General features: G+C 69.5%; 34 protein-coding genes (1 of these 34 cut by a window edge). 17 read left to right on the forward strand and 17 right to left on the reverse strand.

Annotation, left to right across the window (positions count from 1 at the left end; translation table 11 throughout):
- Both ACHFIV_RS06795 and ACHFIV_RS06800 read left to right on the forward strand, forming a co-directional pair.
- Nucleotides 1–327, forward strand: the 3' end of a protein-coding gene (locus ACHFIV_RS06795; protein ID WP_398964670.1) for a bifunctional riboflavin kinase/FAD synthetase. 627 nt of this gene lie to the left of the window's left edge; 327 of the gene's 954 nt are visible here — the last part of the coding sequence; its start codon lies beyond the left edge, outside the window; it ends in the stop codon at nt 325–327.
- A 77-nt stretch (nt 328–404) separates the two neighbouring features.
- Nucleotides 405–1,520 (forward strand): XdhC family protein, encoded by a 1,116-nt coding sequence (locus tag ACHFIV_RS06800; protein ID WP_398964672.1) that lies wholly within the window; start codon nt 405–407, stop codon nt 1,518–1,520.
- A gap of 35 nt (nt 1,521–1,555) precedes the next feature.
- Here the strand turns inward: ACHFIV_RS06800 and ACHFIV_RS06805 are convergent, their stop codons facing one another.
- The 9 genes from ACHFIV_RS06805 to eccE all read right to left on the reverse strand — a co-directional run bounded on the left by ACHFIV_RS06805 (nt 1,556) and on the right by eccE (nt 13,370).
- Nucleotides 1,556–2,551, reverse strand: coding sequence for an oligopeptide/dipeptide ABC transporter ATP-binding protein (locus ACHFIV_RS06805; protein WP_398964674.1), 996 nt, complete (start codon nt 2,549–2,551; stop codon nt 1,556–1,558).
- Complete coding sequence (locus ACHFIV_RS06810) at nt 2,548–3,603, reverse strand: ABC transporter ATP-binding protein (protein ID WP_398964675.1); 1,056 nt, start codon at nt 3,601–3,603, stop codon at nt 2,548–2,550. The genes ACHFIV_RS06805 and ACHFIV_RS06810 overlap by 4 nt, the downstream gene beginning before the upstream one ends.
- Nucleotides 3,600–4,520: an ABC transporter permease gene (locus ACHFIV_RS06815; protein WP_398964677.1), complete on the reverse strand. Its 921-nt coding sequence runs from the start codon at nt 4,518–4,520 to the stop codon at nt 3,600–3,602. The genes ACHFIV_RS06810 and ACHFIV_RS06815 overlap by 4 nt, the downstream gene beginning before the upstream one ends.
- The gene (locus ACHFIV_RS06820) at nt 4,517–5,608 is read right to left on the reverse strand and encodes an ABC transporter permease (RefSeq protein ID WP_398964679.1); all 1,092 of its coding nucleotides are present in this window, start codon (nt 5,606–5,608) and stop codon (nt 4,517–4,519) included. The genes ACHFIV_RS06815 and ACHFIV_RS06820 overlap by 4 nt, the downstream gene beginning before the upstream one ends.
- A gap of 3 nt (nt 5,609–5,611) precedes the next feature.
- Nucleotides 5,612–7,486, reverse strand: a complete 1,875-nt coding sequence (locus ACHFIV_RS06825) for an ABC transporter substrate-binding protein (protein ID WP_398964681.1) — start codon at nt 7,484–7,486, stop codon at nt 5,612–5,614.
- 197 nt (nt 7,487–7,683) lie between these two features.
- Nucleotides 7,684–10,677 carry an SCO5717 family growth-regulating ATPase gene (locus tag ACHFIV_RS06830; protein ID WP_398964683.1) on the reverse strand — a complete coding sequence of 998 codons (2,994 nt, stop codon included), beginning with the start codon at nt 10,675–10,677 and terminating at the stop codon, nt 7,684–7,686.
- Between the two features lie 329 nt (nt 10,678–11,006).
- Complete coding sequence (locus tag ACHFIV_RS06835) at nt 11,007–11,240, reverse strand: DUF397 domain-containing protein (protein WP_103516551.1); 234 nt, start codon at nt 11,238–11,240, stop codon at nt 11,007–11,009.
- Between the two features lie 82 nt (nt 11,241–11,322).
- Nucleotides 11,323–12,033 carry a hypothetical protein gene (locus ACHFIV_RS06840; RefSeq protein ID WP_398964685.1) on the reverse strand — a complete coding sequence of 237 codons (711 nt, stop codon included), beginning with the start codon at nt 12,031–12,033 and terminating at the stop codon, nt 11,323–11,325.
- Nucleotides 12,030–13,370 carry a type VII secretion protein EccE gene (gene eccE / locus ACHFIV_RS06845; RefSeq protein ID WP_398964687.1) on the reverse strand — a complete coding sequence of 447 codons (1,341 nt, stop codon included), beginning with the start codon at nt 13,368–13,370 and terminating at the stop codon, nt 12,030–12,032. The genes ACHFIV_RS06840 and eccE overlap by 4 nt, the downstream gene beginning before the upstream one ends.
- 183 nt (nt 13,371–13,553) lie before the next feature.
- Here eccE and eccB point away from each other — a divergent pair, with 183 nt between their 5' ends.
- The 6 genes from eccB (at nt 13,554) to ACHFIV_RS06875 (ending at nt 20,763) form a co-directional block, all read left to right on the forward strand.
- A complete protein-coding gene (gene eccB, locus ACHFIV_RS06850; RefSeq protein WP_398964689.1) occupies nt 13,554–15,083 on the forward strand; it encodes a type VII secretion protein EccB in 1,530 nt (509 codons plus the stop codon).
- A gap of 11 nt (nt 15,084–15,094) precedes the next feature.
- On the forward strand, nt 15,095–16,360 hold the full coding sequence (mycP, locus tag ACHFIV_RS06855; protein WP_398964691.1) for a type VII secretion-associated serine protease mycosin: 1,266 nt from the start codon (nt 15,095–15,097) through the stop codon (nt 16,358–16,360).
- A gap of 147 nt (nt 16,361–16,507) precedes the next feature.
- Nucleotides 16,508–16,960, forward strand: a complete 453-nt coding sequence (locus tag ACHFIV_RS06860; RefSeq protein ID WP_398964693.1) for a hypothetical protein — start codon at nt 16,508–16,510, stop codon at nt 16,958–16,960.
- A 1,746-nt stretch (nt 16,961–18,706) separates the two neighbouring features.
- Complete coding sequence (locus tag ACHFIV_RS06865; RefSeq protein WP_398964695.1) at nt 18,707–19,966, forward strand: S8 family serine peptidase; 1,260 nt, start codon at nt 18,707–18,709, stop codon at nt 19,964–19,966.
- Nucleotides 19,967–20,042: 76 nt separating this feature from the next.
- Nucleotides 20,043–20,396, forward strand: a complete 354-nt coding sequence (locus ACHFIV_RS06870; protein WP_398964697.1) for a WXG100 family type VII secretion target — start codon at nt 20,043–20,045, stop codon at nt 20,394–20,396.
- A 67-nt stretch (nt 20,397–20,463) separates the two neighbouring features.
- Nucleotides 20,464–20,763 carry a WXG100 family type VII secretion target gene (locus tag ACHFIV_RS06875; RefSeq protein WP_391775826.1) on the forward strand — a complete coding sequence of 100 codons (300 nt, stop codon included), beginning with the start codon at nt 20,464–20,466 and terminating at the stop codon, nt 20,761–20,763.
- A gap of 145 nt (nt 20,764–20,908) precedes the next feature.
- Here the strand turns inward: ACHFIV_RS06875 and ACHFIV_RS06880 are convergent, their stop codons facing one another.
- The 6 genes from ACHFIV_RS06880 to eccCa all read right to left on the reverse strand — a co-directional run bounded on the left by ACHFIV_RS06880 (nt 20,909) and on the right by eccCa (nt 29,589).
- On the reverse strand, nt 20,909–21,259 hold the full coding sequence (locus ACHFIV_RS06880) for a hypothetical protein (RefSeq protein ID WP_398964699.1): 351 nt from the start codon (nt 21,257–21,259) through the stop codon (nt 20,909–20,911).
- 131 nt (nt 21,260–21,390) lie between these two features.
- Nucleotides 21,391–21,993, reverse strand: a complete 603-nt coding sequence (locus tag ACHFIV_RS06885; RefSeq protein ID WP_398964701.1) for a hypothetical protein — start codon at nt 21,991–21,993, stop codon at nt 21,391–21,393.
- 62 nt (nt 21,994–22,055) lie between these two features.
- Nucleotides 22,056–22,679 carry a hypothetical protein gene (locus tag ACHFIV_RS06890; protein ID WP_398964703.1) on the reverse strand — a complete coding sequence of 208 codons (624 nt, stop codon included), beginning with the start codon at nt 22,677–22,679 and terminating at the stop codon, nt 22,056–22,058.
- Nucleotides 22,679–24,991: a hypothetical protein gene (locus ACHFIV_RS06895; protein WP_398964704.1), complete on the reverse strand. Its 2,313-nt coding sequence runs from the start codon at nt 24,989–24,991 to the stop codon at nt 22,679–22,681. Before ACHFIV_RS06895 ends, ACHFIV_RS06890 begins: the two co-directional genes overlap by 1 nt.
- Nucleotides 24,991–25,458 carry a hypothetical protein gene (locus tag ACHFIV_RS06900; protein WP_398964706.1) on the reverse strand — a complete coding sequence of 156 codons (468 nt, stop codon included), beginning with the start codon at nt 25,456–25,458 and terminating at the stop codon, nt 24,991–24,993. Before ACHFIV_RS06900 ends, ACHFIV_RS06895 begins: the two co-directional genes overlap by 1 nt.
- Before the next feature lie 168 nt (nt 25,459–25,626).
- Complete coding sequence (eccCa, locus tag ACHFIV_RS06905; protein WP_398964708.1) at nt 25,627–29,589, reverse strand: type VII secretion protein EccCa; 3,963 nt, start codon at nt 29,587–29,589, stop codon at nt 25,627–25,629.
- Nucleotides 29,590–29,835: 246 nt separating this feature from the next.
- Here eccCa and eccD point away from each other — a divergent pair, with 246 nt between their 5' ends.
- The 6 genes from eccD to ACHFIV_RS06935 all read left to right on the forward strand — a co-directional run bounded on the left by eccD (nt 29,836) and on the right by ACHFIV_RS06935 (nt 36,946).
- Nucleotides 29,836–31,338: a type VII secretion integral membrane protein EccD gene (gene eccD / locus ACHFIV_RS06910; protein ID WP_398964710.1), complete on the forward strand. Its 1,503-nt coding sequence runs from the start codon at nt 29,836–29,838 to the stop codon at nt 31,336–31,338.
- A gap of 176 nt (nt 31,339–31,514) precedes the next feature.
- On the forward strand, nt 31,515–31,805 hold the full coding sequence (gene rpsO / locus ACHFIV_RS06915; RefSeq protein ID WP_003965855.1) for a 30S ribosomal protein S15: 291 nt from the start codon (nt 31,515–31,517) through the stop codon (nt 31,803–31,805).
- 270 nt (nt 31,806–32,075) lie between these two features.
- Nucleotides 32,076–34,289, forward strand: a complete 2,214-nt coding sequence (locus ACHFIV_RS06920; RefSeq protein WP_398964726.1) for a polyribonucleotide nucleotidyltransferase — start codon at nt 32,076–32,078, stop codon at nt 34,287–34,289.
- Nucleotides 34,286–35,665 (forward strand): M16 family metallopeptidase, encoded by a 1,380-nt coding sequence (locus ACHFIV_RS06925; protein ID WP_398964711.1) that lies wholly within the window; start codon nt 34,286–34,288, stop codon nt 35,663–35,665. The genes ACHFIV_RS06920 and ACHFIV_RS06925 overlap by 4 nt, the downstream gene beginning before the upstream one ends.
- 61 nt (nt 35,666–35,726) lie before the next feature.
- Complete coding sequence (dapB, locus tag ACHFIV_RS06930; protein ID WP_398964713.1) at nt 35,727–36,479, forward strand: 4-hydroxy-tetrahydrodipicolinate reductase; 753 nt, start codon at nt 35,727–35,729, stop codon at nt 36,477–36,479.
- A gap of 14 nt (nt 36,480–36,493) precedes the next feature.
- Nucleotides 36,494–36,946 carry a hypothetical protein gene (locus tag ACHFIV_RS06935; RefSeq protein WP_398964714.1) on the forward strand — a complete coding sequence of 151 codons (453 nt, stop codon included), beginning with the start codon at nt 36,494–36,496 and terminating at the stop codon, nt 36,944–36,946.
- A gap of 55 nt (nt 36,947–37,001) precedes the next feature.
- Here ACHFIV_RS06935 and ACHFIV_RS06940 read toward each other — a convergent pair whose 3' ends face one another.
- Together ACHFIV_RS06940 and ACHFIV_RS06945 are read right to left on the reverse strand one after the other, a co-directional pair.
- Nucleotides 37,002–37,556: a hypothetical protein gene (locus ACHFIV_RS06940; protein WP_398964716.1), complete on the reverse strand. Its 555-nt coding sequence runs from the start codon at nt 37,554–37,556 to the stop codon at nt 37,002–37,004.
- Between the two features lie 93 nt (nt 37,557–37,649).
- Complete coding sequence (locus ACHFIV_RS06945) at nt 37,650–37,889, reverse strand: hypothetical protein (RefSeq protein WP_398964718.1); 240 nt, start codon at nt 37,887–37,889, stop codon at nt 37,650–37,652.
- A 176-nt stretch (nt 37,890–38,065) separates the two neighbouring features.
- Between ACHFIV_RS06945 and thyX the strand changes: the two genes are divergently transcribed.
- The 3 genes from thyX to ACHFIV_RS06960 all read left to right on the forward strand — a co-directional run bounded on the left by thyX (nt 38,066) and on the right by ACHFIV_RS06960 (nt 41,669).
- Nucleotides 38,066–38,803, forward strand: a complete 738-nt coding sequence (gene thyX / locus ACHFIV_RS06950) for an FAD-dependent thymidylate synthase (protein WP_398964720.1) — start codon at nt 38,066–38,068, stop codon at nt 38,801–38,803.
- A 151-nt stretch (nt 38,804–38,954) separates the two neighbouring features.
- Nucleotides 38,955–39,854 (forward strand): 4-hydroxy-tetrahydrodipicolinate synthase, encoded by a 900-nt coding sequence (dapA, locus tag ACHFIV_RS06955; RefSeq protein WP_398964722.1) that lies wholly within the window; start codon nt 38,955–38,957, stop codon nt 39,852–39,854.
- Nucleotides 39,855–39,983: 129 nt separating this feature from the next.
- A complete protein-coding gene (locus ACHFIV_RS06960; RefSeq protein WP_398964724.1) occupies nt 39,984–41,669 on the forward strand; it encodes a ribonuclease J in 1,686 nt (561 codons plus the stop codon).
- The last annotated feature ends 331 nt before the right edge of the window (nt 41,670–42,000 follow it).

Consider the following 42,000-nt stretch of genomic DNA (forward strand, 5'->3'; position numbering starts at 1 on the left):
TTCCCCACGGCGAACGTGGAGACCCTGCCGCACACCGCGATCCCCGCCGACGGCGTCTACGCCGGCTGGCTCACGGTGGAGGGAGAGGCGATGCCCGCCGCGATCTCCGTGGGCACGAATCCGCAGTTCGACGGCACGGAGCGGACCGTCGAGGCGTACGCCATCGACCGCGTCGGCCTCGACCTGTACGGGCTGCACGTCGCGGTCGACTTCCTCGCCTACGTACGGGGCATGCTGAAGTTCGAGTCGATCGAGGACCTGCTCGTGGCGATGGCCGCCGATGTGAAGAAGTCCAGCGAACTGGTCGCGGCGTACGAACGGGCCTGACGCCTTCCTGTGGTGCGCACGCGGGGACAGGGGCATCGTCGGGGGCAGGAACCGCCGAGCCGGGAGGACGGCCGCACGTGCGTGAACTGCTGACGGAACTGCGCGACTGGCACGCCGCCGGAACGCCCTTCGCCCTGGCCACCGTCGTCGCGGTGCGGGGGAGCGCGCCCCGGGCCCCCGGCGCCGCGATGGCGGTGACCGCCACCGGCGTGGCGGCGGGCAGCGTCTCCGGGGGATGCGTGGAGAGCGACGTGTACGAGGTCGCCACCGAGGTCCTCACCACGGGCCGGACAGTGCTGCGGACCTACGGCATCAGCGACGACGAGGCTTTCGGCGCCGGACTGACCTGCGGCGGCACGATCGACGTCCTGGTGCAGCCCTACGTCGCGGCGGAGGACCGGGAGATCCTGCGGGAGTGCGCCGAGACCATCGGCGCGGGGGAACCCGTCGCACTCGCCACCGTGGTCCGCGGAGCGGCGCGTCCGGGCAGCCGACGGATGATCACGGCCGACCGGGTCAGGGGCTCACTCGGCGACCAGGGGCTCGACGCGGCCGTGACCGACGACGCGCGCGGGCTGCTCGCCCAGGGCGCCACCGGCAGCACCGGGTACGGCCCGCACGGCGAGCGCCGGATGCAGGACGTCACCGTCTTCGTCCAGACCTACGCCCCCGCGCCCCGCATGCTCGTCTTCGGAGCCATCGACCACGCGGCGGCCACCGCGAGGATCGGGGCCTTCCTCGGCTACCGGGTGACGGTGTGCGACGCCCGCCCCGTCTTCGCCACCAGGGAGCGCTTCCCGACAGCCGACGAGGTCGTCTGCGCCTGGCCGCACACCTACCTGGAATCGACGCGGGTGGACGAGCGCACGGTCGTCTGCGTCCTCACCCACGACCCGAAGTTCGATGTGCCGCTGCTCGCCGCCGCGCTGCGCACCCCCGCCGCCTACATCGGTGTGATGGGCAGCCGGCGGACCCACGCCGACCGGGTCGCCCGGCTGCGGGAGGCCGGGGTGGACGAGACGGGGCTGGCCCGCCTCGCCTCACCCGTCGGCCTCGACCTGGGGGCCCGTACACCGGAGGAGACAGCCGTCTCCATCGCAGCCGAGATCATCCAGCACCGCTGGGGCGGCACCGGCCGCCCCCTGGGCGAGCTGACGGGGGCCATCCACCACGCCGGGAGACCCGGCGTCTGAGCGAGCCCCGGCTCCCGTCCACTGCGGGACAGCCCTCAGGAGCCGCCCGCCCCGGCCGCCCAGTGGCAGGCGACCTGGGTCCGGCCGTCCCCGTGCAACACGGGCAGCTCCTTCGTGCGGCACGCGTCCGCGACGCCGGCGCGCTCCGCCTCGCCCGAGGCGAGGACCTGGCAGCGGGCATGGAAACGGCAGCCGGACGGCACCTTCGAGGGGTCAGGCGGCTCGCCCGTCAGGATCACCGGCTCGCCGTCCGCCTCCGGCAGCACGGACAGCAGGGCCCGGGTGTAGGGGTGCCGGGGAGCGGTGAGGACCTGCTCGACGTCACCCGTCTCCACGATGCGGCCCAGGTACATCACCGCCACCCGGTCGGCGATGTTCCAGGCCAGCCCCAGATCATGCGTCACCACCAGCGCCGACAGGCCCAGTTCCTCGCGCAGCCGCAGCAGCAGCGCCAGGATCTCACCGCGTACGGACGCGTCCAGCGAGGCCACGGGTTCGTCCGCGACGATGAGTTCCGGCTCCAGGACCAGTGCGCCGGCGATCACGACCCGCTGGCGCTGACCGCCCGACAGCTCGTGCGGATACCGCAGGAAGAACCGTTCCGGAGGCCGCAGCCCCGCCCGCGCCAGCGCCCCGGCAACGGCCGCCCGCTCGTCGCCCGCGTATCCGTGGATGCGCAGGCCCTCCGCCACCGCGTCGTAGACCGTGTGGCGGGGGTTGAGGGAACCGCTGGGGTCCTGGAGCACCAGCTGCACCCGTTTGCGGTACGCCTTGAGCGACCGGCCCCCGTAGTCCAGGGGCTCGCCGCCGAAGGTGACCCGGCCGGCCGTGGGGGGCACCAGGCCCAGCAGGGACCGGGCCAGAGTCGTCTTCCCGCATCCCGACTCGCCGACCAGGGCGACGATCTCACCGGGACGGATGTCGAGGTCGACCCCGTCGACCGCCCGCGCCGTCGCCGCCCCGCGCCTGCCGGGAAACGCCACCTTCAGCGCCTGCGCGCTGAGCAGGGGGGCCGGGGGAGTGGTCGTCATGGAGTGCTCCTTGCTTCCTCGGTACCGCCGCCGGGTGCCGCCGGGGCCTGCGGCCCCACGAGCACGCACGCCGCCCGCCGGGACGGACCGGCCGGCCGCAGCTCCTGGTCCTCGACGGCACAGGAGTCCAGCGCCGCCGTGCAGCGCGGATGGAACGCACAGCCCGAAGGGAGTGCCGACGGGTCCGGCGGGTCGCCCGGCAGGCCGCGCGGCGCGTGCCGCGACGCCGGGTCGCCGATGCGCGGGAAGGCCGCCGACAGGGCGCTGCCGTAGGGGTGTCTCGCGTTCTCGTACACCTGCTTGGCGGGGCCCTCCTCGACGACCCGGCCCGCGTACATCACCGACAGCCGGTCGCAGGTGTCGGAGAGCACCGCCAGGTCGTGGCTGATCATGATCAGGCCGAGGTCCTGGTCGCTGACGAGCTGCTCGATCAGCCGCAGGATCTGCGCCTGGATCATCACGTCGAGCGCGGTGGTGGGCTCGTCGGCGATGATCAGCCGTGGATCACAGGCCAGCGCCATGGCGATCATCACCCGCTGGCGCTGACCGCCCGACAGCTCGTGCGGATAGGCGTCCGCGCGTGCGGCCGGGAGTCCCACCTGCTCCAGCAGCTCACCGGCGCGCCTGCGCGCGGCGCCCGGGGTCGCCATGCCGTGCAGGAGGATCGGTTCGGCGATCTGGTCCCCGATGCGGTGCACGGCGTTCAGCGAGTGCATCGCGCCCTGGAAGACGATCGACGCCCCCGCCCACCGGACGGCGCGCAGCCGGCCCCACTTCATGGTGAGGACGTCCTCGCCTTCCAGGAGGATCTCGCCGCTCATGGTCGCGGACGCGGGCAGCAGCCGCAGTAGCGCCAGCGCCAGCGTCGACTTCCCGCAACCGGACTCCCCGGCGATGCCGAGCTTCCGGCCCGCCTCGACCCGCAGGTCGACCCCTCGCACGGCGGGGACGGCCGAGGCCCCGGAGCCGTAGGTGACACGCAGGTCCCGGACCTCGAGCAACGGCTGCCCGGTCTCCGGCTTGGGAACGCTCTCGGTCTTCACGGCGGTCATCGGGACACCCCCAGCTTGGGGTTGAGCACGGACTCGATGGTGCGGCCGCACAGCGTGAACGCGAGGGCGACCACCGCGATGGCGAGTCCGGGCGGGGCGAGGTACCACCAGTTGCCGGAGCTGACCGCCCCGGCCTCACGGGCGTCCTGGAGCAGCCCGCCCCAGGAGACGATCGTGGGATCGCCGAGCCCGAGGAAGGCGAGGGTCGCCTCGGTGAGGATGGCGGTGGAGATCACCAGCGTGGTCTGCGCGAGCACCAGCGGCATCACGTTGGGCAGTACGTGGCGGGACATGATGTGGCCGTGCCCGCCACCGAGCGCCTTGGAACGCTCGATGTACGGACGTGACTCCACGGACAGCGTCTGCGCGCGCACCAGCCGGGCGGTGGTCGGCCAGGTCGTCACGCCGATGGCCAGGACCGTCGTCCAGAGGGACCGCGCGAGCACGGTGGCCAGCGCGATGGCGAGGACCAGCGTGGGCATCACCAGGAACCAGTCGGTGATCCGCATGACGACGTTGCCGTACCAGCCCTTGAAGTGACCCGCTGTGATGCCCACCAGGGTCCCGATGGCCACCGAGAGGAAGGCGGCGAGCAGGCCGACGGTCAGGGAGACTCGGGTCCCCCACACCAGCAGGGCGAGCAGGCTCCGGCCGAACTGGTCGGTGCCGAGGGGGAACTCCGCGCTCGGCGCCTCCAGCGGCCCGCCCGGCGCGGCGGTGACGCTCCGGGAGCCGTCACCGACCAGCAGGGGGGCGGCCAGCGCGGTCAGGGCGATCAGCGCCAGCACGGCGAGACCGGCCAGGCCGGCGCGGTGACCGCGGTACTGCCGCCAGAAGCGGGCCACCGCGTGGCGCCGGCGGGTCCAGGTCAGCGCGCGCGGGCTGACGGCCGCCGCGGTGTCGGTCGTGGTCGTCATCGGCCCACCCGGGGATCGAGGAGCGGATAGATCACATCGGCCAGCGTGTTCATCAGGATCACCGCGGCGGCGAAGATGAAGAACAGCGCCTGCACCAGTGGCAGGTCGGGGACGCTCAGCGCCTGGTAGAAGAGCCCTCCCAGGCCCGGCCAGGAGAACACCGTCTCCACCAGGATGGCGCCGGCCACCGTGTTGCCCAGATTCACGAAGAGCAGCGTCACGGTCGGCAGCATCGCGTTCGGAACGGCGTGGCGGCGGCGTACGAGGTCGTCGCGCAGGCCCTTCGCACGGGCCGTCGTCAGGTAGTCGCTGCCCATCTCGTCGAGCAGCGAGGAGCGCATCACCAGCAGGGTCCGCGCGTACTCGACCGCGACGAGGGTGATGACGGGCAGTACGAGATGGTGGGCCACGTCGAGGACGTAGGCGAAGCCACTCTCGCCGCCGGACTCCATACCGCCGGTCGGGAAGAGACCGGGAACGGGCCCGAGACCGACCGACAGGGTGATGATCAGGAGCAGCCCGAGCCAGAACGAGGGCACCGAGTACAAGGTCAGCGCGAAGGCGGTGTGGAAGCGGTCGCCGGCCGAGCCGTTGCGCCAGGCCGACCTTGCGCCCAGCCAGATGCCGATCGCCGTGTAGATCACGAAGGCGGTCCCGGTGAGCAGAAGTGTCGCGGGCAGAGCTTCGGTGATCTTGTCCATGACGGGGGCACGGAACTGGTACGACGTGCCGAAGTCCCCGGTCAGGGCGTTGCCGCAGTACTCGGTGAACTGCTGCCAGAGCGGCAGGTCCAAGCCGAATTCCTTGCGCATCGCGGCGATCTGCTCGGTCGACACCTGCCGGCCGCCGGTCATCTGCTTGACCGGGTCACCAGGGATCAGGCGGAACAGGAAGAAGCTGGTGACGAGCACGGCGAACAGCGAGACGGCCGCACCGGCCAGCTTGCCCGCCGCGTAGCGGAGGTACGCGGTCGTGCTGCGTGCGCGTGGACTGCGGGCCGACGGCCCGGCCGGAGCCGGGCCGTCGGTCCGCACGGCGTCCACGCCCGCCGCGCCCTTCAGGAGCGCGGGAGTGCTTTCTGTGCTCATGGACTATTCACGGTCTTCCGCGGTGGAACGACGACGCATGGCGAACAGCAGCCCGCCACCGGCGAGGACGACTACGGCGACCCCGACACCGATGAGGACTCCGGTGGAGCTGCCGCTGTCGCCGGACGAGTCGCCCGACGCACCGGCGGCCGGGACCGCCGACCACCAGCTCCAGTAGCCGTCCTGACCGTAGATGTTGCCCGCGTCCGAAGGCATGGTCGTGATGGACTCGATCTGGTCGGTGCGGTAGGCCTCGACGGCATTCGGGTACGCCATGACGTTCATGTACCCCGTGTCGTACAGCCGCGACTCCATCTGCTTCACGAGGTCTGCCCGTTTGGCGGGGTCGTACTCCGCCGACTGCTTCGCGTAGAGCTCGTCGTACTGCTTGTCGCAGATGAAGTTGTCGGTCTGCGCGGTCTCCTTCGCCTTGGCCGGCAGCGCCGCGCAGGTGTGGATCGACAGGACGAAGTCGGGGTCCGGGTTGACGGACCAGCCGTCGAAGGCCAGGTCGTACTCACCGGCGTACCAGGGGTCCGAGACGTTGTCGCGGCAGTCGACCTTCAGACCGATGCCGAGGGCGCCCCACCACTCCTGGAGGTACTTGCCGATCGCCTTGTCGTTGGGGTCCGTGGCGTGGCACAGGATCCGGAGGTCCAGCGGCCTGCCGTCCTTGCCGGTCCGCTTGCCGGCGCTGTTCTTCTCGTAACCCGCCTCGTCGAGGAGGGCGCCGGCCTTCGCCGGGTCGTAGGCGAGCTTCTGCCCGGGCGAGGGCTTCCAGAAGTACGAGCCGTAGCGCGGCGGGACGTACCCCTCACCCTCCACGGCGTAGCCCTGGAAGACCTTGTCGATGATGGCCGTACGGTCCACGGCCATGAACAGCGCCTGGCGGACCTTCTGGTCGAGCAGCGCCGGGTGCCCGTCCCCGAACTTCTTGCCGTCCTTGGTCCGCGCGCCGGGATTGGTGGCCAGTGCGTAGAAACGCCGGCCGGGTGCGTCGTTCACCTTGATGTCGTCGGCGGACTTCAGCGACGCGGCCTGGGCCGGAGTCAGGCTCGGGCTTCCGGCGACGAAGGAAACTTCACCCTTTCGGAGGGCGGCGACTGCTGCGTCCTGGTCCTTGTAGTACCGGAAGACGAGCTCGTCGAACTTGGGGGCGCCCCGCCAGAAGTCCTTGTTGGCCTTCAGCTTCACATAGCTGTCGACCTTGTAGTCCGTCAGGATGAACGGTCCGTTGCCGACGACCGGGAACTTCGTGTCGTTGTTGAACTTGGAGAAGTCGCCGACCTTCTCCCAGACGTGCTTGGGCACGATGGGCACGTCCAGAGCGGTCATCGTGGCCTGAGGCTTCTTCAGCTCTATGACCAGCTTGTCCGGGCTGGGGGCGGTCACCTTCTTGAAGTTGCTGACGAAGCTGCCGTTGGAGGTGGCGGCGCCCTCGTCGGTCATCATCGTGTTGAACGTCCACGCGGCGTCCTCGGCGGTGGCCTGCTCGCCGTCCGACCACCTGGAGTCCGACCGGATGGTGTAGGTCCACGTCAGCTTGTCCGCCGAGGTCTCCCACTTGGTCGCGAACCCGGGGATGGTGTGGCTGTCCTTGGCGTCGTAGTTGGTGAGGTAGTCGTACATCAGCCGGTGGATGCTCGTGGAGAGCAGCCGCTGCGCGAGGAACGGGCTCAGGGAGTCGACGCTCTGGGCGACCGCGACCGTGAGCGTCGACTTCCCGTCGGCGGCCCGCGCCTCCTGGGGGGCGGGACCGAGCGGGTTCCCGGGGACGACCGATCCGGCGGCGAGCGCCAAGGCGGCGGCTCCGGAGGCGAGGAGGATACGCAGACGGCGGCGTGGGCGGGAGGAGCGTGGTGGGAATCTTGTGACCATGGACGTGGACCTCGCGTCATGACTCGCACGGTGAAGGCGGGCAGATCTCTGGTTCGCCAGCTGGTGAAGCGAAGGTCTATCAGCGGCGGTCGAGTCGCGTCAACGGTCCGCCAAACCGCGTGTGGTCTGCGGGAATGCGATGAGGGCCCGCACCTGGTGAACGGTGCGAGCCCTCATTGGTTTAGACCTCTACTGCCTCACTGTTGAGGCGCCGACGGCGGCTGCGGAGGGTGCTGCTGCCAGCCCGCCGGCGGAACGGGGCCTTGCAGTTCGGGCTGCCCGGGCTGATGTGCCTGGCCATCGTGCTGCGCGGGGGGCGGGGGCGGTCCGGCCGGGTTCCCGCCGGGCTGCGCCGGGGTGGCGGGCTGCTGCTGCCAGGCGTTGTTCTGCGCGCTCTGGGCGGGATGCGGGGGGTAGGGCTGCTGGGCCGGGGCGGCCTGCTGCGGCGGCAGCTGCTGTCCGCCGTACGGCTGCTGTCCCCCAGGCGTCTGCTGTCCGCCGTACGGCTGCTGTCCGCCAGGCGTCTGCTGTCCGCCGTACGGCTGCTGCCCGCCAGATGCCTGCTGTCCGCCGTACGGCTGCTGCCCGTAGGGCTGCTGGGCCGGGTACTGCTGCTGGCCGGGGTACGGCTGTCCCGGATACGGCTGACCGGGCTGGGGCTGCGGCGCGTACTGCTGCTGGCCCGGGGCCTGCTGACCGGGCGTCTGCAGTCCCGGCATCGGCGGGGCGAACTGCGGCGGCGGGTTGGCACCGTCCGTCGTCCACAGCCCCTGCTGCTGCTGGGCCCGCTGGAAGTCCTCGGCGACGAGCGCGGAGAGGTTGAAGTACGCCTCGCGGGTCTTCGGGCGCATCATGTCGAGGTCGACCTCGGCACCGGCCGAGAGGTGCTCGTCGAACGGCACGACCACGACGCCGCGGCAGCGGGTCTCGAAATGCTGCACGATGTCATCGACCTTGATCATCTTGCCGGTCTCGCGGACACCGGAGATGACGGTCAGGGAGCGCTGCACCAGTTCCGCGTAGCCGTGCGCCGACAGCCAGTCCAGCGTGGTCGACGCGCTGGAGGCACCGTCGACGGACGGCGTCGAGATGATGATCAGCTGGTCCGCGAGGTCCAGCACCCCGCGCATCGCGCTGTAGAGCAGACCGGTGCCCGAGTCGGTGAGGATGATCGGGTACTGCTTGCCCAGGACGTCGATCGCCCGGCGGTAGTCCTCGTCGTTGAAGGTCGTGGAGACCGCCGGGTCCACGTCGTTGGCGAGGATCTCCAGGCCGGAGGGCGCCTGCGAGGTGAAGCGGCGGATGTCCATGTAGGAGTTGAGGTACGGGATCGCCTGGACCAGGTCACGGATGGTGGCCCCGGTCTCGCGGCGCACCCGCCGGCCGAGCGTGCCGGCGTCCGGGTTGGCGTCGATGGCGAGGATCTTGTCCTGGCGCTCTGTGGCCAGGGTCGAGCCGAGCGCGGTGGTCGTCGTGGTCTTGCCGACCCCGCCCTTGAGGCTGATGACCGCGATGCGGTAGCACGACAGCACCGGTGTGCGGATCAGCTCGAGCTTGCGCTGCCGCTCGGCCTCCTCCTTCTTCCCGCCCAGCTTGAAGCGGGAGGCGGCGGAAGGGGTGCGGCTGCTCTTCGCCTTCTGCTTGCCCCGCACGAGCCGGTCCGACGACAGCTCCACGGCGGCCGTGTAACCCAGCGGGGCCCCCGGCACCGAACGCTCGCGCTGGTCATGGGTGACCGGCGTCGGCCACGCGGACCCGGTGCGCGGATCCACGGGCGGAGCCTGTGGCGCGTCGGGCTGCGGCTGGTACGCCCCGGGCTGCGGCGCCTGCTGCTGCGGTTGGTGCTGCTGCGCGGGCAGGTTCGGCGTTCCCTGGGCGGTCTGCTGCGGGATCTGCGGGGGGAGCGGGGCACCCGCCCCCTGCGCGGGAATCTGCGGCTGCTGGCCGGCCTGCGGAACCGGGAACCCGTGACCGCTCTGCGGCTGGGCTGCCGGAGGCAGTTGGGGCGCGCCCTGGGCGGGAGGCTGCTGCTGGGCGGCCGGAGGGAACCCGTAGCCGTCCTGCGGGGGGTTCTGAGGGAACCCGTAGCCACCGTGCTGCGGCGCCTGGGAAGCCTGGGGGAAGCCGTAACCACCGTGCGGAGCAGGCGCGTTCGGCTGCAACGGCTGCGCGGGCGCCGACGGGGACGGCTGCGCGGGCGGCGCGGCAGGGGCCTGCGGGAATCCGTAGCCGCCCGGTGACTCGGCCGTCGGCACGGGGGGCTGCTGAGCGGGCCACTGCGGAGCGGCCTGCGGAGCGCTCGGCTGCTGCGCGGCCGGCTGGAAGGCGGGCGGAAGCGGCGGCAGGGCGCCCTGCGCGGGCGGTGCCGGCGACCAGGAGGCCGGCACGTTCGACGGCACCCCGCCCTCGGGCGCTGCCGGGGGTTCGGCGGACGGGGCACCGGCCGGCGGTGGGCCCGCGGGTGCCGTGTCCGTCACGGGCCCGGCAGGCTCGTCGGCCGGCCCGGCGTCCGTCGCGGGCTCCTCGGCGGCCGCCCGTACGGGGTCCTGCGCCGCGTCCGCCTCCGGGACGCCGGCCGCGTCACCCCCCTCGGGTTCGTCGCCATTCACCGGACCGGCCGGCTCCGCGCCGCCCTCCTCGGGCGCCGCGGCTGGAGGCGTGGGCTCGGCGGACCGGCCGGAACCGGACGCTCCGGCCTCCGCCGCGGCCGCCTCGCGCTCGGCGATCTCCTGCTTCAGCGCGGCGGGTGAGAACCGCATGGTGGCGCCGCTCTCCACATCACCGCCACCGAACGGATCCGGCGCCCCGCCCACCGCGTCAGCCTCTTCGGAGCCCGCCGCGGCGGAGGATTCCGGAGCCGGCGTCGCGGGAGCGGGCGCGGAAGGCGGGGAGGGCGGCTCGGGCGAGGCGGCCGGGGCCCCTTGGGACGCCGCCGGAGTGGGCCGCCAGCCGGGCTCGAAGCCACCGGGGGCCGACGGGCCGGGTACGGAGACCGGCGCCCCCTGGGGCGGCGGCGGTGCCAGGTGTGACCCCGCCCCTCCCGACGAGTCACCCGGCGCGTTCTGGGTGTACCAGGCGGGCGGGGTGTAGTCGATGGTGAACTCACCCGTCATCTCGGCGGGATCCGCGTCGGACGACTCGTCGACGGGCGTGTTCCATCCCCCGCTGATCTCGTCCCGATCGCCGTTCACGTTGCCTCCTGGTGTGGTCGAGCACCCTTGTGCCGTGGTGGGTGGGGGCGACCGTTCCCGTCGTCCGGTCCGCCCGGCTCTCCCCCTTGCGACGCGCAGTGCCTGCCCGCAGGTTCCTCTGCCGCGCCCTCACCCACCCTAATCGCCATCGGGCGCGCTACGGCAGGCCGTATCGCCCAGCAAGGGCTGTCCCGTAGGTCACGCCCGGCCATCCGGCGCGGGGAGTACGACAGAACAGGAAGGAAGGGGTCAATTGCCGCGCACCGGGACCCATCCGGACAACAGAGCGGGGGCGGTGGTCGACCACCGCCCCCGCCGCGTACGGACGCCTACGTGAGGTCGAACTCACCGTCCCGCGCGCCCAGGACGAAGGCACGCCACTCGGCCTCCGTGTAGCGGAGGACGGTCCCCGGATCCAGCGACGAACGCATGGCGACCGCGCCCCCCGGGAGGTGGGCGATCTCGACCCGCTCCTCGACGTTCTCGGTACCGGGTGCGCTCAGCCACTCCACATCCGAGATGTCGAGAGCGTAGAGCTCGTCCTTTTCCTGCTGGGTGCCCATGCGCACGTCCCTTCCGTCGAAGTGTGTCGTTCCCCGCCATGATCCTGAAAAGCGGCGGAGCCGGGGTGCAAACGGGAGAGGTTCAGTCCATCCTGCGAGCAGTGCCCAGCAGGCCGGTCTCGACGTCCGTCGCGGCGGTCATCACCCAGTGGCGCTCGCGTCCCGCCACCCAGAGCGTGACACCGTCCGCCAGGGTGGGCAGGGCCTCGCTCTCGGCCCGCGCGAGTCCCAGGATCCGGCCGATCTGCTCGGCCTCGGCCGGCGACACCCGCTGGATGCCCACGAGCGTCGCCGCCCGCATCAAGCGGGGTGCGACGGGGCTCAGGTACGGCAGCAGCGTCAGCACCGACTGCCACGGCGAGGACACCACCCGGCCGCGGGGCGGACGCATCCCGCAGTCGCGCACCACCACGACCGGGCTGCCGACCGTCGCTCCGGTGGGCGGCACCCGCCCCACGTCATGGAGCGCTATGCACTCGAGACCGGCGCCGGCGGCCTGCGCCAGCGTGGTCCACGCCTGGGTACGGCCCGTCTCGACCGCCACCCGCGCACCCGTGCCGGCCGCGCGCAGAGCCAGCACCTGGGCCGTCCAGAGACCGCCGATCAACAGGACGTCGTACGGCGTCGGCCGGTGGAAGCCGATCATCTGCGGGCGTCCCTCGGCGTCGTCGCCGATGATCACGCCGTCGTCCCCCACCGGCAACGACAGCGCGCCCAGATGGTCGGCCGCCAGGGTATGGCCGGCATGGCGGGGACCCAGCAGGCCCCGCCTCGGGGCGATGTGCTTCGTCACTGTGCGCCTCCCAGCGGGAGCGTCGCCAGGACACCCGGCAGCTGCTCGCGGTCCAGCCGCACGAGGCCGACCTCGGCGTGCCGTGCGGCTTGCTCCAACGTCCGTCGTACGCCGACCAGTTCGGTGTCGGAGCCGCCGGTGATCCGTACGTGGCCGCGCACGGACACGTGACCCTGGTGCGCCCCGCGGCGCACCGTCAGGCTGAACGTCGTCGCGTACGCGGGCACCGAGGTCAGCAGCGCGACGAGCCTCGGGAGCGGAGTCGCTCCCCGGCCCAGCTCGGGCCAGCGGTCCACGGCGTAGGTGGTGTGCCAGCGGTCGTCACAGCGCCACACCCGCGCCGTCTCGGCCGTCCGCCGCTGCGGTGCGGCGTCCGGGCGTCCGGCACGGGCCGACAGGATGGGGTTGGCGCACGCGGACGTCGCCACGGCGGAGTTGAGCTCCTCCTGGTCCAGCACCGAGGCCCGGAAGCCCGCGCCGGTGATCCGGCTCGCCACGTGGTCCGCGACCCGCACCAGGCACCGCTGGGCCCCGCCCAGTCCGCCACCGCGGGCCTCCACGGCCTCCCGGCACAGCTCCGGATCCAGTTTCACCGCCACCCAGGTCATCCGCAGCGCGGGCGCCCCGGTCCGGTCCTGGAGGGGCGCGTAGGACAGCCGGGCCACCGAACGCTCCGGCAGATGCGGCGCCGGAGCGGGCCGGACCTGCTGCACGAGCTGCGCGGACTCCAGCACGATGTCGTCCACCGCGAGGGCGTCGCCCAGGAGGGACAACGGAAGCGCCCGGGCGCCCATGGCCTGACGGAGCGACTCACCGCTCGCCTCGACCCGGACGACCGCGGTCAGGAACGTGCCGTCCCCGACCATGCCCACCGTGCGGCGGGCGCCGTCGACGTAGATGTACGGAGCGAAACCCGGCACGCTCTCCGCGACCGGAGCCAGCTGCGGCTCCGTGTCGGCTGCGGGTGCCACGGCCGTCCGCCCGCGACGGCGGAGCGAGGACACCGTGGACAGCCAGTCCTGCACGGCCCGGCCCCGCCGGCGTACCACCGCGAGAAGGACCAGCAGGCAGGCGATCACACCGGCGGGGATCATCCACGCGCCACCGATCGCGGCACCGACCACGGCGACTGCCAGGGCCGCCTCGACGAAGACCATCTGCCGCAGCGCGGGACCGACGCGGCCGGTCCGGGAGATCGAGTGCAGAGTGGTGGCCGCGGGGGCGTCCGCCGACCGGTGGGGAGCCGCACCGTCCGACCCGTTGCTTCGTTGCCTCCGGGAAGGGCCGGGCGTTCGGTGGGTGGACCGCCTCGTGCGTTCCCCCGTCGCTGCACCCATCGCCGCGTTGCCCCCTCGTGTCCGTATTCACCGTTTTTTTCACGGGCGTTGATCGGGCGATCACCCTACCTGAGCGGTGAGAGCCAAGTGCCAACAGGCATAGTAGGGGTCCCGGTCGGCGGCGGCGGTCCACGACCGGTGTGGGAACCTGGTCGCCCACAGGGGAGAAGGGGCAGCGCGCACATGGCATCACGGCGGGACGAACTCAATGCCTACACCTTCGCGAAGCGGAGGTTGGTCGCACAGTTCCTGCAGCCCCACCCCTCCGGATCCGAAGAGGGTGCGCCACGTCCTCTTCGCGCGGTGGTGCCCGGAGCGATCGTCGGTGTGGTCGTCCTCGCGGTGTTCGGAGCCTGGGGCATGTTCAAGCCCGTGGCACCCCAGAAGTGGGACACCCCGTACGAGAACGTCATCATCGCCAGCAAGTCCACGACCAGGTACGTGGTGTTGAAGACCGACGGCAAGACGCAGCTCCACCCGGTGCTGAACATGTCCAGCGCCAAGCTCCTCCTCGCCCCGGACAAGGGCACGGTCGTGAACGTCGACGAGTCGGTCCTCGACAGCGGCAAGATCCCGCACGGGGCGACCCTCGGCATCCCCTACGCACCGGACCGCCTCCCCGACAGGGCGGAAGCCGGCTCCACGAAGCGCTGGGCGGTCTGCGAACGGCCCGGTGAGGGCGGCAGGGCCATCCAGAAGGCGGCGTTCGTCTTCGCCGAGCGCGAGCAGAAGAAGACCGAGGGCGCGAACAGGCTGCGGGGCGGCGAGGTGATGTACGTCGAAGGCCCGGGACCGGACCGTACCCGCTACCTCGTCGACGCCACGGGCAAGGCGTACCCGGTGGAGAACGACGAACTGCTGCTGCGCACCCTGGTCGACGAGGGCCGGGCCCAGCGGGTGTCCGCCGACTGGCTCGAGACCCTGCACAAGGGTGACGCGGTCACGTTCCCGACCATCGAGGGAACTCCCGGCCAGGACGCTGGTGTTCCGGGGCAGTTGCAGCCCGAGGACAACAAGGTGGGCATGGTCCTCGCGGCCACCTCGGGCACCAGGACCCAGCAGTACGTCGTCCTTAAGGGCCGGGTCGCACCGGTGTCCGACTTCGTCGCCAAGCTCCTGCTCAGCAGCAGCGCCCTCGTCAACCTCGACCAGGACGGAAAGGCGAAGCCGGTCAGTGCCGGAGCGTTCGAGCCCGGCGAGGCGTTCGGGCAGGAACGCGACTGGCCCCGGAGCGAGGCGACCCCGGTCAACTCCGCGAGCACGGACAGCGGAAGCCGCAACACCGTGTGCAACGTCCTGCGCGGCGTGTCGGAGAAGAGCGGCGCCAGCACACTCAGCACCTGGGCGGGCAAGGGATTCCCCTCCACGCTCCCCACCGGCTCCAGCAGCGCCTACGTCACCCCCGGATCCGGCCAGCTCTTCCGCCAGTTCAAGGGGTCGAGCCCCGAGTCCGGTCCTCTCTTCCTGGTGACCGACACGGGACTGCGCTATGCCATGCAGTCCAACGGCGACAGCGTGCAGGACGACTCCGGCATCGGTGAGTCCGGTACGAAGGAGGAGCGGGAGCAGAGGCAGCAGGAGGCGGCACAGGCGCAGAACCGGCTCGGGTACAAGGACGTCGATCCCGCGCCCGTCCCCGCCGCGTGGTCCGCCCTGCTGCCGACCGGACCCCGGCTGTCGACCGGTGCCGCGCGTCAGCCGCAGGGCTCGTGAGGAGCGACCAGGTGACCACGCACTCCTCCTTCCGCCCCGGCCGCTCCATCGGACGGCGGCTGCTGACGACCGCGGCCGCCACCGGCGTCGTCCTCGTCACGCTGCCGGTGCTTCCCGCGGCGGCGGACGACTCCACGCAGTGCACCTTCCCGTCGAAGAAGTACGCGGGCCGTCCCTGGTCACTGCAGCGCGTGCTGATGGACGAGCTGTGGGCGCAGTCCACCGGCAAGGGCGTGCGGGTGGCGGTCATCGACACCGGCGTCGACGTCAGGAACCCCCAGCTCGCGAAGGCCGTGGACACCGGGAGCGGCCGTAACCTCCTGGACAAGAACCTCAAGGACGAGAACGGCAACAAGCTCGAGCGCGGCAAGGAGAACGGCACCACCGACGTGGTCGGCCACGGCACCAAGGTCGCCGGCATCATCGCCGCGCGCGAGGCCGAGGGCACCGGCTTCACCGGCATCGCCCCGGACGCGACGATCATCCCGATCCAGCAGAACGACGCCGAGGGCCACGGGACGGCGGAGACCCTGGCCACCGCCATCCGGTACGCCGCCGACGAGGCCGACGCGGACGTCATCAACATCTCCCAGGACACGGCCAACGCGGTGAAGCCCGCACCCGTCCTGCAGCAGGCGGTGAACGCGGCCCTGGCCAAGGAGATCGTGATCGTGGCCTCGGCGGGCAACGACGGCCTGGGCGGAAACGTCAAGAAGACCTACCCCGCCTCCTTCGAAGGGGTCCTGGCCGTCGCCGCGTCGGACCGCAACAACGAACGGGCGGCCTTCTCCCAGTCCGGCGACTTCGTCGGCGTCGCGGCCCCCGGCGTGGACATGATCTCCACGGTCCCGGGCGGAGGGCACTGCTCCGACAACGGCACCAGCTTCTCGGCGCCGTACGTCGCGGGAGTGGTGGCACTCATCAAGGCCAAGCACAAGGACTGGACGCAGGAGCAAATCGTCGCCCAGATCCAGCAGACCGCGGAGCGCACGGTCGCCGGCCACGACCGCCTGGTCGGCTGGGGTGTCGTCGACCCGGTCCGCGCCCTGACCGACGACGACAAGCCCATCGAGAAGCCGGTGGCGCAGGAGGGGCTGAGCAAGGGCGAGGCACCTGTGCCCGCCGCACTCCACCTGGGCGAGACCGCCGGCGAACGCAACGCCAGGCTCGCGACCTACGTCGTGGTGGGCGGAGGCGTTCTGGTCGCCGCCATCGCGGGGACGGCCGTGACCGTGCGCGACAGGCGCAGGCGGCAGGGCCGCTCCGGTGGTGCGTGACACCAGGGAAGTCACGTGACCGACAAGACAGTTGGTCATGTCAGTGCCATTGGCTAGAGTGATGTTGTGGGGCCAGTGCTGTTCACGCGGGTGCGATAGCAACGCGAGACGGACTGTGCAAACGGGGAAACGGGGAAAGGCAGCAACGTGAGCGAAGGCAAAGGGGATCTCCGCAAGGGTGTAGGCGCCCTGGAGACGTTCCAGAAGCGCGTGAACGCGTTGCTGGCAGACCTCGAGGGTTCACCGGCCGGCAAGTCGAAGGTCGCGGCACAGACGGTGTCACGCGCCTCCTTGAGCGGTCAGAACGCCTGCTTCGCGGAAGCGGACGGGCTCTACACCCAGTACAACCGGGTCCACGAGTCACTCGTCACGCTCTCGAAGTCCTTGAGCGACCAGATCGAGTACCTCAACCTGGGCGTGCACGCGGCGGCCGTCGGGTTCGACAACGTGGACGACGACGCACGGCGGCGGTTCTACGAGATCCAGACGCGTCTGCACACGGAGCGTGAGAAGGCGCAGGGCGAGAACGCGGACAAGCCTGAACAGCCCCGTTCCGACAGCAAGACCGGCTCTGCCTACGACGACTTGGGTGATAGCTGATGAGTGACGACAAGCAGCCGGAGCTGACCCCCGCGGAACAGCAGAAGCAGGACGAGCAGAGCGTACAAGGGCAGTTGGTCGTCACGGACGTGACCCGCCAGATGCAGGGGGTGATGGAGGCCTTCGGCTTCGGGGGCTCCGGCTCCTCGGGGCGGACGTCCTTCGAAGGCCATGAGCTGAACGCGATGATCGATCTGATCGAGAACTCCAAGCCGGAGGAACTCGAGCAGGCGGGCAAGGCGCTCTGGGATGCCAGGGACGCCATCAGGGACGCGGCGCAGGAGCTCAAGGACTTCATCAAGGGTGTTGACTGGGAGGGCGAGTCTGGAACGGCCTTCCGGGACTGGGGTAACGGCTTGGTCACCCACGCCGAGAAGCTGAGCGACTTCGCGGGTGTGGCCGGGACGCAGATCACGGTTGCGGGTACGGGCCTGGCTTCGGTGCGCAACTCCCTCCCACCCCGTGACAGTCGGCTCATCCGTAAGTCTCCGGACGAGGTGGAGGCGCCGAAGCGGGTCGAGGGCAATGCCGAGTACGCGGCGGCACTGAAGGTCGAGAAGGACCGACAGGAAGCCATCAATCAGGCGAACCGGCTGGCTTCGTACTACGCGGTCTCCGAGGAAACGCTGGCGGCGCAGGAACCGCCGCGGTTCGAGAAGAAGCTCGACGTGGCAATGCCCCGGCCGCAGGGTGATGGACTCCGCAAGGATGAGGCAGGTTCATGGTCTGACGGCTCATACCGGTCAGGTAGCGGAGGTGTCGTCGGAGCATCGGAGCGGACAGGCGCAGGAAGTCACGGTTCATCGGCAAGTAGTCATGGGTTCGAGACGCCCGTGCCGGTGGCGGCCGTTCCGGACAAGAGCACATCGACGGAGATCAACAGCGTCGCCGCTCCGCCAGCTCCGGTGCATGCGCCGCCCGCGACGTCCCCGGCACCGACCGCTAGCCCTGCACCAGCAGGCCCGACTCCTCCCATGGCGGCGGGCTTCGTGAACCCCGTGACGAGTAGCGCACGGGGCCTTCAGGGGGCACCGGTCCCACGGGCCGTCAGTCAGACCGGGGGCCCCAGGACAGGGGGTCCGACGGGGAACGGCCCTGCGAGCAACAGCCGTTCCGGGCCCCCGGTCGGGCGTCCGGCACCGCTGGGCGGGGGGTCGGCCTCTGGCGCTGCTGGGCGCGTAGGCGGAGGGCCGCAGTCACCCATTGGCGGTCGGCCCCATGTCACCGGTGGCAGGCCGATGGCGGCGGGTCATGGAGGCACGTCGGCTACTACCGGCCCTAGTGCTGGACGCGCAAGTGGCATCGTAGGCGGAACACCGCAGCGCGCCGTCCCGAATACGGGTACGCCTGGCGGGAGTCGTGCTGTCCCGCGCGGCACGGTCATTGGAGCCGGGGGTGCGGCCAGGACTGGCGGCCCGTCCGGCGGAGTCGGCCAGCGTGGTGTCGTCGGCGGGGCGAACGGTGCCCCCCGGTCCGGTGGGCGCGGTACTCCCAGCACGAATGGAGTGGTGGGGTCCCCACGTGGAGGCGTTGCGCGACCTGGTGGAAACGCGCAGGGGTTCACTACCGGGGGTGCGGGGCTCGTGCGTGGCCCTCTAGCCCGGAGGGATGCCAGGGAGGAAGACCAGGACGAGAGCACGCAGCGTCCCGACTACCTGACGGAAGACAGAGAGACGTGGGAGGCCGGCCGGCGTGGAGCTGCACCGCCGGTGATCGAGTAGGTAGTGGGAAGGTTCGGAAGTCAGGATGACAGCAGGAATGAGCCAGACCCGGAAGCGTCGAGTGCCTCTCGAAAAAGGCGGACGTCTGTTCGGAGTGGTAGCCGCAGTCGCCGCGTTGAGTGTCGGTAGTGCGGGAATCGCTCCCTCTGCAATGGCCGCAGATGTGCAGTCGAAGCAGTGGTATCTCGACCCTATGCACGCCGAAGAGATGTGGAAGACAACTACCGGGGAAGGCGTCAAGGTCGCTGTCATCGATACGGGCGTCAACCCGTCTACGGCGTCCCTGAAGGGGCAGGTACTCGAGGGGCTTGATGCCACAGGTGTCGAGGGCGACGAGACCGATGATTACAACGGTCACGGCACCACCATGGCCGAGTTGATCGCTGGCACAGGCCAGGGCGGAGGCTTGAAAGGGCTGGCTCCCGGCGCGAAAATCATTCCGATGAGAGTTGCCGACGCTGATTGGAAGCCGAAGGGCTCCCTGAATTCGCTCGACACGACGGACGCGATTCGGGCTGCGGCCGATAGTGACGCGAAAATTATCAACATGTCGTTCGGTAATGATTTCGTGCTGGATCAAGAGATCCAAGCTGTGAAGTACGCCCAAAGCAAGGGGAAGCTCTTCTTTGCTGCTGTAGGCAACGATGGCAATGAAGACAATAAGCCGGTCTATCCGGCGGCGTACCCGGAAGTTGTCGGTGTTGGCGCCACCGACCGCGAGGGGAAAGTTGCTGAGACATCGCAGCACGGCGACTTCGTGGACATTGCCGCGCCTGGTGACGACATTCCTTTTTGGTGTGACGAGAAATTCGAAAGTTATTGCCAGGGGGATGGTGGGACCAGCGCCGCAACAGCCATCACGTCAGCCGCCGCCGCCCTGATCTGGTCCGCCCACCCGGACTGGACGGCCAACCAGGTCCTCAACGTCCTCTTCGACACTGCCGGACGAGGAGACTGGGAAAAGGGCACGCTCAGCAACTACCTCGGTCACGGCATCATTCGCCCGGCTGTCAACATCCTGAAGGGCAAGGGCGCCCCCGGCGCAGCGGACATCAGCCCGCTCACCAAGGAGAAGACGTCCGGCTCCGCAGGCTCAGCCGCCCCGTCCGCATCAGCCTCGTCACAGCCTGAGAAGAACGAGAAGGCGGACGACGCAGCCATGGCAGGCTCCAGCACGAAGAAGGACGACGACAGCCAACTGGGCCTGATCATCGGCGGAGTGGCAGTCGTCCTCGTGCTCGGCGGCGGCGCCTTCGCGCTCGTACGCAAGCGCCGAGCCGCCTGACCGACCGCAGTTCCTCATCAACACCCCCGGCGGTCACGCCGGACCGAAGAAGAGCACCAGGAAGGAAGCCAGCACCATGGCAGATCAGAAGCTTTCAGATGAAATGCTGCTCAAGCTCGAAGGCGAGCTCACCAAGCGCTTCGACTCCGTGAGGGGCCAGCTGAAGACGCTGCAGGCGACGATCGACAGCCTGGAAGGCGCCTGGAAGGGTGTCGGCGCCAACGCGTTCAACTCCAAGCAGGCCGACATCAACCTCAAGATGGGCAACATCGCCACCCGGCTGGTGAACTTCCAGGAAGCCATCAAGGCGGCCCGGACCATCTCGGGCAACACCGAAGACGAGATCCGGCAGGCCCTCCAGGGTGTGGACGTCGTCGCCGGTCACTCGGAAGGCTCGCAGGCCAAGACCTCGGCCATCAACGCCCTCTGAGACCTGCTGTACCCGTACCACCGCGTACGGGAATTTCACCTCGAACCATATTGAACTGGAGGACCGTATGCCGACCAACGACGGCACGATGGTTGTCACTTACGCAAGTCTGGAGCAGGCCGCCGGGGACATCGACCGGCAGAGCAGGCAGCTTCAGGAGGACCTCGCGTCGATCAAGCGCATGGTAGCCAGCGTGTCCGAGCTCTGGGTGGGCGAGGCCAAGTCGGCGTACGACGCCGCGCAGGCAGGCTGGGACCGCGACGCCACGGGCATCCAGACCGCCCTGGCCGAGATCTCCCGCAAGGTGCGCGACGCGGGTACCGCCTACCAGGCCGGTGACAAGCGGGCGAGGGCCAACTTCGAGTAGGACTCGCCGCACGGCAGACAGGTCAGGGTGGGCACGCACGGGAGGTGCCCACCCTGACCTGTGTCGTGAGGTCGCGCCTGCGTCCCGCCGAGCGGAGGGGGCCGGCATCGAGACGGCCACGGACCGGGGGGGAGCATGGGCACGGTCAGCACCTGCGATGCCACCAGGCCGACTCCGGATCTGCCATGGGCTCGTGACGCGTACGTCGGAGCAGCACCTCGTCCAGGCGCTCGACCCGCACACGCAGTTCGGCGGCGGCCCACGGCGGCAGCGTCGTCAGAGCTTCCCGCAGCGTGTCCCGCGCCCAGCCCTCGCCGCAGCACGGACAGGTGAACTCCGCCTCCCACCGCCTCCACCGGCGTCCGGTGCCGTGGACGCGGGCCGACCACACGCTCAGCGCGACGGACACCATGCCCGGCGTCAGCCGATCCCGCTCCAGCACGCGGATCGCCGCGTTCGCCGCCCCTGACAGGCCGGGGACATCGCGATACCGCACCCAGGGCCTCCTCCAGCCGCGTTCTCGCAGCCGAAGTGAAGCCGGCGTCCTACGCGCCACGGGCCCTTAGAGCAGCAATCATGGACGGCATCCTGTCACAGCCAGCACCAGCCGGACCCGGCCCGGACCTGTCAGCAGGCGCCTTCGCGGCTCGTCACCGCGAAGTCGTACATCGGGACGGTCACCGAGCCGGCGCCACCTGCCACACCAGGGGGCTCGTAGTCCCCGTCCTTCGAACGCGTGCGTACGACGTGCACGCAGAAGGCGGCGTCCGCCCCTGCTGCCTGGACCGTGTAGTCGGCGTCGGAGGGCTTGTTCGAGGCTGTGGCACCCGCGTCCACCCCGCTCTGCGGGGCGCCACCACCGCCGTTCTCGACGACCTCTTCCTCGATCATCTTCGCGGCCTCCTGATCGAAGCCGCTGTCGTCACCGAAGACGTCGCCGAGACCCGACGTGCCGTCGAGCTCCGACGTGGCCTGGCCGACCGCACTGGACAGCTCGTCGTCGCTCCACTCCGCGTCGGCGCTCACGGCCATCAACTGGAACGCCGAGAAGACGCCGATTCCCGCCATCCCGAAGAGGACGACACGCGCGCCGACGAAGGCCGGGTCAGAGATGTCGGGCGCCGACGGGTTGAACGACTCCCGCCAACGGCGAACCCGGTCCGCCCTGACGCACCCCATGGCGACGAGCCCGGCGGCGAGTACGAAGACGACTACGACCAGCGTGTTCACGCCTACCTCCATCTGTGCTCCCCGGCAGAGACCTCATGCCTCACACCACCGCCCTGAGTTGCCTAAAGCGTGAAGGGGAGGGTGCAGCCGGCGTCCTTGTGTGCGAATTCAGCCGTGCTGGTGGCCAGATCGATCAGTTCCTGACGGAACCTCTTCACCGTTCTTTCCGGCTCTGCGGAATCGCGCAACAGGACGATGGTGGTCAGGCCTTGACGGCCGCGGCTGAAACAAGGCGTGACGACGGCGGCCTTGCTCTTCGACACCACCCCCCAGGTGTCCCCGTCGGTGGTGAAACGGTCGAAGTTGTCCGGGTCCTCCGTCTCCACCATCTTGCTTGCGGGGCCGGCACTCCAGGACTCGAAGGTGCTGTTGCCCAGCATGGTGGTCTCGGTCCTGGTGACAAGGAACTCCGAGGCGTCCGTCCTGCCGCTACAGCCGGAGAAGAAGAAGTCGGCCGACCCGTGATTCCGCTGTTCGGCGAACGAGTAACTGGGCTTCGGTGGAGCCAGTTCCCTGATGGCCGGGACGACTTCGCCCGAGGGGCCGAGGTTCTCGCACACGTCCCCGGCCTCGATGGTCCCGACACCTTCGAACGGTGGTATTTCAAGCAGGTAGGCGGCCCCCGCCGCCAGGGCTGCAGCCGCGACCAGGCCGGCAGCGATGATGCGGACCTTGCTTGCGGCCATTACTTACTCTTCTCCTCGAGCTTTGCCGGGTTTCCCTCGCCGTCGATATACGAATGTGTGTTGGCGCCGGCGCTGGTGAACCCCTTCTCTGCGGCGGACGCCACCGAGGCGACGATGTTGGGCGACGGGTTTCCGGCTTTTTCCCCAGCCGTCTTGGCTGCGGTCTCGACAAGCTCGTAGGTCGATACCTTGGTGGCGTCCATGTCCTGACCGTTGCGGTAGATGACTTCTCCAGAACTGTCCTTCATGGCGCCTTCGGTGAGCGCACCGATGATGGTGTCCGCCGCGGTGCCGGCCACTCCGCCGGCGACGACTCCGCCGGGGCCGAGCATGGGCGCTGTGCCGATTCCGATACCAATACCGACGGCACTTCCGACCCAGGTACTCGTCGCCTCGATGGCCTTGTTGTATTCAGCGTCCTTCGCTCCCCCTTCGACCTCCGCCTCGTACGAACGGCCTGCCCCGATGGTTCCCTGAATCTCCCCGGCCACCTCCGCGGTCAATTCGATCGTCTGCTTCAGGTTGTCGTTGTGCGAGAAACCGGGATCGGTGATGAACGCGTCCGGATTGCGGAAATGGTATTCCATCAGGTGGGTTGTGTAGCTATGCTGACCGGCGCTGACCGCTGCGTAGCCTTCCGGATTCTGGCCCAGCTGGTACAGGAAACGAGAAGTGTCGACTTCATCCACCGCCGCCCTGGATCCGGCTATGGGGAAGAGCCTTTCCTCGCCTTCCTGGTTGGCGTTCAACGACCGATGGATATCCGGCATGTACTCGGCGGCGATCTGTCCGATGCTGTCGGACATGTAGCTGTGTTCACTCAGGAGGGCCGGCTTCTCGGAGATGGCTTCGATCAGGCTCTTCGTCAGAGCCGCCTGCTCCGCGTTGTGTGCCGGAGTGTCCGCCGTCGGCATCTCGCCCGCAGGATGCCCGGTCGTCGCTGCTTCGAGGGCCAGGGCCATGTTGTTCCGCCCGGCGATGCTCTTGTCGCCCTTGTCGTCCTGGTCGTCCGGCCAGTCCCGCTCCCCGAAGAGGTAGTCGAAGTTGCTGAGCTCCCTCATCCCCTTCTTTCCGTCTCCGTCGGTGTCCTCCTTGAAGTCGTGATCCTCGTCCTTCGTCACAAAGGTGTCGCTGAAGAACTCCGTCGCGGCGTCGGGGCTGTTCGAGAGAGCCCTCATGAAGCCGGTCATCGGGTCCGACCCCGAGTCGGAGCCCGTCCGATTGAGGAGAGGGTCCATGCCCATGGGCGTCCAGGCGCCGTGGCGTCCGTTGTCGGTGAACTTCTTCTCGGTCTTGATCAGCTCGTTGCCGTAGTCGTCGAGGAACTTGTTGTCGTAGTTGCCCCAACGCATCAGGTTGCTCATCACCTGGAAGCCCAGGGTGCCGGAGGTCTTGGAGACCGGCTGGCTGCCGAGTTCCACCATGTCGCGCTTCCAGTTCGTCATTCCCTGCGTGTCGCTATGGCTGGCGGTCGCAAGGGTGAGACTTAGGTTCTTCTGCAGTTCGTCGTAGTGGTCGACCCTCTCCCTGCCGATGTCGTAGGCGAGACGGGGGTCGTTCAGCCCGGCCCAGAAGTCCAGCGTTCCCTGGGCCCCCAGCTTCTCCGCGAAGCGCGCTGCGAACAGTTCGTCGCCCGCCATCTTCCCGAGCCCGGCGTTCAGCCTGTCGAACTCCTTGACCGTGAGGTCCTCGGGGTTCTTCTTCGCGAGCGCCGAGAGATCGTCGGCCTGCTTGATCGCGTGGGCCGCGGTGTCCCGGTCCTTGTAGTCGGCGCCCGCGAACCCGAGATCGGCCTGGTCCGACAGGGCCTTGAGCGCGACCGAGCCCGTGTGGTCGCTCTCGGTGGCCTTGTCGAGAATCTTCTGGAGTTCGTCGCGGAGCGCGGTGACGTCACTCTGACCGTGGTCGGGGACGGTCGTCCCCTTGGCCGCACGGTCGGGGTGGATGTTCATTGTGACCGTGAAGCCACCTCCGCCGGTCGTGGTGACCGTGAGGTTCTTCTTCAGCCCGCGTTCCAGGGCGTCGTTGAGCTGTCCCTGGTACGTCTTCAGCTCGCCCCGCGTGTCCTTGAGGATGTTCCACAGGGACTTGGCCTGCTTATGGGCGTCGTCGAACTCACGCACCGTCTTGTCGACGAACCCCCGGGTGACATTGGCGTTCTCGCCCGACCAGTCGGCCTTGGCGGCCTTGGCCTTGAGCCCGTCCCGGGCGTCCTCCGCCAGGGTGGCGAGGTTGGCCACCATGGTCGACCAGTCCGTGACGGCCGCGTCAAGCTGCCCGAACTTGGCGAAGCGCAGGGTTTCGAGATCCATCAGTTGTCCGCCTTGTTCTTCTCACCTTTGGGCGCGTTGTCGTCGTCGAACGCCTGGTCGAGCGCGGCGATACTGCTGACCCTGCTGCGCACGTACTGGTCGTCGCCCTGGTGCACGTACTTGGTGAAGTCCATGTGATTCGCTATGTGCCCACACGCATCCAAGAGGGACTTGAGCTGTGTGTCCCAGCGGCCCGCCACGTGCTGGAGGGCGCCACCGAGCTCGAACCCCTGGGTGGTGAGGTCGCCTGCGGCGGTCTCACTGGTGGGGACGGCTACGCGGGCCTCCTTCCACAAGCGGTTGTTCAGCTTCGAAGCCTCGTCACGGACGCCCGACAGGTCGGTGTCGTTCACCGCGAGGTCGCCCTTCTTGCCGCTGCCTCCGGGCCCGGCTTCGTTGAGCTGCATCTGGGCGCCGCTCCTTGTGGACGCGTCGGCCTTCAGTTGCTCCCACTCGGCCCATGCCATGGGTGGAACCTCCAGAGTGTGCCGGCGATGCCGGAGTTTTTCGGATCTTCTGACTGGGGGTGGGGGAGGACAGACGGAAGACAGGGGAGAGAGCGGGCGGGGGCGGAAGCCCGGGAGGGGCACCGGACACCCCGCTCCCCCTCGCCCGAGCCGAACCGAGCGAAAGACCTAGCCGTCCATGAGCCCGGACTGCACCAGCGGGTTCCCGCGCCGCCGGGTGACGAACACACCGCGCCCCGGGGGCATCGGGCGGGGCCGTACATTGCCGAGGATGTCGCCCTCGACGGGATCGCCGGACAGCATCAGGCCCTGCGCACCGAGCTCCAGGATGCGCTGCAGGAAAGGCTCGTACAGGGCCCGGCCCGCTCCCGCCGTGCTGCGCGCGATGATGAACCGGACGCCGACGTCGCGGGAGAACGGCAGCATCTCCGTGAGCTTGGCCAGGGGGTTCCCGCTGGACGTCGAGACCAGGTCGTAGTCGTCGACGACCACGTAGACCGTCGGGCCGCTCCACCAGCTGCGGTCACGCAGTTCCTGCGCCGTGACGTCGGGCGAGGGCGTACGGCGCTTCATCAGGTCGTACAGCGCGTCGGCGTGGTGGTCCATGTTGTTGGACATGGGCACGTACTCCGCCAGGTGCGTGGCCGGAGTGACGTCCAGGAGCGCACGACGGTTGTCGATGACGAAGAACTTGGCCTCGTTCCCCTGGTACCTCTCGGTCAGCTGCTTGATGAGCAGGCGCAGCAGGTTCGACTTGCCGGACTCGCTCTCGCCGAACACGAGGAAGAACGGATCCCGCTCGAAGTCGAGGAAGACCGGCTCCAGGTTGTTCTCGTCGATGCCGAACGCGATGCCCCGCTCCGGCTGTGCGTAACCCGCCGGCAGCTCGCGCGCCGGGAGCTCGCGGGGCAGCAGGCGGACCGCCGGGGCGGGCGCCGCGGTCCAGTGCCGGGCGACCTCCTGGTTCATGGCCGCCGTGGCCTCCGAGAGGTCGCTGTCGGAGTTGATGCCGTCGATGCGCGGTACCGCGGCCATGAAGTGCAGCTTCTCCGGCGTGAGGCCACGTCCCGGAACGCCGGCCGGCACGTTGACCGCGGCCTTGCGGTCGAGCTCGGAGTCCATGACGTCACCGAGCCGCAGTTCCAGCCGGTTCATCAGGTGGTCCTTCAGATTGGCCCGGACCTCCATGGACCGCGACGCCGTGACGATCAGGTGGATGCCGTAGCCGAGACCGCGTTGCGCGATGTCGACAGCCGCTGCCTCCAGCCCCTCGTAGTCCGTCCGGAAGTTCCCCCAGCCGTCGATGAGCAGGAAGACGTCGCCCCACGGCTGGTCCGTCACGGAGATCTCACCGCGCGCCCGCAGTCGGCGGAACGTGGCGATGGAGTCGATGCCCGCGCTGCGGAAGTACTCCTCGCGGCGCGCCATGATCCCGTAGACCTCGGCGACCGTCCGGCGCACCCGCTCCGGGTCGAGCCGGGACGCGATCCCGCCGACGTGCGGCAGGCCGGAGACCGAGGACAGGCCGCCTCCACCGAAGTCGAGCCCGTAGAACTGGACCTCGTGGGGCGTGTGGGTGAGGGCGAAGCCCGCGATGAGCGTGCGCAGCAGGGTGGATTTGCCCGACTGCGGGCCGCCGGTGATCTGCATGTGGCCCGCCGCACCCGAGAAGTCCCGGTACAGCGTGTCGCGGCGCTGCTCGTACGGCTTGTCGACCACACCCAGCGGTACGACCAGGCGTCCCGACCCCTCGAAGCCGGGCTGGGTCAGGCCACGGCCCTCGACCGCGGAGAGCCCCGGCAGGAGCTCGTCCAACGACGGAGGGTTGTCCAGCGGGGGCAGCCACACCTGGTGTGCGGAGGCGCCCCGGCCCTCGAGCCGGCGCACGATCACATCGAGCACCGTGTCGGCGAGGGCGTCGTCCTCGGCCCGGCGCGCCTCGGGCACACCGGCCTGCGCCGTCGGCTGCACGTAGCGCACCGGTACCGGAGCCGCCGTGAACAGCACGGGCCTGCGGTCCACCGGCAGGGGGCCGGAGGCCGCGGCCGGCTGGGCGCCCGAGCGGTACACCCCCGAGACGTACGCCGCCTTGAAGCGCACCATCTCGTCGGTGCCGTACTTCAGGTACCCCGATCCCGGGACGTTGGGCAGGTGGTAGGCGTCGGGCACGCCCAGCGCGGCCCTGGACTCGCCCGCGGAGAACGTACGCAGGCCGATCCGGTACGACAGGTAGGTCTCCAGGCCGCGCAGCCGGCCCTCCTCGAGGCGCTGCGAGGCGAGCAGCAGATGGACGCCCAGCGAACGGCCGATGCGCCCGATCTGCACGAACATCTCGATGAAGTCCGGCTTGGCCGTGAGCAGCTCGCTGAACTCGTCGATGACCAGCACGAGGGAGGGGATGGGCTGCAGCGGGGCACCCGCCGCTCGCGCCTTCTCGTAGTCGTGGATGTTGGCGTAGTTGCCCGCGTCGCGGAGCATCTCCTGGCGGCGGTTGAGCTCACCGCTGATGGAGTCGCCCATGCGGTCCACCAGCGTCAGGTCGTCCGCGAGGTTGGTGATCACCGCGGCGACGTGGGGCATCTGCGCCATACCGGCGAAGGTGGCACCACCCTTGAAGTCCGCGAGGACGAAGTTCAGCGTCTCCGAGGTGTGGGTGACGGCGAGGCCCAGCACGAGCGTACGGAGCAGCTCGGACTTCCCGGAACCGGTGGCGCCGACGCACAGGCCGTGCGGGCCCATGCCCTCCTGCGCGGCCTCCTTGAGGTCGAGCATCACAGGCGTGCCGTCCTCGCCCACGCCGATCGGGACCCGCAGCCGCTCGGCCTGCGAGCGGGCCCGCCAGGTCCGGCTGACGTCGACCGAGGCCGCGTCACCGAGGTTCAGCAGATCGGTGAACTCCAGGTTGGCGAGCAGCGGTTCGTCGTCGTCGCCGCCCGTGGCCACGTGGAGCGGGGCCAGCTGACGCGCGAGCGCCTCTGCGGCCTCGTGGCTCATCAGGTCGGGGAGGCCGTCATAGACCAGGCCGTGCCCCGACTCCAGTTGCAGCGAGTGGGGATCCACCACGACGGAGAGGCCGCCGCGTGCTCCGTTGACCTGGCCCGTGACGATCTCGACGACCGTCACCCCTTGAAGGCCCTCGGCAGACGCGAGCGCGGACGTCGCCGGCACGGACTCGCCGTCGAGGACGACGACGACGTGCGGCTGGTCGAGAAGAGGCTGGCCACCCGGCTGGAACCGGGGCCGGCCGTCGAGGTGACCCGCCAGCAGCTCCTCCAGTTCCACCACACTCGTGCTGATCAGGCGACGGCTGCCGGCGCCGTCGATGGATCCCCGCACCTGGACGTGCGGGAGCCACTTCGTCCAGTCCCAGCGCGGAGCGGCGTCACGGCCGGTCGCGACGGCGATGATCAGGTCCTCGGGGGAGTGCAGCGATGCCAGCGCCCCCACCATCGCGCGGGCCGTGGCGCGCGCGGACTCCGCCTCGCCGCTGATCGTCAGGTGGTAGAAGGCGCGGAGCGAGACCGCCATCGGCAGTCCGTCCAGCGTGCTGTGCGTCGTCAGGAACTGCTGCATCGCACCGGCGGTCAGCGGCTCCAGCTCGTCGACCGGCGCGGTGTCGGGTGCGACGAGGGGCGTGGCGAGCTCCTGGCTCCCCAGGCCGATGCGTACGTGCGCGAAGTCGGCGTCCCCGACCCGGCGCTCCCACACCCGGCTGCCCTCGGCGACGAGCGCCCACAGCTGGTCCGGGGACGGGTGGAGATAGAACTGTGCGTCGCGCTGCTGCCGGGCGGTCCTGAGCACGGCGCGCCGGGTCTGCGTCAGGTACTTCAGATAGTCGCGCCGCATGTCCGCGAGCTGGCCCTGGGTGCCGCGCCGGAAGCGGATGATCATCGCAATGGCCATCGCGATCGTCGACGCGATCATGATCATGCCCATGATCCGCATGATCGGGTTCGGCGTCATGAAGAAGAAGACGACCGAGCCACCCATGCCGAGCATCGGCAGCAGCTGCATCATCACCCCCTCCTGCTGCCCGCGAGGCAACTCGGGCGGAGGTTGCAACTGCACCTGCTCGCCCGGAACTTCGGAGGGGAGGGCCCGCGGTGGGCGCTTGACGACAATCTGGCTCACAGCTCACCAATTCCCTTGCCGGACGGAACTGTTCCTATCGGCGCCCCCGTGGCGACGGGTTCCGTCCGCGGGAGGATCCTACTGGCGTGCCCCCTCACCCCAGGGCGGTAGGGTGTCGCGACGCGTGTACGCATCCGCTAACTACCGCAAAAAAATGGGTCATTCGGGACGCAAGCAGAGCTCGGTGCCCAGGGGTGCGTTTTCAGGAGATTCCAGCAGGACAACGAGGGGGAGCAGCACGTGACTATGACGGCCCAAACGGCGGCTACCGGATCCGGGCGGCCGGGTCCAGGAGTTCCGTCCGGCAACGGAACCGGCTTCTGCCGGGTCACGGTCGTCGCGCCCGACAGCCGCGTCGACGTGGCGCTGCCCGAGGACATCCCCGTCGCCGACCTCTACCCGGAGATCCTCCGGCTGTCGGGGCAGAGCCCCGCCCAGGGCGCCCCGGTCGGCTACCACCTGGTGCGCCGTGACGGCACCGTCCTCGACAGCGGTCGCACCCTGGCCGGCCAGCGCATCCTCGACGGCGAGCTGCTCTCCCTGCGGCCCTTCTCGGAGTCACTGCCCCCCGCGGTCTTCGACGACGTCTCCGACGCCGTCGCCACCGCCGTAGCCCGGGACCGGACCCTCTGGGGCGACAGCCTCATGCGCTCGGCCGGGCTCCTCGGCGGGTCCGTCCTGCTCGTCCTGCTCGGCTTCGTGCTGTGGACCTCCGACGTGCGGCACGACATGCACGGGCTGCCGGGCATCCTGGCCGGCGTCACCGCCCTGCTGCTCCTCGCGCTCGCCTGCGTGCGTGCGCGCGTCTACGCGGACCGTGGTTCGTCGATCGCGCTGGGCGTCGGAGTCCTCGCCAACGCCGCGGTCGGCGGTGCGGGCCTCCTGCCGCTCAGCGCGGGCCAGGGCATCGGCAGGCTGCAGTTCCTGCTCGCCTGCGCCGCCGTGCTGGTGGCGTCGGTGATCCTCATGATCGCCGCTCCCGAGGGGGACGGCACCTTCGTCGCGTTCGTGTTCGCCTCGGCCATCGGCGTACTGGTCACCTTCATCGCGATCATGACCGGCATGGAGCCCGCCGAGACCGCAGCCGTGTGCGCCCCCCTCTCCGTCGGTCTCCTCGGCTTCCTGCCCGGGCTCTCCACCCGCTTCGCCCGACTCCCGATCGGCTTCGAGCCGCCCCGCACCACCGCCGGTGACTACGGGGCGTCCGACCCCGCCCCGCAGGGCCCCGTCGACGCCGAGCGCATCACGGCCCAGGCGCGGCGCGGCCACGAACTGCTGGTCGGTCTGGTCGGCGGCTGCGCGCTGGTGGCCGTGGGGGCCGCAGCGGTGCTCGGCTTCTCCGACAACGTCTGGGGCCAGCTGCTGGCGCTCGCCACCGGGGTGGCGATGCTGATGCGCGCGCACCTGTTCCGCTACACGGCCCAGGTCGGCTGCGCCCTGGGGGCCGGTCTCGCCGCACTCGTGCTGCTCGGCCTCGGCCTGTCGCTCAACCCGCCGGTCGAGCTGATCCGCGAGGCACTGAAGGGGGACGGGGCGGGACTCGACATCCGCACGATCTGGCTCACCGCCGCCGTCGCCGGAGTCGCCGCGCTGATCACCGCCATAGGGCTGATCGTCCCGCGCAAGGGGGTCACCCCGTTCTGGGGACGGTTCCTGGAGGTCGCCGAGGCCTGCGTCCTCCTGACGCTGCTGCCGCTCTGCCTCGCCGTCTTCGACGTCTACCACTCGATCCGGGCACTCACCAGCTGACACCCGTCGGGGGTGCCCCGGGGGACTGGTACTCTGACCAGTGGCCGTTTGTGTACGCGTCCCCGGATCATCCTGGGGGCTGCGCTCATCGGACCTTCGCCTCCGAGTCATGGAAGCTCCCCTGAGATCAAGACCAGGGGCACTCGTGGGCGCATCGAACATCAAGAGGAGTACGCGTGCCGCTCGACGCCGCTACGAAGAAGCAGATCATGTCCGAGTTCGCCCAGAAGGAGGGTGACACCGGATCCCCCGAGGTCCAGGTCGCCATGCTCTCCCGCCGGATCTCGGACCTGACGGAGCACCTCAAGACGCACAAGCACGACCACCACTCCCGTCGTGGTCTGCTGATCCTGGTCGGCCAGCGTCGCCGCCTCCTGCAGTACCTTGCCAAGAAGGACATCCAGCGCTTCCGTGCGCTCGTCGACCGCCTCGGCATCCGCCGCGGTGCGGCCGGCGGCGCCAAGTAAAGACGCTGTCGAAGGGAGCGGTACCCACTTCCAGGGGACCGCTCCCTTTGCCGTACGTGCGCTACAGGGCCCCGGCTCAGTAACCTGGACGTACAACACCAGACGAGGAGAGGCGCCCCACGGCCGCCGCCGGTCCTCGGTAGTGGCCCCCGGGACAACGCCCGGGAGCTTCGATCGAAGACCGGCCCCGCACACAAGGTGCGCTTCTCCGCACCGTCCTCCGCCACACGGGCGGCAGGACGAAAGACGACGAGTATGGAGAAATCACTAGTGGAGAACGAGACCCACTACGCCGAGGCCGTTATCGACAACGGAACCTTCGGCACCCGCACCATCCGCTTCGAGACGGGCCGCCTGGCCAAGCAGGCCGCCGGCTCCGCCGTCGCGTACCTGGACGACGACACCATGGTGCTGTCGGCCACCACCGCTTCCAAGCGGCCCAAGGACCAGCTCGACTTCTTCCCCCTCACGGTGGACGTCGAGGAGCGGCAGTACGCGGCCGGCAAGATCCCCGGCTCCTTCTTCCGCCGTGAGGGCCGGCCCTCCGAGGACGCGATCCTCACCTGCCGCCTGATCGACCGCCCGCTGCGCCCCTCCTTCAAGAAGGGCCTGCGCAACGAGATCCAGATCGTCGAGACGATCATGGCGCTCAACCCCGACCACCTGTACGACGTGGTCGCGATCAACGCCGCGTCCGCTTCCACGATCCTGGCGGGCCTGCCCTTCTCCGGCCCGATCGGCGCCACCCGCGTCGCCCTGATCAAGGGCCAGTGGGTCGCCTTCCCGACGCACACCGAGCTCGAGGACGCCGTCTTCGACATGGTCGTCGCCGGTCGCGTCCTCGAGGACGGCGACGTCGCGATCATGATGGTCGAGGCCGAGGCCACCGAGAAGACCATCCAGCTCGTCAAGGACGGTGCCGAGGCCCCGACCGAAGAGGTCGTCGCCGCCGGCCTCGAGGCCGCGAAGCCCTTCATCAAGGCGCTCTGCAAGGCCCAGTCCGACCTTGCCTCCAAGGCCGCCAAGCCCACCGGCGAGTTCCCGGTCTTCCTCGACTACCAGGACGACGTCCTGGAGGCGCTCACCTCTGCCGTCAGCACCGAGCTCGCCAAGGCGCTCACCATCGCCGGCAAGCAGGAGCGCGAGGCGGAGCTGGACCGCATCAAGGAGATCGCGGGCGAGAAGCTCCTCCCGGCCTTCGAAGGCCGCGAGAAGGAGATCTCGGGTGCCTACCGCGCGCTGACCAAGAAGTTGGTCCGCGAGCGCGTCATCAAGGACAAGGTCCGCATCGACGGCCGCGGCGTCACGGACATCCGCACGCTCGCCGCCGAGGTCGAGGCCATCCCGCGCGTGCACGGCTCGGCGCTGTTCGAGCGTGGCGAGACCCAGATCCTGGGCGTCACCACTCTCAACATGCTCCGCATGGAGCAGCAGCTGGACACCCTCTCCCCGGTGACCCGCAAGCGCTACATGCACAACTACAACTTCCCGCCGTACTCCGTCGGTGAGACCGGCCGCGTGGGCTCGCCCAAGCGCCGCGAGATCGGCCACGGCGCGCTCGCCGAGCGCGCCATCGTGCCGGTGCTGCCGTCGCGCGAGGAGTTCCCCTACGCGATCCGCCAGGTCTCCGAGGCGCTGGGCTCCAACGGCTCGACGTCCATGGGCTCGGTCTGCGCCTCCACCATGTCGCTGCTGAACGCCGGTGTGCCCCTCAAGGCCGCCGTCGCCGGTATCGCCATGGGCCTGATCTCGCAGGAGATCGACGGCAAGACCCACTACGTCGCCCTCACCGACATCCTCGGTGCGGAGGACGCCTTCGGCGACATGGACTTCAAGGTCGCCGGCACGAAGCAGTTCGTGACCGCGCTCCAGCTCGACACCAAGCTCGACGGCATCCCCGCCTCGGTCCTGGCCGCCGCGCTGAAGCAGGCCCGTGACGCGCGTCTGCACATCCTGGACGTCATGAACGAGGCCATCGACGTCCCGGACGAGATGTCCCCGAACGCCCCGCGGATCATCACCGTCAAGATCCCGGTGGACAAGATCGGTGAGGTCATCGGCCCCAAGGGCAAGATGATCAACCAGATCCAGGAGGACACCGGCGCCGACATCACGATCGAGGACGACGGCACCATCTACATCGGTGCCCAGCAGGGCTCGCAGGCCGAGGCCGCCCGCGCCACGATCAACGCCATCGCCAACCCGACCATGCCGGAGGTCGGCGAGCGTTACCTGGGTACGGTCGTCAAGACCACCACCTTCGGTGCGTTCGTCTCCCTGATGCCCGGCAAGGACGGCCTGCTGCACATCTCGCAGATCCGCAAGCTCGCCGGTGGCAAGCGTGTGGAGAACGTCGAGGACGTGCTCGGCGTCGGCGCCAAGGTCCAGGTCGAGATCGCGGAGATCGACTCCCGCGGCAAGCTCTCCCTCATCCCCGTGGTCGAGGGTGAAGAGGACGAGAAGAAGGACGACACCGACAAGTGACGTCCCGTAGTCCCGTGACGACGGCCCGCCCCTCCTCGGAGGGGCGGGCCGTCGCCCGTACCCAAACGCTTCTCAAGGGCAGCAACGGCATCGGCACGGTCCGCCGTACCGTCCTCCCCGGTGGTCTCCGGGTCGTCACCGAGACGCTGCCCTCCGTACGCTCCGCCACCTTCGGGATCTGGGCCAACGTCGGTTCACGCGACGAGACGCCCACCCTGAACGGCGCGACGCACTACCTCGAACACCTCCTCTTCAAGGGCACCGCCAAGCGCAGCGCCCTGGACATCTCGTCCGCGATCGACGCGGTCGGCGGCGAGATGAACGCCTTCACGGCGAAGGAGTACACCTGCTACTACGCGCGGGTCCTGGACACGGACCTGCCGCTGGCCATCGACGTCGTCTGCGACATGCTGACCGGCTCACTGATCGCCCCCGAGGACGTGGACGCCGAGCGCGGCGTCATCCTCGAGGAGATCGCGATGACGGAGGACGATCCCGGCGACTGCGTGCACGACCTGTTCGCGCACACCATGCTCGGCGACACGCCCCTGGGCCGCCCGGTGCTCGGTACCGTCGACACGATCAACGCCCTGAACCGCGGCCAGATCGCCCGCTTCTACAAGAAGCACTACGACCCCACGCACCTGGTCGTCGCCGCCGCCGGCAACGTCGACCACGCCACGGTCGTGCGACAGGTCCGCAAGGCGTTCGAGCGCGCCGGCGCCCTGAGCCGCACCGACGCCGTGCCCACGGCGCCGCGCCAGGGCTCCCGCGCCCTGCGTGCCACGGGCCGTGTCGATCTGCTGAACCGCAAGACGGAGCAGGCCCACGTGGTGCTCGGCATGCCCGGCCTGGCCAGGACCGACGAGCGCCGCTGGGCACTCGGCGTCCTGAACACCGCGCTCGGCGGCGGCATGAGCTCCCGCCTCTTCCAGGAGGTCAGGGAGAAGCGCGGCCTCGCCTACAGCGTGTACTCGTACACCTCGGGCTTCGCCGACTGCGGACTCTTCGGCGTGTACGCGGGCTGCCGCCCCAGCCAGGTGCACGACGTCCTCAAGATCTGCCGCGACGAACTCGACCGCGTGGCCACGGACGGACTCGGCGACGAGGAGATCGGCCGCGCCGTCGGTCAGCTCGCCGGTTCCACCGTCCTCGGTCTGGAGGACACGGGCGCCCTGATGAACCGCATCGGCAAGAGCGAGCTCTGCTGGGGCGAGCAGATGTCCGTCGACGACATGCTGGCGAAGATCGCGGCGGTCACGCCCGACGAGGTCCGGGCCGTGGCGGCCGACGTCCTCGGTCAGCGGCCCTCGCTCTCGGTCATCGGCCCACTGAAGGACAAGCAGGCGGACCGCCTGCACGAAGCGGTCTCCTGACCGTCCGCCGCACCGCTGGACACCCGTCGGTTCTCCTGACCACCCCGTAAGGAAAGAGCACATGAGCAAGCTGCGTGTGGCCGTTCTCGGCGCCAAGGGACGTATCGGCTCCGAGGCGGTGCGAGCCGTGGAGGCCGCCGAGGACATGGAGCTCGTCGCCGCGCTCGGCCGCGGCGACGAGCTGCGGACCCTCACGGACAACGGCGCCCAGGCGGTCGTCGAGCTGACCACACCCGCGTCGGTGATGGACAACCTCGACTTCTGTGTCCGGCACGGGATCCACGCGGTCGTGGGCACCACGGGCTGGACCGACGAACGGCTCGCGCGGCTGAACACCTGGCTCTCCGCTTCCCCGGGGACCGGTGTGCTCATCGCGCCGAACTTCTCCATCGGCGCGGTCCTCACGATGAGGTTCGCGGAGCAGGCCGCCCGCTACTTCGAGTCGGTGGAGGTCATCGAGCTCCACCACCCGAACAAGGCCGACGCCCCCTCAGGAACGGCCACCCGCACCGCCCAGCTGATCGCCGCCGCCCGCGAGAAGGCCGGGGCGGCGCCGCAGCCCGACGCCACCACCACCGCACTGGACGGCGCCCGCGGCGCGGACGTCGACGGCGTGCCGGTCCACTCGGTCCGGCTCCGAGGCCTCCTCGCCCACCAGGAGGTCCTGCTGGGCGGAGAGGGCGAGACCCTCACCCTGCGCCACGACTCGCTGCACCACAGCAGCTTCATGCCGGGCATCCTGCTCGGCACCCGCCGCGTGGTGACCACTCCCGGCCTCACCTTCGGCCTGGAACACTTCCTCGACCTGAACTGACTGGGCCCCACCCCATGCGCGCAAAGCTCACCTACGCCGTCACCGCCGCCGTCCTGGTCTTCTACTTCGTCCTGGCCGGCAGCCGGGGCGTCCTGCTGATCAGGCACGGCACGCTGCTCACGGTCACCTTCGGCGTGGCCGTACTGATCCTGCCGGTGATCGGCGTCTGGTTCCTCTGGAAGAACACCCAGTTCGTACGGAGGGCCAACGTCCTGGCCGCCGCACTGGACGCGGAGGGCGGGCTCCCCGTCGACGAGCTGGTACGCACCCCGTCGGGGCGCATCGACCGGGATTCCGCCGACGCCGTGTTCGCGCGGCGGCGGGAGGAGACCGAGGACAGTCCGGACGACTGGCGCTGCTGGTTCCGGCTGGCGGTCGCCTACCAGGACGCGAGGGACACCCCACGCGCCCGCAAGGCGATGCAGCGTGCCATCGCCCTGCACAGGGACGAGCCGGTACGCGCCTGAAGGCGCCGTACCGGCTCGTGAGGTGTCAGCGCGGCCCTATGAGGGCCGACAGGCTTCAGCCGCTGGTGCGGTACTCGTCGCCCCAGGCCTCGACCGTGTCCGTGGCACGCTCGAACGCCTCGGCGCGAGCCAGGAAGTCCGCGTTGTGGTCGGTGACCAGCGGGGCCAGCGGCTCGCCGCTCCGACGCACCACGATCAGGGCCTGGCCCTGCACGGTGCGCGGAAGCCCGAGCCACTTCACCGGCTGCTGCACCGTACGGACCGCTGCGGCATCCTGCCAGCGCACCGTGGTCGTACGGAAGAAGCCCACCCGGCGTACACCGTGCCGACTGACCCAGGCGCCGACCCGCAGGAGCCTCAGGGCCCCAGCGATCACCGCGGCGGCGAGCGCGAAGCACGCTCCGGCACCGGACAGCGTCCCGGCGAGCGCGATGATCATCGCGGCGAGCAGCACGAACGACGCCAGCAGCAGCAGGGTTGCTGCCGCCGCGACACGCCACGGCCCGGGACGGTACGGCCGCCGCCAGCTGTCGTGGTCGTCGAACGGCAGCGCGATGTCCTCCGCGTCCGCGTCGAATGCGCGGTCGGCCGTCAGGAAGGGCAGGGGCACGACTGATCCTCACTCACAAGCACGCTCGATTGCTGTGCCCGGTGAGGCTACCGAGCAGCCCCCCGGCCGACCACCCCAGGGGGCCCGTACGGGTCAGCGGTGCCGTGAGGCCTCGGACGTCTGACTGTGGGACGGCGTCCGGTCGGTATCGAGCGCGGGCAGGCCGAAGAGCAGCGAGCCGGCGAAGCCGGCGATCAGCGTCAGCCCTACGAGGCACTGGCCGGCCAGCTGGGAACGGCTGGCGCGCTGACGGGGAGGAGGAGTGACATTACTGCGGAACCGGTCGGCCTCGGCAACGAACGAGAACGGGACGGATTCACGCCGGCGGAACATGAGGAAGCTCTCCTTGAACTCTGTGGCGGGTGCTGCTAATGAGTCAGACGTACGAGAGGCTCGATCGGTGCCCGAATCGCCGAACTCCGTCAAGAAATTCCCGCTGACGGAGGCCCCTCTCCGGGGCCCGTAGAGTGGACGCCGCCCGAGCGACGCAATTGGAAGGACCCCCGCCGGTGACCGACACCCCCGAGCCCACCAAGGCCCACTTCCGCAGCGATGTCACCGTTGACCTGGTGAAATCGGCGGCCAGCGACTCCGACGTGCTGTTCGCGGCCCGTGTGTCCACGGCCGGGGAGCAGTCCCTGGAAGAGGTCGCGAAGGACCCCGAGCGCTCCAAGGGGCTCATCAACTTCTTGATGCGGGACCGGCACGGCAGCCCGTTCGAGCACAACTCGATGACCTTCTTCATCAGCGCCCCGATCTTCGTGTTCCGCGAGTTCATGCGACACCGCGTGGGCTGGTCCTACAACGAGGAATCAGGCCGCTACAGGGAGCTCGAGCCGGTCTTCTACGTCCCGGGCGAGACCCGCAAGCTCATCCAGCAGGGCCGCCCCGGCAAGTACGAGTTCGTCGAGGGGACTCCGGAGCAGCACGAGCTCACCAGCCGTGCCATGGAGAAGTCGTACCGCCAGGCCTACGACGCGTACCAGGAGATGCTCGCCGCCGGGGTCGCCCGTGAGGTCGCCCGCGCCGTGCTCCCCGTCGGCCTGTTCTCCACGATGTACGCCACCTGCAACGCACGCTCGCTGATGCACTTCCTCGGCCTGCGCACCCAGCACGAACTGGCCAAGGTGCCGTCCTTCCCGCAGCGCGAGATCGAGATGGTCGGCGAGCAGATGGAACAGCACTGGAAGACCCTCATGCCGCTCACTCATGCCGCGTTCAACAAGAACGGGCGGGTAGCCCCGTAAGCGGTGTCCGTATTGCGACGTTTGGTGAAGTTCATCTAGGCTGATCAAACGGACCCGGCACTGCTTGAACCCCCGAGCAGGCAGTGCCGGGTTCCTCTTCCTCGTCCCCCGAGGGAGCGCGGCGCTCCGAGCAACGAGTAGCGTGTTACCCATGGCTCCGATCTCCACTCCGCAGACCCCCTTCGGGAGGGTCCTCACCGCTATGGTCACGCCGTTCACGGCGGACGGCGCAATCGACCTCGACGGCGCCCAGCGGCTCGCCGCCCATCTGGTGGACGCAGGCAACGACGGCCTGGTCGTCAACGGCACCACGGGCGAGTCACCGACCACCAGCGACGCGGAGAAAGACCAGCTCGTACGGGCTGTACTGGAAGCCGTAGGCGACCGGGCACACGTCGTCGCCGGCGTCGGGACCAACGACACCCGGCACAGCATCGAGCTCGCCCGGACCGCCGAGCGCAGCGGCGCCCACGGCCTCCTCGCCGTCACCCCGTACTACAACAAGCCACCGCAGGAGGGCCTCCTCCGGCACTTCGGCGCCATCGCGGACTCCACCGGACTCCCGGTGATGTTGTACGACATCCCCGGCCGCAGCGGTGTGCCGATCGACACAGAGACGCTCGTGCGCCTCGCCGAGCACCCCAGGATCGTCGCCAACAAGGACGCCAAGGGAGACCTGGGCCGCTCCAGCTGGGCCATCGCCGAGTCCGGCCTCGCCTGGTACTCCGGTGACGACATGCTCAACCTCCCGCTGCTCTCGGTCGGCGCAGTCGGTTTCGTCTCCGTCGTCGGCCATGTCGTCACCCCCGAGCTGCGCGCCCTCGTCGAGGCGCACCTCGGCGGTGACGTGCAGAAGGCCACGGAGATACACCAGAAGCTGCTCCCCGTCTTCACCGGGATGTTCCGCACCCAGGGCGTCATCACCACCAAGGCGGCGCTCACCCTGCTGGGCCTGCCCGCCGGTCCGCTGCGCCTGCCTCTGGTGGAACTCACCGCGCAGGAGACGGCCCAGCTCAAGATCGATCTGGCGGCCGGTGGGGTACAGCTCTGACACGGACTTCACAACTGAATACGCGAGGACACTCGCGGCGGTAACACCACCTGACAACAGCAAGTGCACGAATGACATGCGCGCCACGTGCCCTCAGCGGTACGTGGCGCGTGTGGTAAGGAGAGTCTTTTGAGTCATCCGCATCCTGAACTCGGTACCCCGCCGAAGCTCCCGAAGGGCGGCCTGCGGGTCACCCCGCTGGGCGGCCTGGGCGAGATCGGCCGCAACATGACGGTCTTCGAGTACGGCGGCCGCCTGCTCATCGTCGACTGCGGTGTGCTCTTCCCCGAGGAGGAGCAGCCCGGCATCGACCTGATCCTTCCGGACTTCACCACCATCCGGGACCGCCTGGACGACATCGAGGGCATCGTCCTCACGCACGGCCACGAGGACCACATCGGTGGCGTCCCCTACCTGCTCCGCCTGAAGCCGGACATCCCGCTGATCGGCTCCAAGCTGACCCTCGCACTCATCGAGGCCAAGCTCCAGGAGCACCGGATCCGTCCGTACACCCTCGAGGTGGTGGAGGGACAGCGCGAGCGCATCGGAGTGTTCGACTGCGAGTTCATCGCCGTCAACCACTCCATCCCGGACGCCCTCGCCGTGGCGATCCGCACCCCCGCGGGCCTGGCCGTCGCGACCGGTGACTTCAAGATGGACCAGCTCCCGCTGGACGGCCGTCTCACCGACCTGCACGCCTTCGCCCGGCTGAGCGAGGAGGGTATCGACCTCCTCCTGTCCGACTCGACGAACGCCGAGGTCCCCGGGTTCGTCCCGCCGGAGCGGGACATCTCCAACGTGCTGCGCACGGTGTTCGCCAACGCGCAGAAGCGCATCATCGTGGCCAGCTTCGCCAGCCACGTCCACCGCATCCAGCAGATCCTGGACGCCGCCCACGAGTACGGCCGCAGGGTCGCGTTCGTCGGACGCTCGATGGTGCGCAACATGGGGATCGCCCGTGACCTGGGCTACCTGAAGGTGCCCGCCGGTCTGGTCGTCGACGTCAAGACACTCGACGACCTGCCGGACGACGAGGTCGTGCTGGTCTGCACCGGCTCGCAGGGTGAGCCGATGGCCGCACTCTCGCGCATGGCGAACAGGGACCACCAGATCCGGATCGTCCCGGGCGACACGGTGATCCTGGCGTCGTCGCTCATCCCCGGCAACGAGAACGCGGTGTACCGCGTGATCAACGGTCTGACCCGCTGGGGCGCGAACGTCGTCCACAAGGGCAACGCCAAGGTCCACGTCTCGGGCCACGCCTCGGCCGGCGAGCTGTTGTACTTCTACAACATCTGCAAGCCGAAGAACCTGATGCCGGTCCACGGCGAGTGGCGCCACCTGAGGGCCAACGCCGAACTCGGTGCGCTGACCGGCGTGCCGAAGGACCACATCGTCATCGCCGAGGACGGCGTGGTGGTCGACCTCGTCGACGGCAAGGCGAAGATCGTCGGCAAGGTGCAGGCCGGCTACGTGTACGTCGACGGCCTCTCGGTCGGCGACGTCACCGAGACCTCCCTCAAGGACCGCCGGATCCTCGGCGACGAGGGGATCATCTCCGTCTTCATCGTGGTCGACAGCTCGTCCGGGAAGATCGTGGGCGGTCCCCACATCCAGGCCCGCGGCTCCGGCATCGACGACGGTGCGTTCACCGCCGTGGTGCCCAAGGTCGAGGAGGCCATCAACAAGTCGGCACAGGACGGGGTGATGGAGCCGCACCAGCTCCAGCAGCTGGTCAGGCGCACGGTGGGCAAGTGGGTGTCGGACACCTACCGCCGACGTCCGATGATCCTCCCGGTAGTGGTCGAGGTCTGACCCGGCGGCCGTCACCAGGCCGCCGACCAGGAGCGGGGCGTCTCGATTTGCATCGAGGCGCCCCGCTCCAGTACGTTTGAGATTCCGCCCGAACGGGAAGCACCTCGCGCACTTCTGTGCCGAGCGCCCTTCGAGGAGGCGGGAAATCCGGCTCAGAATCTCTGATAAAGTCGGATCCGCCGAAAGGCAAAGGCCACTCCACAGGCCACCGGAATCAAATTCGGACCGGAAATGGAACGAAAAAGAGTCTGGTAAAGTTGGAGGCGCAGGAAAGGGAAACGCGAAAGCGAAGAACTGGAAAGCGAATCAGCAAGAACCCGCTTCGGCCGGG

This window comes from Streptomyces sp. ALB3, from assembly GCF_044385685.1.
Lineage (GTDB): Bacteria > Actinomycetota > Actinomycetes > Streptomycetales > Streptomycetaceae > Streptomyces.

Bases quoted from the DNA above. Each gene is read 5' to 3' on its own strand.
- ACHFIV_RS06825 (WP_398964681.1), bottom strand. From the start codon at position 7,486: ATGGTCACAAGATTCCCACCACGCTCCTCCCGCCCACGCCGCCGTCTG.
- ACHFIV_RS06945 (WP_398964718.1), bottom strand. From the start codon at position 37,889: ATGTTCCGCCGGCGTGAATCCGTCCCGTTCTCGTTCGTTGCCGAGGCC.
- eccD (WP_398964710.1), top strand. From the start codon at position 29,836: ATGACGGCCCAAACGGCGGCTACCGGATCCGGGCGGCCGGGTCCAGGA.
- dapB (WP_398964713.1), top strand. From the start codon at position 35,727: ATGAGCAAGCTGCGTGTGGCCGTTCTCGGCGCCAAGGGACGTATCGGC.
- ACHFIV_RS06865 (WP_398964695.1), top strand. From the start codon at position 18,707: ATGACAGCAGGAATGAGCCAGACCCGGAAGCGTCGAGTGCCTCTCGAA.
- ACHFIV_RS06935 (WP_398964714.1), top strand. From the start codon at position 36,494: ATGCGCGCAAAGCTCACCTACGCCGTCACCGCCGCCGTCCTGGTCTTC.
- ACHFIV_RS06870 (WP_398964697.1), top strand. From the start codon at position 20,043: ATGGCAGATCAGAAGCTTTCAGATGAAATGCTGCTCAAGCTCGAAGGC.
- eccB (WP_398964689.1), top strand. From the start codon at position 13,554: ATGGCATCACGGCGGGACGAACTCAATGCCTACACCTTCGCGAAGCGG.
- ACHFIV_RS06890 (WP_398964703.1), bottom strand. From the start codon at position 22,679: ATGGCCGCAAGCAAGGTCCGCATCATCGCTGCCGGCCTGGTCGCGGCT.
- ACHFIV_RS06895 (WP_398964704.1), bottom strand. From the start codon at position 24,991: ATGGATCTCGAAACCCTGCGCTTCGCCAAGTTCGGGCAGCTTGACGCG.
- ACHFIV_RS06900 (WP_398964706.1), bottom strand. From the start codon at position 25,458: ATGGCATGGGCCGAGTGGGAGCAACTGAAGGCCGACGCGTCCACAAGG.
- ACHFIV_RS06805 (WP_398964674.1), bottom strand. From the start codon at position 2,551: ATGACGACCACTCCCCCGGCCCCCCTGCTCAGCGCGCAGGCGCTGAAG.
- ACHFIV_RS06815 (WP_398964677.1), bottom strand. From the start codon at position 4,520: ATGACGACCACGACCGACACCGCGGCGGCCGTCAGCCCGCGCGCGCTG.
- eccE (WP_398964687.1), bottom strand. From the start codon at position 13,370: ATGGGTGCAGCGACGGGGGAACGCACGAGGCGGTCCACCCACCGAACG.
- ACHFIV_RS06835 (WP_103516551.1), bottom strand. From the start codon at position 11,240: ATGGGCACCCAGCAGGAAAAGGACGAGCTCTACGCTCTCGACATCTCG.
- ACHFIV_RS06875 (WP_391775826.1), top strand. From the start codon at position 20,464: ATGCCGACCAACGACGGCACGATGGTTGTCACTTACGCAAGTCTGGAG.
- dapA (WP_398964722.1), top strand. From the start codon at position 38,955: ATGGCTCCGATCTCCACTCCGCAGACCCCCTTCGGGAGGGTCCTCACC.
- ACHFIV_RS06810 (WP_398964675.1), bottom strand. From the start codon at position 3,603: ATGACCGCCGTGAAGACCGAGAGCGTTCCCAAGCCGGAGACCGGGCAG.
- ACHFIV_RS06820 (WP_398964679.1), bottom strand. From the start codon at position 5,608: ATGAGCACAGAAAGCACTCCCGCGCTCCTGAAGGGCGCGGCGGGCGTG.